Raw genomic sequence first — 54,705 nt, forward strand, 5'->3', positions numbered from 1 at the left:
TGTGGACCTCCAACAATTCAAACCCAGCTCTGCATCACTTGCTGGCGATCGCGCGTGAAACCGCCCAACGGAGCAGCAGCGTCGATCGCGAGCGGTTTTTGAAATGATATCAGCCCAGTGTGAGCCGAAAACGCCCCGATATCAGTTGATCATGGCGACGCGCTGACTCGCCTTGCCCGCGCGTTCTCGCAAGCTTCCGATGTCACGTTTCGGAGGCGCGCCGAAGAGGCGGTTATATTCACGGCTGAATTGCGAGGGGCTCTCATAGCCGACCTGAAACGCCGCACCGGCGGCGTCCATACCCTCGTTCAGCATCATTCGCCTCGCCTCGTTCAGCCGCATCCACTTCTGATATTGCAGCGGGCTCATCGCGGTGAGCTGGCGGAAGTGGTGGTGAAGAGTGGATGTACTCATCTGCACATGCGCCGCGAGTTCTTCGATACTCAGCGGCCGAGCGTAGTTCACCTTGATCCAGTCGATGGCTCTGGCGATGCGTTGGCTGTGGCTTCCGACGGCCGCGATCTGCAGCAGGCGCGGCGCGACATCGCTCTTCAACAGACGATAATGGATCTCCCGCTCGATGAGCGGTGCGAGGACCGCGATTTCATCTGGCCTGTCGAGCAGAGCGAGTAAGCGGCCGAACGGCTCGAGCATTGCCTGGGTGACCGTCCCGAGAGCGGCACTCCCGTCTGTGCCGCGATCCCGTGAGGGCGGCAGGCGCACATGCCCGGCAAGTTCTGTAATGACGCGCAGGTCGAGCCGCAGCGCCAAGCCCAAACAGGGCTTGTCCGGACTTGCCTGCAGGACCTGTGAGCTTCCGGGCAGATCGAGCGAAGCAATCAGGAAGCGGTCGACGTCGTAGGTATAGGCCTGATTGCCGATCAGCAGTTGCTTGGCGCCCTGAGCGACGAAGACGATGCTGGGTTCGATGAGGCATGGATTGGGATCGGTGAGCTTCTCACGTCGAAAAAACGTGAGGTAGGGTATCGCCGTCGGGCAGTCCTCGTCGCCCGCGGTCCTGCGCTCAATCACGTCAGCCAACTGGTCCAGAAGAGCGGTGCGCGCGCGCGACGACGCGTCGAACACTTCTTGATCTGACATGGAATCCTCCGGGCGCCTTATGCAGCCATTGTATTCGAGGCTCGCCCTCCTGTCTGCGAAAAAATAGACACGCCGGACAATCAGGCAAGAAAATGGCCGGATCGTTATACCGCTGCCGGCATCGACCATGAAAAGATGCAATCACTGTAGATTGCTTGCGATCTTCAAGGTCGGCACACCAGAGGTTTGAAATGATCAAGGACAAAGTCGTCATCATCACCGGGGCTTCATCTGGAATTGGCGAGGCCACCGCAAAGCTGCTGTCGAGCAAGGGCGCCAAGGTCGTCCTGGGCGCGCGGCGCGACGACAAGCTCAAGCATATCGTCGCCGAGATTGAAGCCGGCGGCGGACATGCCTCCTATCGGGAACTGGACGTGACCAAGCAGGCCGACAACGACGAGATCGTCAGCCTCGCTAAGGAACGCTTCGGTCGGGTGGACGCCATCTTCCTCAACGCCGGCATCATGCCGAATTCGCAGCTTTCCGCGCTCAAGACCGATGACTGGCACCAAATGGTGGACGTCAACATCAAGGGCGTCCTCAACGGCGTCGCAGCGGTATTGCCGACCTTCACCGAGCAGAAATTCGGCCACGTCATCACGACATCCTCGGTTGCTGGCCTCAAGGCCTACCCGGGCGGCGCAGTGTATGGCGGCACCAAGTGGTTCGTGCGCGACTTCATGGAAGTCCTGCGGATGGAGTCGGCGCTCGAGGGCACGAATATCCGCACCGCCACCATTTATCCCGCCGCCATCAACACCGAACTGCTGGGCGCGATCCGCGACAAGGCGACGGCCGAAGCGATGCAGAAGGTCTATGACCAATACGGGATCTCCCCCGAGCGGATCGCCGACATCGTCGCATTCGCCATCGACGCGCCTGCGGACACGACGATCAACGAATTCACCGTCGGCCCGGCCAATCAGCCCTGGTGACGGCATAGGACGCCGCGCGGCAGAGCCGCCCCCCCCGGGCTGCAACGGCATACCCCCACCGCTCATCATGACGAACGGTCTGTTGAGCAAGCTGCAACTCTCAGTCGTCGTCGCGAAGACGCGCAAAGACCAAGAGGTAACTTAGCATGACACAACGAAACGACGTCGAAAGAAGCTCCGCTTCTGTCCTGGCAGTGGACGCAGACCGGCGCAACTTGCTGAAGGCGACGGCCGCAGGCGTGGCCGCGCTCGGCTTTACATCAATGTTCAACCTTAGCCACGCGGAGGCACAAGATATGTCGAACGGTGCTGACAACTTCTACAAGAGCGACAAGGCGACGCTCGAGAAAGTCACCTTCAAGACTGCGTATAATACCGACGTCATCGGCAATCAGCACGTGGCGAAGAACCTCGACCGGAACGCGAAGCACCCCGCGATCATCGTGAGCCACCCTATGGGCGCGGTGAAGGAGCAGAGCGCCAACCTTTACGCCGCCAAGATGGCGGAGCAGGGCTTCGTCACGATCGCGATTGATCTGCCCTTCTGGGGCGAAAGCGACGGGCAACCGCGTCAAGCCGTGTCGCCCGATTTCTACGCGGAAGCTTACAGCGCGGCTGCGGACTATCTCGGCACCCTGCCTTATGTGGATCCCGAGCGGATCGGCGTGATCGGGATCTGCGGCAGCGGCGCCTTCGCGCTCAGCGCGGTCAAGATCGACCCGCGTCTGAAAGCGGCAGCTACTGTCAGCATGTATGACCACGGTACGTTGTACCGTAAGGGACTGGGCGGGAAGCAGACGCGCGAGGAGTACCACGCCTTCCTGGCTGGTGCGGCCAAGCAACGCGTCGCTGAGTCGAAAGGCGCCGCAATCGCCTACACCGCTGGCGCCCCAATCGCTCTAACCGGCAATGCCATCGGCGACGAATTCTACGACTTCTACCGCACCCCACGTGGTGAGGTCACGCCGGCCTACGCGTCGCCGAAGACGAGCACGATGCCCACGGTCGCGACCAATGTGAAGTTCGCGAACTTCTACCCGCTTGAGGATCTCGACACTGTGTCGCCGCGGCCCCTGCTCTTCATCGCAGGTGATCAGGCTCACTCCCGGGAATTCAGCGAGCTCGCGTTTGCCAAGGCTGTAGAGCCGAAGGAACTGCACTGGGTCAGGGGCGCCGGGCACGTAGACCTTTATGATCGCGTGAACCTCATCCCGTTCGACAAGCTCAAGGCATTTTTCGACCTGCACCTGAGCGCCTGAAAACGGGCCGGCTTTAGCGATCGTCGCTAACGCCGGCTTTGTCATCGAGACTACGACGAGGGTGATTCAATGAACCCGACCTATGACTTCACCGGCAAGGTAGCCCTGGTCACGGGCGCCAGCGCCGGCATGGGGCTGGCGACCGCGCGTGCCTTCGCCGAAGCCGGCGCAGCCGTCGTTCTGGCAGACATCAGGCAAGAGGCGGCGGCGACCGCCGCAGAGGCGCTGATCGCCGAGGGTCACCGTGCGATTGCCGTGCCCTGCGACACGAGTGACGACGCACAAGTCGCCGCCATGGTCGAGCGGACGGTCGCCGAGTTCGGGCAACTCGATTTCGCCTTCAACAATGCCGGCATCATGGCGGAGGTCGCGCCTCTTGCCGACGGCAGCCGTGAGAATTGGGACCGAGTGATCGGCGTCAACCTGCGCGGCGTGTGGAGCTGCATGCAGCACGAGCTACGCCAGATGCAGAAGCAGGGTGGTGGCGCGATCGTCAACAACGCCTCGGTCGGCGGGACCAAGGGCGATCCTGGTGTTAGCCCCTACACCGCGTCGAAGCATGGCGTCATCGGGCTGACCCGGACGTCCGCGTTGGAATATGTGAAGCACAATATCCGCGTAAACGCCGTCAACCCAGGCGTGATCGCCACTCAGATCGCCCGTGACGTCGTGGAGAACGACGACGCCGCCTATGCCGAGATGGTCGCCAAGGTGCCGTTGGGTCGGGCCGGCTCGTCCGAGGAGATCGCCAGCGCCGTGCTTTGGCTGTGCAGCCCTAGCGCCAGCTATGTCGTGGGGCAAGCCTTCACGATCGATGGCGGCCTGACCGTCGGCTGACAAATCTAGCCGCGCCCCGCCCACTCCGCTCGAAAGTGAAAATATCCGCGATGATCGACGACTTCCTCCACATCAGCATCACCTGCCGTGATCTGGAAACGACCATCCGCTTTTACGAAGCGATCGGTCTCAAGACGATTAAGCGGCTCGGCACCGTTGATGAAGGGGGTATCGCGCAGGCGTTCCAGCTCCCGGCTGCGCGGCTCGAGGTCGCTTATCTCGCGACCTCGGACAAGCCGGGGGCGCTGTTTATCGACCTGGTGCAGTGGCTCGATCCAATGGCCAAGGGCGACGCTTATCCGACGCTCGACAATATTGGTCTGAACCGCTTCGCGCTTCGCGTCCCGGACCTTGACGCCATGGTCGCAAGTGCACGCGCTCAGGGCGTCACCTTCCTGACCGATGCGCCCGTCGCGATCGGAGACAAGGGCATGCGGTTCATCGTCGCCCGCGATCCGGACGGCGTGTTCGTCCAACTGGTCGAAGGCTTCTGAGCATCGCGGCGAACCGCGCCATCCGACAACATCTAGGAGAACTCACATGCGATATCGTCAGCTGGGCCATTCCGGCCTCAAGGTTTCCACGCTCGTCCTCGGGACCATGTCATTCGGCGGCAAGGGCATGTTCGGCATGGTCGCGGAGAACGGCCAGAAAGAGGCGCAGCGCCAGTTCGACATGCTGGTCGACGCCGGCGTCAACATGGTCGACACGGCCGACATCTACTCGATGGGCGAGTCCGAGAAGATCGTCGGTGAGGCGATCCGCGGAAAGCGCGACAAGCTCCTCCTGGCCTCCAAGGTGCGCTCGCCAGTCGGCGAAGGGCCGAACGAGCAAGGCCTGTCGCGCCATCACATCAAGCGTGGCTGCGAAGCGAGCCTCAAGCGGCTCGGGACCGACCACATCGATCTGTACTGGGCGCACGAATGGGATGGCATGACGCCGCTCGACGAGACGCTACGCGCGTTCGAGGACCTGCAGCGCGAGGGCAAGATCGGCTATTTCGGCATCTCCAACTGGGCCGGCTGGCAGATCATGAAGGCGCTCGGCATTTCGGAGCGGCAAGGCCTCATCCGGCCTGTCGCCCAGCAGATCTACTACTCGCTGCAGTCGCGCGAGGCCGAGTACGAGTTGATGCCGATCAGCGTCGATCAAGACGTTTCGATCGTCGCCTGGTCGCCGCTCGCCGCCGGCCTGCTAGGCGGCAAGTTCACGCGCGACAATCCGAAGCCTGAAGGCACCCGTCAGGTTGCCGGTTGGCCGGAACCGCCGATGCGCGACTGGGAAGCGCTTTGGCGCATCGTCGACGTGCTCACTGCGGTTGCCAGCGAGCGTGGCGATACTCCGGCGCAGGTGGCACTTGCATGGCTGCTGACGCGCCCCGGTCTGGCATCGCTCGTGATCGGTGCGCGCAACGAGGCGCAACTCGCAGAAAATCTCGCCGCGGCGGATATCGAGCTGACGCCCGAGCAGGTCGCGCGGCTGGAAGAGGTGAGCCGCCCGCCGCTGCTCTACCCGTACTGGCACCAGAAGGCCAACGCGACTGCGCGCTTGTCGCCTGCGGACCATGCCCTGCTCGATCAGCATCCAAAACCGTACTGACGAGACGACGGAGCAGACTGCATCCGTTCGGTCCTGCGCCACTCAACGTCACAACGCCGTTGGGAGCGCAGGTCCGAGTCTGCTATACAGGCCCCGTGTTGAGAGTGCCCGCGCCGGTCTTATAGACCGTTCTGAAGAGGTGGTGCGGGTGGTCGGAATCGAACCGACACTCCTTTCGGAACCGGATTTTAAAGTGAGTCGCGGGTTCCAGCGGGCTGGAATTCCCCTTCCGGCGGTGCTTCAAACAAGAGCCGAAAGGGCGGCGGACGCTCCTAGACGACACCTGCCCTTTGAAACCACCCGTCCGATTTACACGCTATAGCCCGATATTACCGCACACGTTCACGCGGGGGCTTCAATGCGGAAGATCTATCGCCTTCTATCTCCACAAGAGCAAAGAAGTGGAGATACGGTATGAGCGCTGTCCCGCATGTCGCCCGCAGGACAATTCGCCGGCAGCAGCTACGAGAGATCGTGCCGCTTGCCGACAGCACGATCTACGACATGGAGCAGCGAGGAGAATTCCCGCAGCGCTTCTATCTCACCTCGCGCTGCGTCGTCTGGGACTTGGCGGAGGTCGAGGCCTGGCTCGAGGCTCGGCGTCACGCCTCTCGGGCTAATGCTGTTAAGCGCGCTCCAAGCCCCGACGTGAGATTGCGCCGTTCGCGGCCCGTCAAACACTAGGCTCCAGCTCAAGCAATTCCATCGTGGGCGGCAGAAGCGTCGGAACATACTTTCGCCCCACGGCCCACGCGTCCACCAGATTGGACCACTCCTGCATCATGTGACGACGTTGATGCTCATACTCCGCCTTGTTGTAGACACCCCGCGAAGATCTCCCATCCTCGTGGGCCAAGCACTTCTCGATCCAGTCACTGTTGAAGCCGAGCTCATTCAACAGGGTCGAGCCTGTGCGTCGAAGATCGTGAACAGTGAAGGGTTCGAGTGGAAGCCCCTCCTTTTTCGCCCTGACAACGACCGCGGTCGTGATCCGGTTGAACGTCGCGCGCGACATCGGCGCGTCAGCGTCATATCGCGACGGAAGGACATAGCGCGAATTGCCGGCGCAGGTTTTTAGCGCGATGAAAATGTCGACAGCCTGCTGTGACAGATAGACGTTGTGTGCCTTCGACCGCTTCATTCGCTCCTTGGGTATCGACCAGACCGCGTTCTCGAAATCGACTTCATCCCACGTCGCGTCTTGCAGTTCGCTTTTCCTGACCATCGTTAGGAGGAAGAGCTTCATTCCCAGCCGTATAGTCGGCAACGTCGGCACATGCTCGAGCTGACCGAGCATGATGCGGATCTCCGCAGGAGACAGCGAACGGTCTTTAGGAACGAACGTCGCAATAGACGCGGGCCCAACTTCATCCGCTGGATTGGCGACCTTCTCGCCATGCAAGATCGCGAACGCAAAGATCAGCTTCACGATATCCCGCACATGCACGGCCGTGGCTGGAGCGCCGCGATCCTTCACCTTCCCGCACATCATGCGGAGATCGTCAGGCGCGATCTCCGTCAGAAGCCTATTTCGAAACGTTGGCAGGATGTCGCGCTCGTAGATCGACCGCCGCATGGCGCGCGTGCTGTCGGCCATGCGCGACTCCTGGAACCACTTTTCGCCGAACTCGCCGAACCTCTTCGCCTCCTTCAGTCGTCGTTTGTCGTGCTGCTTCTCTTGAGCAGGAGACCGCCCTTCGGAAATGGCCCGCTTCGCATCAATCAGCTTTTCGCGAGCCCTGGCAAGCGAGAGGCCATCTGGGCCATATCGGCCGAGCGTCAGCGTCTCGCGACGTCCGTTGAGGCGGTAGTCGTACCGGAACACGATCACCCCCGACGGCTGCACGACGACGTACATACCGTCACGATCGCTTACCTTATACAATTTATTCTGTGATCTCAGTGCCTTAATCGCTGTGTCAGTAAGCATGGGAGCCTCCAAAACCGTCAAAAAACCGGAGAGAGGCGCCGATTATACCGTCAGGCCAAAACAGGCGATGCTGAAAGCATGATTCTCGTTTTAAGTCAGCCTGTTAATACCAAAAATTATACCGCCATCAACTCTCCTAGCCGTGACGGTATAGCGAAATTTCAGATCGAACAAGTTCCCTCGTACCGTCTGCTATACCGACAGACCGGAGCACTGCCCCTCGATAGACGGCAATAGACGCGGTTATGATTATGGTTTAATTTCAAGGCGTTATGTCGCACTTGGGCGTACAAACGGATACTGCCGGAGGGGTAAAAATCATTCCCACTCGATTGTGCCGGGCGGCTTGCTGGTCACGTCGTAGACCACCCGGTTGATGCCGCGCACTTCGTTGATGATGCGCGTCGCGGTCGCCCCGAGGAAACCCATGTCGTAGTGATAAAAGTCGGCGGTCATGCCGTCGACCGAGGTGACGGCGCGCAGGGCGCAGACGAATTCGTAGGTGCGGCCGTCGCCCATGACGCCGACCGTCTGCACCGGCAACAGCACGGCGAAGGCCTGCCAGATGGCGTCGTAGAGGCCGGCCTTGCGGATCTCGTCCAGATAGATCGCGTCGGCCTCGCGCAGGATGTCGAGCTTTTCGCGGGTCACCCCGCCGGGGCAGCGGATCGCCAGCCCCGGTCCCGGGAACGGATGGCGGCCGATGAAATGCTCGGGCAGGCCGAGTTCCTTGCCCAGCGCCCGCACCTCGTCCTTGAACAGCTCGCGCAGCGGCTCGACCAGCTGCATGTTCATGCGCTCGGGCAGGCCGCCGACATTGTGGTGGCTCTTGATCGTCACAGACGGACCGCCGGAGAAGGACACGCTCTCGATCACGTCGGGATAGAGCGTCCCCTGGGCGAGGAAATCGGCACCGCCCAGCTTCTTCGCCTCCTCCTCGAACACTTCGATGAACAGCCGGCCGATCGTCTTGCGCTTCTTCTCGGGATCGCTCTCGCCTTCCAGCGCCGAGACGAACCGGTCGGCGGCGTCGACCATGATCAACGGCAGATTGTAGTGCTCGCGGAACATGGCGACGACATTCTTCGCCTCGTCCTTGCGCATCAGTCCATGGTCGACGAGGATGCAGGTGAGCTGATCGCCCACCGCCTCGTGGATCAGCAGCGCCGCCACGGAGGAATCGACGCCGCCCGACAGCGCGCAGATCACCTTGCCCTTGCCGACCTGGGCACGGATGTCGGCGACGGCCTTGTCGCGATAGGCCGACATCGTCCAGTCGCCCTCGATGCCGGCGACGCCGTGGACGAAGTTGCGCAGGAGCTTCGCGCCGTCCGGCGTGTGCACCACTTCGGGGTGGAACATCAGGCCGTACATCTTCTTCTCGACATTGCCGAAGACGGCGAAGGGGGCGCCCTCGGAGCGGCCGAAAATCTGGAACCCGTCGGGCAGCGAGATCACCCGGTCGCCATGGCTCATCCACACCTGGTGGCGCTGACCGGTCGCCCACAGGCCGTCGAACAGCGGGCAGTCCTTCTCGACCTGGACGAAGGCGCGGCCGAACTCGCGATGGTCCGACGCCTCGGCGACGCCGCCCATCTGCACACACATCGCCATCTGGCCGTAGCAGATGCCGAGCACGGGAATGCCCGCCTCGAAGACTATCTGGGGCGCGCGCGGCGACCCCGCCTCATGCGTCGAGGCCGGCCCGCCGGACAGGATCACCGCTTTCGGCTCGATGCGCTTGAACGCCGCCTCGGCCGACTGGAACGGCACGATCTCGGAATGCACGCCAGCCTCGCGCACCCGGCGCGCGATGAGCTGGGTGACCTGGCTGCCGAAATCGATGATGAGGACGGTGTCGGTGTTCTTCATGGCGGGCATTTAATGAAAGAAACGCTCCTGCGCAACGCCGATCTGCCTTCCGCCGCGGTCCGGCTTTGCCGGTCAGCCGGCGAGAAGCCCGTCGCCGATCGCCGCTTCGAGCCGGCCGACCGCTTCAGCCAGCCGCTCGTCGATGACATGCAGGTATTCCGTCCAGTCGCCGACATGCCGAAGCTCGGCCTTGCCGTCGGAAATGCCGCGCAGCGCCACCAGCGGCAGGGAAAACACCTGGCAGGCGCGCAGCACCGCGAACGTTTCCATATCGACCATGTCCTCGGGGATGGCATCGTAGGCCGCGCCCGAGATGATCGTGCCGCCGGTGGAGAGTGTCGCCTCGCCGATGCCGGGAATGCGCAGGGCAAGTGGCACCGTCGCTGGAAGGTCCAGGAACGGGGTGACGCCTTTGGGGAAGCCGAGGGGCGAAGCGTCGATGTCGCGGTAACACACCGAAACCGCCTGGTAGACCTCCGTCTGCTCGAGCGAGCGGCTGCCGGCGGAGCCGAGCGAGACGACAAGATCGGGCAGCGTGCCGGCCGCCTCAAGCCGTGCCAGCGCCGCGCCCAGGCGTATGCCGGCCTCGACCGGACCGACGCCGGTCATCAAAGGCACGAACAGGCGCCGCAGATGCGGCCCGTACTCGGCCTCGGCCGCCATGACGAAGAGGAGTCTTTTGCCGCCAAGCGTCGTCAGCCGCACCATCGCTCAGCCCTCGATGCCCTGTCGTCCCGTCACGGTCATCATCGTGCCGGTCATGGTGGCGATCAGCCTGGCCTCGCCGTCGGCGGCGAAGGCATAGGCCTGGCCGTCGGCGACCACGATGGTGCGGCCGGGTTTCGTCACGGATCCGCGGAACAGGAAGCGCTCGCCCTTGCCGGGCGCCAGCAGGTTGACCTTGAACTCGATGGTCAGCACCGCCGCGTTTTCCGGCATCAGCGAAAAGGCGGCATAGCCGCAGGCCGAATCGAGCGCCGCCGAGATGATGCCGGCATGCAGGAAGCCGTGCTGCTGGGTGAGCGCGGCGGAAAACGGCATCTCGATCTCGACCGTTCCGGGCAGCACGCTGGTCAACTCGGCGCCGATGGTCGTCATCGCCTGCTGGCGCGCGAAGGAGGCGCGGACGCGCTCCTCGAAATCCGTGTTGGGAACGATCTTTGCCGACATCGCTTCTCGACCTCCGGATGCCGGTTATCGCAGAGCCGGCAGTATCGGGCAATGCTCCTGCTGCAGTGCAGCAAAATAAGGGCGGAGCCGCGTCAGACCCGGCGCGACAAGGCGGCGAAAAAGAAGCCGTCGGTGCCGCTGCGCAGCGGCGAAAGAACGATGCCGCGATCCCTGTCGATGCGCGCCGCGCCGGTCTTTCCCGGCAGCCGATCGGCAAACAGCGCCTCGTGGTCGAGGGACGCGAAATCCGGATTCGCATCGAGGAAGCGTTCGATCTGGTCGTGGTTCTCGTCGCGGAACACCGAGCAGGTGATGTAGACCAGCCTGCCGCCCGGCTTCACATAGGCCTTGGCGTTTTCGAGAATTTCGGCCTGCTCGGCCTTGCGGACGTCCAGTTGTCTTCCGGTCAGCCGCCATTTAGCGTCCGGCCGGCGGCGCCAGGTGCCGCTGCCCGTGCACGGCGCATCGATCAGCACCAGATCCATCCTGCCGGCGAGCCTGGCGACTTCGGCCGGCTTGGCCAGCACCTGGATGTTGCGGGCGTCGGACCTGCGGATGCGGTCGAAGATCGGGGCCAACCGTGCCTTCTCCGCATCATGGGCGAAGATCTGTCCCCTGTTGTCCATCGCCGCCGCCAGCGCCAGGGTCTTGCCGCCGGCGCCGGCGCAGAAATCGAGCACCTGCATGCCGGGCTGCGCCGACGCAAGCTCCGCGGCGACCTGCGAGCCCTCGTCCTGCACCTCGAACCAACCCTTTCGGAAAGACGGCTCGGCCTGCACATTGGGATGACGGCCGTCGCCGGCGATCGGGGGAATGCGCAGGCCCGACTGCGCCAGCTTCGTCGCCGCCGCACCGGTTTCGGCCAATTCGGCCAGCACGCGCGGTCTATCGGAAAGCAGCGTGTTGACGCGCAGGTCGAGCGGAGGACGGGCGGCGAGCGCGCCGGCCTCGTCCACCCAGTCGCCGCCGAAGCTGCGTTCCAGCAACGGTTCGCACCAGTCGGGGATGTCTGCCCGGACCGCGGACGGCGCATCGCCGGCCTGTCGCGCGGCAAAGGCCTGCAGTTCGTCCGCGTCGAGCGGCGCCGGCGCGAAGCGGTCGCCCTCCAGCGCTCGATTGATGCTCTCCGGCGTCTCGTCCCATTCGAGCAGCAGCGCACCGAAGGCGAGCGCCCGCGGCGTATCGGCATCGAACAGCCAGGCGGCGGAGCGCCTGCGGCGCAGCGCGTCATAGACGATGTTGCCGATCGCGGCGCGGTCGCCAGCCCCGGCAAAACGATGCGAAAGGCCCCAGTCCTTCAACGCGTCCGCCACCGGCCGGTGCCGCCGCCCGATGTCGTCCAAAACTTCGATGGCTGCCGCCAGCCTGCCGCCCAGTCGCATGTCGTCGATCCCGCCTTCGGTGAACCCGAATGGGCGCTTGTTACAGACGCAAGCAAGGTTTCACAAGCCGTCGCGGGCGCGCCGCGCCTGCCATTCCGGACGCAGCATCGACAGGATCATCTCGTCGCGGAACACCTCGCCGAAAAAGGCGCTGCCGCGCGCGATGCCTTCCTCGGCGAAACCCGCAGCGACATAGGCCCTGCGGGCGCGAAGATTTTCCGGAAAGGCGCCGATCCAGAGCCGGTGCGTATCGGTCTCCTCGAACATGGCGTCGATAGCGCGGCGAAGGAAAAGGGAGCCGTGGCCTTGCCCCGGTTCGACCACCGCCAGTCGCTTGACGCAGGTGACTTTTGCCGGCGAGGCCCAGTCCCTAATCAGGGCGAAGCCGACCGGCCTTCCTGCGAACTCGCCGATGAAATAGCGATAGGCGGGATCGGCGAAAGCTGCGGCATGGGTGTCCGCTTCCCAGCGGCCGACCAGAGTCTCATAACCGTCCAGGCGCTCGGTCGCCATGATGAAAGGGACGTCCGCGGGGTTTGCACGACGCAGCGTGAAGCCTTCGGCTGTCCCGCGGCTCAAGCGACGCTCAGGCGGTCTGTTCATACGGATTGAAGAGTTTGACGCCGGTCGGCTCGAAGTGCCGGATGTTGCGGGTGACGAGCGTCAGATCGTTCGAGCGCGGTCGCGGCGATCAGAAGGTCCGGATTTGTATGGCGCAAGTCGTATGTCAGCGGTCCCCACATCCGCATGGTACCGATTGCGATCGGCAGTATGCGGCCGTCGTAATCTTCCAAAATGGTTTCCAGCCAATCACGATAGCCGGCAGCACGATTCGTATCTTGCCGTTCCACCGCGTCGACACCGCGCTTGGTGACATGCTGCGGCTCGCCGCGCTGCGCGGCCTCGACCACGGCGGAAACTTGTTCTTGGCGTCCTGAAGCGTCCAGACCTTCCCCATGGAAATCTCCATCCGGCTAGATCGTAGGCTAGCCGGATGGCTGCTTCAAGGCGGACCAAAAAGCAGAAAGGCCAAGGATGCGCCTCGGCCTTTCCCATTGATCCTTCGAACCGCCTTTCGGCGGTCGGCCGGATCAGGCGGCTTCGCGCAGCGATTCGCCGCCCAGATCGAACCGGTCGGCGTTCATCACCTTCGTCCAGGCTGCGACGAAGTCCTTCACGAACTTCTCCTTGGAGTCGGCCGTCGCGTAGACTTCCGCGTAGGCACGCAGTTGCGAATGCGAGCCGAAGATCAGGTCGATGCGCGTGCCGGTCCACCTGACCGCGCCGGTCTTGCGGTCGCGACCTTCATAGACGCCGTCGGAGCCTGCCAGCGGCTGCCACTGCGTGCCCATGTCGAGCAGGTTGACGAAGAAGTCGTTCGTCAGCGCTCCGACCTTGTCGGTGAAGACGCCGTGCCTGGAGCCGCCATGATTGGCGCCGAGCACGCGCAGGCCGCCGAGAAGCACCGTCAATTCGGGTCCGGTCAGCGTCAGCAGTTGCGCCTTGTCGACCAGGGCTTCCTCGGGCTTCATGAACTGCAGCTTGCCGCTGTTGGTGTAGTTACGGAAGCCGTCGTAACGGGGTTCCAGCGGTGCGAAGGACTGGACGTCCGTCTGCTCCTGCGAGGCGTCCGCGCGTCCCGGCGTGAACGGCACCTTCACCTCGACACCGGCATCCCTCGCGGCCTTCTCCACCGCGGCCGAGCCGGCCAGCACGATCAGGTCGGCGAGCGAAACCTTCTTGCCGAACTCCTTCTGGATCGCTTCCAGCTTTGCAAGCACGGTCTGAAGCTGCGTCGGCTCATTGACCTCCCAGTCCTTCTGCGGTGCAAGCCGGATGCGCGCGCCATTGGCGCCGCCGCGCTTGTCGGAACGGCGGAAGGTCGAGGCCGAAGCCCAGGCGGTCGAGACCAGTTGCGGCACCGACAGGCCGGAGGCGAGAATCTTCGCCTTCAGCGCGGCGACGTCCTGCTCGCCGATCAGTTCATGGTCGACGGCCGGGATCGGGTCCTGCCAGATCAGCGTCTCCTTGGGAACGAGCGGGCCGAGATAGCGGACGCGCGGACCCATGTCGCGATGCGTGAGCTTGAACCAGGCGCGGGCGAAGGCGTCGGCGAACTGGTCGGGGTTCTCGTAGAAGCGCCGCGAGATCTTTTCATATTCCGGGTCGAAGCGCAGCGAAAGGTCCGTCGTCAGCATGGTCGGACGGTGCTTCTTCGACGGATCGAAGGCGTCGGGGATGGACGTCTCGCCGCTCTTGGCCACCCACTGCTTGGCGCCGGCCGGGCTCTTCGTCAGTTCCCATTCGTTCTCGAACAGGTTCTTGAAAAACAGGTTGCTCCACTTGGTCGGCGTCTGCGTCCAGGTGACTTCCGGACCGCCGGTGATGGCGTCGGCGCCGACGCCGGTGCCGTGCTTGCTCTTCCAGCCGAGGCCCTGGTCCTCGAGCGCACCGCTTTCGGGCTCCGGGCCGACCAGCGACGGGTCGCCGGCGCCATGCGTCTTGCCGAAGGAATGGCCGCCGGCGATCAGCGCGACCGTCTCTTCATCGTTCATGGCCATGCGGAAGAAGGTCTCGCGGATGTCCTTCGCCGCCGCGACCGGGTCCGGATTGCCGTTCGGTCCTTCTGGATTGACATAGATCAGGCCCATCTGCACGGCGCCGAGCGGCTCGGAAAGCTGGCGCTCGCCGCTGTAGCGCTCGTCGCCCAGCCAGGTGCCCTCCGGCCCCCAGTAGAGCTCTTCGGGCTCCCACACGTCGACGCGGCCGCCGGCGAAGCCGAAGGTCTTGAAGCCCATCGATTCCAGCGCGACGTTGCCGGCGAGGATCATGAGGTCGGCCCAGGAGATCTTGCGACCGTATTTCTGCTTGATCGGCCACAGCAGACGGCGCGCCTTGTCGAGATTGGCGTTGTCCGGCCAGGAGTTGAGCGGCGCGAAACGCTGCTGGCCGGCGCCGGCGCCGCCGCGGCCATCGGTGATGCGATAGGTGCCGGCGCTATGCCAGGCCATGCGGATCATCAGGCCGCCGTAATGGCCGAAGTCGGCCGGCCACCAATCCTGCGAGTCGGTCATCAAGGCGTGCAGGTCCTTGACGACCGCATCGAGATCGAGGCTCTCGAACTCCTTGGCGTAGTCGAAATCCTTGCCCATCGGATCCGACAGGGTGGAATTGTGATGCAGCACCTGGACGTCCAGGTGATCCGGCCACCAGTCGCGGTTCCTTCTGCCTGCGGGCGTGTGCGCGACCGGGCATTTGCCCGCGCCCTTGTCGTCCGTCTTCGCGTCCATGGCTTCTCCTGCCTCCCTCGTCTGGGTGGGTTCTTGCTGAATCATCGACCAGACGCAGGGCGCGGATGGCCGAGCGATCTGGAACAGTTCCAGACTAGGCCCTTGCGACGATAATGACAAATTGCCTTTCCTGATTTTTCCGATAACTTCTCCTTATGACAAACCTGACCATCCGGCAGATGCTGTATTTCGACGCGCTGGCGCAGACGCTGCATTTCGGCCGGGCCGCCGGGCTTGCCGGGGTGACGCAGCCGGCGCTGTCCTCGCAGATCGCCGAGATGGAGGAACGGCTGGGCTGCCGGCTGTTCGAGCGTGGCGGCCGCTCGGTACGTTTGACCGAGGAGGCGGTGGCGCTGCAGCCGCGCATCGAAGCGATCCTGGCGCAGATTCGCGAGGTCGAGACGCTGGCGCGGCGCGGCAGGCGGACCATGCAGGGGCGTTTCCGGCTCGGCATGATTCCGACGGTGGCGCCCTACCTGCTGCCGCAGGTCCTGCCGGAGCTGAAGATGCGCTTTCCCGAGCTGCAGCTGGAACTGCGCGAGGCCGTCACCATGTCGCTGGTGTCGGAGACGGCCGCCGGCCGCATCGACGGTTTTGTCGCGGCGCTGCCGCTCGAGCATCCGGGGCTGGTGACGGAAAGCCTGTTCGAGGACCGGTTCTTCCTTGCCGTGCCGGAGCAGGACGCGGATTTCGTCGCGCCACCGGTGCCGCCGGAAAGCCCGGCGCTGGAGCGGCTGATGCTTCTGGAAGAAGGCCACTGCCTGCGCGACCAGGCGCTGAAGATTTGCGGCAGCGTGCGGCCGACGGCGCTTTCCAACTACGGCGCCACCAGCCTGACGACGCTGCTGCAGATGGTCGGCCACGGGCTCGGCGTCACCCTCATCCCCGAAATGGCGGCCGAGCCGAGCCGGTCCATCCGCGACCTCAAGATCGTGCCCTTCGCCGAGCCGATGCCGTCGCGCGAGATCGCTTTGGCCTGGCGCAAGAACAGCCCGCGGCAGGAGGAATGCCGCGAACTCGCCGGCATTCTGCGCGGATTGCGGGAAACGGTGATGTCATGATCCAGGAAGCGCAGGGGACAGTTTACTTTCTTTCCGCGGAAAGGCGGAGGCACTTCAAGGCTGGTGCCGGCGGAAAAAAGTAAACTGTCCCCGGCACTTAACTCGCGCTCGCCCCCACCTTTCCGACAATCTCCGCCAGCGCCGCCTGATCCGCCGCGTCGCGCTGCCGCCGCGACGCCACCAGGCAGGCCTGCGAGCGCAGGATCACGCCGTCGGACAGGATTTTCAGATGGTTGGCCCGCAGCGTCGAGCCGGTCGAGGTGATGTCGACGATGATGTCGGCGGACCCGGCGGCCGGCGCGCCCTCCGTGGCCCCGAGGCTTTCGACGATGCGGTAGACCTGTATGCCGTGCTTGCCCGAGAAGAACTGCTGGGTGAGCCGCCAGTATTTCGTGGCTATGCGCAGCCGCCTTCCGTGGCGCTGGCGGAAATCGGCGGCGACGTCGTCGAGATCGCTCATCGTATCGACGTCGAGCCACACCTCCGGCACCGCCACCACAACGTCTGCATGGCCGAAGCCGAGCCGTGCGGCGATCTCCATGCGGGCGTCCCAGTCGGCGCGGCTCTCGCGCACAAGATCCTCGCCGGTGATGCCCAGGTCGACATTGCCCTGGCCGAGCTCGCCGGCGATCTCGGAGGCCGACAGGAAGGCGATCTCGATGTCGGCGCGGCCATCGACACGCGCCCGGTATTTTCGCTCGTCGCCGGGCAGGCTGACGGCCAGGCCGGCGGCGGCGAGCAGTTCCAGCGCCTGCTCGCGCAGCCGGCCTTTCGAGGGAATGGCGAGGGTGAGGGTCATGTTGTACTTCCGGCCGCGCCAATTTGCAGCGCGCCCCCCTCCACCACGCTACGCGTGGTTCCCCTCCCCCTTGCAGGCAGGGCAATCGCATATGAAGCTACCCCCACCCCTAACCCCTCCCCACAAGGGGGAGGGGGACTGGCTTGCATTTCCGGCAGGCGCCAATCGTTGATGGTTTTGCTCTGCAAAGCGGCCGCGAAGTTCCCCTCCCCCTTGTGGGGAGGGGTTAGGGGTGGGGGTGTAAGGCGACCGAGTTGCGTGCCGTTTGTCATATGCACTTCCCCCGCTTCGCAGGGGAGGATCCGAGGCAGTGGCCTGCCGCATCGCTTGGCGGAGGGGGCGCGCCGACGTCTCCAGCCAATCTGACCTCACGGTTCATCCCGCCCCTCCCCGCAGCGTCTCGATGCGGTCGAGCCAGACGGAGAAGCCGACGCCGGGGATCGGCGCGGCGGCGCCGAGCAGGGTGAGCAGCCGGTCGTAGCGGCCGCCGCCGGCGAGCGGCTGGCCAGCACCGGGGGCGGCGATCTCGAACACCATGCCCGTATAATAGTCGAGCGGGCGGCCGAACGCCGCGTCGTAGGTGACGTTGCCGATCGCCTGTCCTTCCACGGCCTTGGCGCGCGCCTCGAACAGCTCCAGCGCGGCATCGAGATAGAGCTCGGCGTCCTCGGCGAAGCGGGCCAGCGTCGCGGCGGCACCGGCGAGCGGCACGCGGATCGCCAGGAACGTCTTCAAGGCGGCGAAGGCCTCTTCCGACAGGCGCACGGCGCCGAGTTCCGCCTTCTCGATCAGGCGGCGGGCGATGTCGTCCGGCGTGCGGCCGGCGGCAGGCGCCAGGCCGTGCTCCTCCATGGTCCGGCCGATATGGGCGGCCAGCGCCTCGCGGTCGCGCGCCGCCACCAGGCGCGCCGCCGGCTGGCCGAGGCCGCGCTTGCGCTGCGGATTGGCGAGATCGGCAAGGGCGGCGGCAAGCTGCTCCGGTGCGCCGAAGGCACGCGCCAGCCGCTTCTGCCAGCCGCGCGGCAGGCCGAGCGCGGCAAGCACCGCCTCGAACACCGCCTGGTCGCCCAGCGTCACCGCGAGCCTTGCATCGGGCAGCGCCTGCCCGAGCAGAGCATGCGCGTCGGCGATCAGGCGGGCGTCCGCCCCCGCCGTGTCGGGATCGCCCAGATCCTCGATGCCCGCCTGGAAGAATTCCGCCCGGCCCTCGCGGCGCTGCCGAAACACCTCGCCGAGATAGCCGTAGCGGCGCGGCGTGCCCGACTGGGTGCGGATGTGGTCGAGGCAGACCGGGATGGTGAATTCGGGGCGCAGGCAGAGCTGCTCGCCGGTCTCGCTCTCGGTGAGAAAAATGCGGCGGCGCAGGTCCTCGCCGGCCATGTCGAGGAACGGATCGGCCGGCTGCAGGATGGCGACGTCGACGAGGTCGGCGTTGCGCTCGGCGAACAGGGTCTTGATGGCGGCGGCGAGGGTCATGGGCGCCTCTCCCCCCTCGCGGGGGAGATGTCGCCAAAGGCGACAGAGGGGGTTGTCGCGGCAGCGCGCGACGCCCTCCCTCCCCCTCGAGGGGAGGGAGGGCGTCGGCGCTTCTTCGCACCCCCCTCTGTCCTGAGCTTGTCGAATGGGCCGGACATCTCCCCCGCAAGGGGGGAGATCGGCAGCTTCACGCCTGCCAGTCCGGCAGCGTCGACGATTGGCGAAAGCGGGCGCGATGGCCGATCTCCCCCCTTGCGGGGGAGATGTCCGGCAGGACAGAGGGGGGTGCGAAGGAGCGCCGATATTATCCGGCACGCGACCGCTCCGCCGCCTGCGCGTCGAGCACTTTTCGCACCGCATCGACAAGCTCGGCTTCCGGCACCGAAAACTGCGCCGGGCGGCCTTCTCGCCAGGCGGCGTTGTCGGAAATCTCCTTCGACAGTTGCTCGCCGAGCGCCATGTCCTTGATCTGCAGTTCTTCCTTGGCGCGCTCGTCGCCGCCCTGGATCACCACGCAGGGGGCGCCGCGCCGGTCGGCATATTTCATCTGCGCCTTCATGCCGGCGCCGCCGAGATACATTTCGGCGCGGATGCCGGCCTGGCGCAGCGAAGAGACCATCTTCTGATAGCGGCCGAGGCTTTCCGTGTCGCGGTCCATGACCAGCACGACGACCGGGCCGATCACTTCGGAGCTGCCCAGCTTGCCGAGATTCTTCAGCGCCGTCATCAGGCGGGAGACGCCGATGGAGAAGCCGGTCGCCGGCACGGGCTCGCCACGAAAGCGCGACACCAGCCCGTCATAGCGCCCGCCGCCGCCGACCGAGCCGAAACGCACGATCTGGCCTTCCTCGTTGGGGATTTCGGCCAGCAATTCGGCTTCGAAGACCGGACCGGTGTAGTATTCGAGGCCGCGGACGACGGAAGGGTCGATGCGGATGCGGTCAGGGCCGTAGCCCGCGCGATCGCAAAGATCGGCTATCTCTGCCAACTCGGCAGTGCCGTCTAGAATGTAGTTTGCTTCTTCTTGGAAGTTGGCGATCAGCCCTAGAAGGCTTTCCCAGTTAATATTGTCGACACGTCCAGGTCGATAAAGCCGATCGTGGAGAAATTGAAATCGGTAGGATGCTTCTGCTGCCTTGAACCCCGGCTCCGGGAACAGAAAGGGGCTTGGCAGTCCGTAACCTGAACGACCGTCAAAAACCTCAGCTAGTTGAGTTGGCAATTCCAGCCAACCAATCAGCTTTTCGATTTGAGCCTCATCCAGCCCCGCGCCCTTCGTAAAATCGCCTTCGCCCTCCTTGCCGCCGTCCCAGCGGCCGGGACCGAGCAGCAGCCGCACACCTTCGGGTCCGAACTTGTCCAGCTTGTCGATGGCGCGCAGCACGATCAGCCGGCGCGCCGCGTTGTCGTCGCCGCCGAGCCCGATCGCCTCCAGCACGCCGTCCAGCACCTTCCGGTTGTTGACGCGGATGACATACTGCCCGCGCGGAATGCCCAGCGCCTCCATCACGTCGGCCATCATCATCGCCATCTCGGCGTCGGCGGCCACGCCCGGCGTGCCGACCGTATCGGCGTCGAACTGCATGAACTGGCGGAAGCGGCCCGGTCCCGGCTTCTCGTTGCGGAACACCCAGCCCCATTTGTAGGAGCGGAAGGGTTTTGGCAGCTTATCCCAGTTTTCCGCCACGAAGCGCGCCATCGGTGCGGTGAGGTCGTAGCGCAGCGACAGCCACTGCTCGTCGTCGTCCTGGAAGGAGAACACGCCCTCGTTCGGCCGGTCCTGGTCGGGCAGGAATTTTCCGAGCGCGTCGGTGTATTCGATCATCGGCTGGTCGAAGGGCTCGAAGCCGTAGAGCTCGTAGACCGCCCGGATTTTTGCCATCATCTCCTCGACGGCGCGGATGTCGTCGGGGAAGCGGTCGGCGAACCCGCGCGGCAGGCGCGCCTTCGTCTTGTCCGTGCTGGCCATGGCGGTCTCGTTTCTTCGGGGTCTTGGCGGCGCCGCCGTCCTAGCGGATGGCGCCCCCTGCGGCAAGACTTGTGGCCTCATGTCGGCAGGGCCTCTTTTCCTCGACGCAGGGGCATTTGTGCATGAGACATCGCGACGAATTCATGCGCCGCGTACCCCCACCCCTAACCCCTGCCCGCAAGGGGGAGGGGAACTTTGCGGCCGCCATGCCAGGCGAACCGTCAACGATCGGCGTCAGGCGGAGGTGCCAGCCAGTTCCCCTCCCCCTTGTGGGAGGGGTCAGGGGTGGGGGTAGTTCCATATGGAGTTCCCTGCAGCCGTTAACCATTGCGGCACAACCGCCGCGATCATTCCGCACAGCCGCCACAAAGGGGCCTTCGTTCCGTAACCGTCCGAAACTACACGGAAACATGCCCCCGGTTGCACGGCACGGGACGGTTACCCGTCCATGAGAAAAGCCGCGGCAACCGAACAGACCGAAAGCAACGACCATGTCCGCCCTCCTCAAGACCGCAGCCCGCGACGCCTCGTGCCGGAAGCCGGACGATTTTGCCTTCGGCGGCTTCGGGCCGGACGCGGACGAGGCGGTGGCCGGCGGACAGCTCGGCGGCGCGGCGCTCACCATGCTGCTGGTGCTGTATCCGGCGGTCGCCTCGGTCGCGGTGGTGCTCGCCGCCTTCATGCTGTCGGGCTCCGGCATCGCGGCGTAGGCCGGGCGCCGGCGTTTTCCAACCGCTTTCGCCTGCTCGGGCGCCTTCTCCCGCAAGGGAGGACAAGGCGCGCGACGCCGCGATGTCTGTGCCAAGCTCCCCCTCTTCGTCTCGGGCTCCGCCCTCGACACCTCTCCCCCACATGCGTGGGGGCGAGGAACCCAGGCTGGAGAGGCGCCGGCATCGCGGCAGCGGTTCCTCGCCCCCGCAGGGGAGAGGTGTCGAGGGCGGAGCCCGAGACGGAGAGGGGGAAGCGCCGGGAGAGGAAGCGCCGGGGACAGTTTACTTTTTGGCCCGCGCGACTTCTGAACTGCTGCGGCCTTTCTGCCGAAAGAAAGTAAACTGTCCCCTGAGCATTCCCCTGAGCATACGCCGTCCTCGCCACGCCCTGCATCGCAGTCTGGCCATTGAGAAGATCGGGAAGACGGGCGGCCGCAGGATCGCTCATCTAAATTTTATATGCGACCTTTCGGCCGCCCGTCCGGTGCTTCTTCGCCGCTTCATTTCCGGGTTATGGGATCGTACTCGCTACTCCGGCTTAAGCGACGCCGGCGATATCCCGCTCATGACGGCTCCTGAGGCCATACCGGAGCCCCGTCCCGCTCAAAGACGGGATCGTTGGAAACTCTGAAGCAGCGCCGGCCCTCGCGGCCACGTTAGCCGCTACCTTCCGGACACCGGTCCCTCCCCGCAGACCACCGTCATGATCGGCGTTCCCGCAGGAGGGACTGGGCGCAAGGATAAGGGAGGCGGAGAGGCAGGGGATAAAATGCCGCGAAAAGCACCTGCCGCATCGCCGCGAGCTTCGCGGCGAGGACGGGTAAGTGCCGGGGACAGTTTACTTTTTTCGGCCCGCGCGACCTCTGAACTGCCGCGCCTTTCTGCCGAAAGAAAGTAAACTGTCCCCTCTCCCAGGCCTATCGGATTCACACATCTGGAAACTGGCTTGCCGGCATTGCCGAAGAGATTTTTGCACTGGCTTTGGCTTCACCACCTCCGAGACATCAAAGCCAGCGCAGAAACTTCTCACGATCACGCAGGCCCCGGCCGCCGGAACGCCGCGCGGTCGCGCTCGACGGCGGCGCGGCAGTGGCAGCCCTCGATATGGTCGTTGACCAGGCCCATGGCCTGCATGAAGGCGTAGACGGTGGTCGGGCCGACAAAGGTCCAGCCGCGCTTCTTCAGCTCCTTCGAGATCAGCGTCGAGGTCTCCGTCGTCGGCATGGCGGCGAGCGTGGCGCGGTCGAGTTTTCGCGGCCGCTGATCCGGGCGCGGCTCGAAGGCCCAGAACCAGGCGGCGAGCGACCCCGCCTCGGCCACGAGGTCCTGGGCGCGGCGGGCGTTGTTGATGGTGGATTCAATCTTGCCGCGATGGCGCACGATGCCGGGGTTTTGCAGCAGCCGCTCGACGTCCTTCTCGTCGAACCCGGCGACCTTGTCGAAGTCGAAGCCGGCGAAAGCGGCGCGGAAATTCTCGCGCTTGCGCAGGATCGTCAGCCAGGACAGGCCGGACTGGAAACCCTCGAGGCAGATCTTCTCGAACAGCCGGCGGTCGTCGGCGACCGGGCGGCCCCATTCGTGGTCGTGGTAGTGGCGGTAGTCGTCGCGGTCGCCCGCCCAGAAGCAGCGCGCCACGCCGTCGGAACCCTCGATCAGCCCTGTCATCGGCTCTTTCCAACCCTTTCGTCGATTCGTTAACGCGTCCCGCGGCGCGTTGACCGCGCCTTTACCAGTCCGCTGAACCGGCCGGTAACCACGCCGGAAGGTTTATGGAAAACCACGCATTTTAGCCAACCCGATTCACCTTTCGGTTCCTGCTTGCCGTCACGCTCCTGACAGGACGAGGGCGCGGTCCGCCCCGCCGCAGACCAATTCGCGATCAGGTGACGAGTACGCGTAATGATCAGAAGCAGGCTTCTTCTTCTCTGTACGGCCGCGCTTGCCGGGCTGGCGGCGGCGCCGGCCGGCGCCGGCCAGCGCTACGGCGAGCGGCCGCCGGTGGTGGTCAGCCCCGACCTGTCGGCGCCGTGGGTGATGCAGCTCGGCCGCCAGCCCGGCCGCAAGCTGTCGCAGCGCGACACCGGCTACGGCATCCATGTGCAGCCGCGCGCCGAGCAGCGGCGGGTGCAGCGCAACGCCCAGCCGCGGCGCGAGGTGCGGCGGCAGGGGCTCGGCCTGTTCGGGCAGGATCCGGTGCGCACCGCCGCCGTGCCGGCGCCGCGCAAGAAGGAAATCCGGCCGCAGATGGACCCGATGTACCTGCCGCAGCAGGTCGAGTATTCCGGCGGCGAGAAGCCCGGCACCATCGTCATCGATACCGGCTCGAAATTCCTCTACCTCGTCCAGGCCGGTGGCAAGGCGCGGCGCTACGGCGTCGGCGTTGGCCAGGAAGGCATGGTGTGGACCGGCACGCAGAAAATCTCGCGCAAGGCGGCGTGGCCGGACTGGCGCCCCCCGGCCGAGATGATCGTGCGCGAGCGCGCCAAGGGTCGCCATTTGCCGACCTACATGGCCGGCGGCCCGGAAAACCCGCTCGGCGCGCGTGCGCTCTATCTCGGCTCGACGCTCTACCGCATCCACGGCACCAACGCGCCGTGGACGATCGGCACCAACGTGTCGTCGGGCTGCATCCGGCTGCGCAACGAGGACGTGGTCGACCTCTACGAGCGCGTCGGCGTCGGCACCAGGGTGGTGGTCATGTGAGGCAACCGGGCCGCCGCGACGGGGACGGCGCGGCTGGAAGAAGCGAGCGGGGGCCGCTTTCTCCGACCCGGAAGCAAGGGCAGCGCGGGCGACCGCGCTGCCCTTGGGCTTTGCGGCGGAAGGAGTCGCGCCGCCGTCGCATCCGCCCTATATGGAGCGGGCGCGCAGCCGCTATGATCATTCCTCCCGGAGCCATCGCATGCCGACAGCCGACGACCATCGCTACCTGAAGGGCGCCCCCGTGGCCGCCCGCATCCTCGCCGAGGTGCGCGCCGAGGCCGAGCGCGCCACGGCCGAGGGGTTCCGGCCGAAGCTGGTGTCGATCACCGTCGGCGACGTCGCCGCCGTCGACGTCTATGTGCGCAACCAGCGCTCCAAGGCGGAAGCCGCCGGCATCGACTTCGAGGAGCGGCGCTTTCCGGCGGAGATCTCTGCCGACGAGCTGGAGGCGGCGATCCACGGCATGAACGCCGACCCGCGCATCACCGGCATCATCATCCAGCGGCCGGTTCCGGCGCACATCCCGATCAAGGCGATCCAGGCGGCCGTCCACCCGCTCAAGGACGTGGAAGGCATGCACCCGGCCTCGATCGGCAACATCGTCTACAACGAGCTCGACCTGGCGCCCTGCACCGCCGCCGCCTCGGTGGAGATGCTGAAGGCGACGGGGCTGGAGCTGAAGGGGCTGGAGGTGGTGATCGTCGGGCATTCCGAGATCGTCGGCAAGCCGATCGCCTTCCTGCTGATGAGCGAGGGGGCGACGGTGACGGTGTGCCACCACATGACCCGCTCGGTGGCCGCGCACGCCCGGCGCGCCGACGCGTTGTTCGTGGCGGTCGGCAGGCCGCGCCTGATCAAGGCCGACATGGTCAAGCCGGGTGCCGCGGTGATCGACATCGGCATCAACAGCGAGGCGACCGCCGACGGCGGCACGCGCATCGTCGGCGACGTCGACACCGAGAGCGTCAGGGAGGTCGCCTCCTGGATCACGCCGGTGCCGGGCGGCGTCGGGCCGGTGACGGTGGCGATCCTGCTGAGAAACACCATGGTGGCGCTGCAGCGGCAGCGCGCGCTCTACCGCTCGACCTACCAGGCGGACGCCAACTCAAGCGTGCGCCGGCTGCGGGCGGGCTGACCGCGGGTCGGCGACGGCTTTGCCCCACGGGCAGAGACCGTCTCCTCTCACCCGGCCTCCGCTTTCCCAAGCAGGTGACGCGGCGCGCCGAATCGGACAGATTCGGGCGCTTCCTCCACGCGCGACGAGGCGATGCTCGAGACCGCACTCTATCTGCCGGTAAAACGCTTCCTCGAAAACCTCGGCTACGAAGTGAAGGGCGAGGTCGGCGGCTGCGATCTGGTGGCGCTGAGCCCGGGATCGCCGCCGGTCGTCGTGGTGTGCGAGCTGAAGCTGCAGTTCAACCTCGAACTGGTGCTGCAGGGCGTCGACCGCATGGCGGCGTGCGACGAGGTGTGGCTGGCCGCGTCGCTGTCGGCGCGCGGCAAGGGGCGCGAGGCGGACAAGCGCTTCCGCAACCTGTGCCGGCGGCTCGGCTTCGGGCTCCTGGGCGTGGCCGCCGACGGCGCGGTGCACATCCTGCTCAGCCCCGCCGCCCTGCCGCCGCGCCGCGACCCGCGCCGGCGCTCGCGGCTGGTCGACGAGCACAGCCGCCGCCAGGGCGACCCGGCGGTCGGCGGCGGCTCGCGCGCGCCGATCATGACCGCCTACCGGCAGCAGGCGCTGGCCTGCGCCGCCGCGCTGGCCGACGGCCCGAAGCGGCCGCGCGACCTGAAGGCCGAGGCGCCGCTTGCGGCATCGATCCTGCGCCGCAACGTCTATGGCTGGTTCGAGCGGGCGGAATGGGGCGTCTATGCGCTCACCGATGCCGGGCGGCAGGCGCTGGAGCGCTGGCCGCAGCCGAGCGTGCGGCAAGCGGCGGAGTAGCGGCGGGGGACGCCTTATGCTCGACGGCTTTGGGCTTTGAGCTTCCGTTCCGTAGTCCGCCATCTCGCAGGGCCCCCTCTCCGTCTCGGGCTCCGCCCGAGACACCTCTCCCCCGCTTCGCAGGGGCGAGGAACCACTGCTGCGATGCTGCCCTTCTCCAGCCTGGGTTCCTCGCCCCACGCAGTGGGGAGAGGTGTCGAGCCCGAAGGGCGAGACGGAGAGGGGCTTGCGATACGGGCAGGTGTAACCAGCGGCACAACCCGTACAGCGGTCGACCGTCAGTCGCCACCTCCGCCGCCATCGCCGCCGTCACCGGACGCGCTGGACTCGAAACCGCGTTCATTCGATGCGACCGAGCCCGACAGCGGTCCGACCAGCCACCGGCGGCTGGAGGTGCGGTACCTGATGCCCAGCCAGATGGCGATGACGATGGCGACGGGGATCAGGAGGTAGAGCAGCGCTGCCATGCGTTAGCCTCCCAGCCTAGACGCCGTTCGGCCTCGGCCCCCCATAGGCCCAGTCGAGCAGCGCCACCGTATGTACCACGGGCAGCTTCGCCGCCGAAGCGATCTGGGTGATGCAGCCGATGTTGCCGGTGGCGACGAGCGCGGCACCGGTCGCCTCGATGTTCTTCACCTTGCGGTCGCGCAGTCTTGCCGAAATCTCCGGCTGCAGGATGTTGTAGGTGCCGGCCGAGCCGCAGCACAGATGGCCCTCGCGCGGCTCCTTCACGAAAAAGCCGGCACGCGCCAGCAATTCCTTCGGCTGGCGCGTGATCTTCTGGCCGTGCTGCATGGAGCAGGCGGAGTGATAGGCCACCGTCAGGCCCGGCTTGACCGAAGGCTCGGGCAGGTCGAGCGTCGCGAGATATTCGGTGATATCTTTCGCCAAGGCCGAAACCTTCGCCGCCTTGTCGGCATAGGCAGGGTCGAGCCGCAGCATGAAGCCATAATCCTTGATCGTCGTGCCGCAGCCGGACGCGGTGATGACGATGGCGTCGAGGGCGCCGCGCTCGATCTCGCGCGTCCAGGCGTCGACGTTTTTCCGCGCGGCGGCGAGTGCGGCCTCCTCCTTGCCCATATGGTGCACCAGCGCGCCGCAGCAGCCTTCGCCCGGCGGCACCACCACCTCGACGCCGAGCCGGGTGAGCAGGCGCACGGTCGCCTCGTTGATGCCGGGCTCCAGCACCGACTGGGCGCAGCCGGTGAGCAGCGCCACGCGGCCGCGCCGCTCGCCCCGCGGAGCATGGCGGCCGGGCTGCGAGACCGGCGACGCTGCCGGCACCGAGGCGGGCGCGAGCCTCAGCATCGACGCCAGCGGCTTCAGCGCCGGCATGCCGGCGAACAGCTTTGCGAAGGGCCGTCCGAACCCCGCGAGCTTGAGCGCCGCCCGGAACCGCCGGGGATAGGGCAGCGTCGCCGCGAGCAGCGCCCGGACCAGCCGGTCGGCCAGCGGGCGGTTGTAGGTCTTCTCGATATGGGCGCGGGCATGGTCGACCAGATGCATGTAGTTCACGCCCGACGGGCAGGTGGTCATGCAGGAGAGGCAGGAGAGGCAGCGGTCGATATGGGTGACGATTTGCTTGTCGGCCGGGCGGCCGTTCTCCAGCATGTCCTTGATCAGGTAGATCCGCCCGCGTGGGCTGTCCAGCTCGTTGCCGAGCGTCACATAGGTCGGGCAAGTCGCGGTGCAGAACCCGCAATGCACGCATTTGCGCAGGATCTTCTCCGATTCGGCGACATGCGGATCGGCAAGCTGAGCGGAGGAGAAGGTGGTTTGCATAGTCTATCGTTCGACCAAAGTTACGTGACCCGGCTTCGCCGTGACGACCGCGTCGACAATCCGGCTGACAATCACCTTAAGCTCTGCAAGCCGAGGTGACGGCAGAACGACAATCGCAAAGGATCTGCCGGCAAGGTTCTGCTGGTGTGGCAGGTTCTTGTCGCTGGTGAGCAAACAGGTGAAGCCCTCGCTCTCGACAAGCTGCACCAACCGGCCGTTCTTGGTTCCCTTCCACCTGTTCGGAAAGCCAACAACGTCGCAACCCGCCTTGCGCAGGATCGGCAACAAATCGAGCGGAACGCCTTCGTCGAAAATCGCCGTCACGCGGCCTTCGGGAAGTAGCGCTTCACGTCCTCTCCAACGAGATGCAGAACAGTTTCCGCCTGTGCGCGCTCGACAGTTGGAAAGTTCTCCAAAAAAGCTTCCAACGACATCCCATCCGCCAGATTTTCGAAGAGCGCATCAACCGGAACACGCGTACCCTTGAAAACGACGGCGCCGGAAACGATCTCGGGATCGGAGCTCAGTACATCCGTGATCTTCATGACGATCTCCAACGGCACACTAGCTCCCTCATTCTACCCCATCCGTCCCGGGTTGAGGATGTTTTGTGGATCGAACTCGGCCTTCAGCCGTGCCGAGAGGGCGGCGAGCGCCGCCGGCTGCGGCTCGAAGACGGCGTTCGCCGCGCGCTGCGGGGCGCTTGCGCGCACCAGGGTCGCATAGCCGCCGCCGAGTTTTTTGACCAACCCGCGCAGCAGTTCGGCTTCCGACTCGTGTTCCATGCGCAGCCAGGCGAGCCCGCCGGCCCAGTCGTAGAAGGCGTCGGCCGCCGTCTGCATGCGCAGCGCCATGACGAGCCTGTGCGCCTCGTTCGGCGCCATCGAGACGCGCCAGACCGGCTTTTCCGTGCCGTCGGCAAAGGGCGCGCAGTCGCGGATGGCGCGCCACAGACGCTTCGACGCCTCCGCCGAAATCGTCACGGCCTCCGCGCCCAGCCCGAACGCCTGCTTCAGGTGGTTGATGCGGTAGGCGACGGACGGGCCAAAACCTTCGACGCGCAGCACGGTCGCCGCGCCCTTCGGCAGGCCGTCGATGCGCGCCGAGGCCGTTTCCGGCAGGTGCGCGGCGCCGGAAACCTCCGCCGACGAGCCCATGGCGACCGCCATGGCAGCCACCGCGGCGTCGTCGAGCAGGCCCGACAGAACCAGCGTCGTCTCGGTCTCCGCCCCAGGCAGCACCTTGAAGGTGACGTCGGTGACGGCGGCGAGCGTGCCCCACGAGCCGGCCATCGCCTTCGACAGGTCGTAGCCGGTGACGTTCTTGACGACGCGTCCGCCCGCCTTGAAAGCCTCGCCGCGGCCCGAGACAGCGGTTATGCCGAGGATGTGATCACGCGCCGCGCCGGCTTTTATCCGCCGCGGCCCGGACAGGTTGGCTGAGAGCGCGCCGCCGATCGTCCCCCTGCCCTGTTGACCACCCAAAAGCGGGCCATAGTCCATCGGCTCGAAGGCAAGCTCCTGGCCGTTTTGGGCAAGCAGGTTTTCGATCTCGGCAAGCGGCGTGCCGGCCCTGGCCGACAGCACCAGTTCCTCGGGCTCGTAGAGGGTGACGCCGGTCAGGCTCGACAGGTCGAGCGCGTGCCCGGTCTGCGGCGGCCGGCCGATGCCGCGCTTGGAGCCATGGCCGAGGATTTCCAGCGGCGCGCTTTCGGACACGGCCCACTGGACGGCGGACAGGACTTCCTCGGCGGAGGTGGGGGTGAAGGTGGTCATGGACGGCTAAAATCCTGGGTTCCTCGCCCCCGCGAAGCGGGGGAGAGGTGCCGAGCGCAGCGAGGCGGAGAGGGGGGCATCAGATCACTCACCACCGACACCTCTCGGAGCCCGGCGCGCGAACACATACCGCAGATCGCTCGCAACAACGTCTTCGCTCAGCCTTCCGTCGAGCGCGGCCAGAATCGTCTCGCAAACACTCCCGGTGTCTTTCACTGCATCCGAACTCCAGAAACGCAGAACGGAATAGCCCTGAGCGCGCATGAACGCATCGCGGCGGCGATCGCGTTTATCGTCGGCGTGCTGGCTGCCGTCGAGTTCGACGACAAGCCTGGCAGACCGACAGGCGAAGTCGGCAAAGTATGGACCCAACGGCATCTGCCGGACGAACTTGTAGCCGCCGAGCTGCTTTGCCTGCAACTCATTCCAAAGCATGGCTTCCGCCATGTTGTCGCCGTGGCGGAGCTCACGCGCGCGGGCGAGTTTTTCGGCCGAGCGGCGGCTCGGTGTCGCAGCCCCCCTCTCCGTCTCGGGCTTCGCCCTCGACACCTCTCCCCCGCTTTGCGGGGGCGAGGAACCCGGGTTCTGCGCGATCATCGCGCCTCCCCCAACCACTTCCGCACCGCCTCGCCCCTCGACGACAGTCGGTAGCCGACGTCGAGGCTCTCGGTCAGGCCGAGCTCCTTTAGTTTTCGCACGTCCTGCTTGAACTTCAGCTTTTCGACGCCGAGGGCTGCCGCGAGCTCGACGGCAGCGACGGCCGGACGCTCGCCGATCGCCCGCAGGATCGACGGAAAATAGCCAGGGGCCGTCTTCTCCCAGCGGTCGAAGCGGGCGCGGAGGTCGCGCCACTCGGCGTCCGAAAGTTCCGCATTCTCACGCTTCGCCACACGCTCGTCCGGCTCGATGCCGGCGAGCACGATGCGGTAGACAGGGTCGCCATTGCCGGGTCCGAGCATCTCGCGCAGTGCCGCCAGCGAGGGGAAGCGCGCGGCGGCGGCATCCGCCTCGGTCAGTCCGGCTGGATCGCAAGGCGCGATCGCGCCGATCCTGACCACGCCGACCGAGGTGCGCAGCCTCCCGCCGGCCTTCACCGTCGGCCGCTTCCAGCGGCGGAAGGCGAGCGTGACAATGCCTGCCGCGATACCGTCGAGGATGGCCTGCTTGAAGAGCATCGCTCAGAGCCTCGCAGAGGGGCCGAGGCGCGGAGCACCCCCCTCTGGCCTGCCGGCCATCTCCCCCGCAAGGGGGGAGATCAGACGGACGCACGGCTTTCGCCAACCAGCAACGTTGAATGAGAAGCGGCGAGCCCGAAGCTGCTGATCTCCCCCCTTGCGGGGGAGATGGCCGGCAGGCCAGAGGGGGGTGCGAAGGAGCGCACGCATTTCAACCTCAAAACCTCGGAATGTCCGGAAACGGCATCTTGCCCGCATGGATGTGCATGCGGCCGAGTTCGGCGCAGCGGCGGAGCTGCGGGAACACTTTTCCCGGATTGAGCAGATGGTTGGGGTCGAAGGCACATTTGACCCGCATCTGCTGGTCGAGATCGGCCTGCGAGAACATTTCGGGCATCAGGTCGCGCTTCTCCACGCCGACGCCATGCTCGCCAGTGAGCACGCCGCCGACTTTTACGCAGAGCCGCAATATGTCGGCGCCGAAGGCCTCGGCTTTCTCCAACTCGCCGGGCAGGTTGGCGTCGTAGAGGATGAGCGGATGCAGATTGCCGTCGCCGGCATGGAAGACGTTGGCGACGCGCAGGCCGTACTGCTGCGATAGCTCGCGCATGCCGGCGAGCACGCGCGGCAGTTCCTTGCGCGGGATGGTGCCGTCCATGCAGTAGTAGTCGGGCGAGATGCGGCCGACAGCCGGAAAAGCCGCCTTGCGGCCGGCCCAGAAGCGCAGGCGCTCCTCCTCCGAGGTGGAGATGCGGCAGGTGGTCGAGCCGTTGCGCAGCGCGATCGCCTCGACAAGGCCGATCAGGTGATCGACCTCGACGCCCGGACCGTCGAGTTCGACGATCAGCAGCGCCTCGCACTCGAGCGGATAGCCGGCCTGGACGAAATCCTCGGCCGCATGGATCGCCGGCCGGTCCATCATCTCCATGCCGCCCGGGATGATGCCGGCGCCGATGATGTCGGCTACACACTGCCCACCCTGCTCGCTGGTCGGGAAGCCGATCAGCAGGGCGCGCGCCGTCTCCGGCTTCCTGAGGATACGCACCGTGACCTCGGTGACGACGCCGAGCAGCCCCTCCGAGCCGGTCATGATGCCGAGCAGGTCATAACCCTCCGCGTCGAGGTGCTTGCCGCCGAGGCGCACCACCTCGCCGTTCATCAGCACCATCTCGACGCCGAGCACGTTGTTGGCGGTAAGCCCGTATTTCAGGCAGTGCACGCCGCCGGAATTTTCCGCGACATTGCCGCCGATGGAGCAGGCGATCTGCGAGGAAGGGTCGGGGGCGTAGTAGAAACCGTCCTCCTCGACGGCGCGGGTGATGCCGAGATTGGTGACGCCCGGCTGCGCCACCACGCAGCGGTTCATGAAGTCGATGTCGAGGATGGCGTTGAAGCGGCTCATCACCAGCAGCACGGCGTCTTCCAGCGGCAGGGCGCCGCCCGACAGCGAAGTGCCGGAGCCGCGCGGCACGACGCGGATGCCGCGCTCGTCGCAATATTTCAGGATCTTCGACACCTGCGCCGTGGTTTCCGGCAGCACCACGACCAGCGGAAGCTGGCGGTAGGCGGTGAGCCCGTCGCTCTCGAAGGCGCGCATCTCGTTGACGGCGTCGACCACGCCCTCGCCCGGCACGATGCGCGCCAGGTCGGCGACGATCTCGGCGCGCCGCGACAGCGTCGCGGCGTCCGGCTTCGGCATGGCTAGTCCGGACATGGCTCTGCCCTTGGATCTACTGGTAAAAAGCATTTACCAGTTGGCCGAAGGCATCGCAAGCCGGGCTCGACGCAAACTTCCGACACGCGGTCGCGAGACCGCATTGGCCTTGCGATTTCAATGTCTTAGCCGGTCCGCGGGCACCAAGCCCGAGGGCGTCCTCAACTCGACGCGGCGCGCTCCCGCTCGCTATGCGTCCGGCGGATGCGGCGGACGCCCCACCAGACGGCGAGGATGGCGGCGGGGACGGAGAGGGCGGTGACCAGTTCGGGCTTCAGGTTGATGCCGAAGACGGTGATGCCCTTGGCGAGGTAGCCGACCAGGCCGACGACATAATAGGAGACGGCGGCGACCGACAGGCCCTCGACCGTCTGCTGCAGGCGCAGCTGCAGCTTCGCGCGGTTGTTCATCGAGGCGAGCAGGTCGCGGTTCTGCTTCTCGACCTCGACGTCGACCCAGGTGCGCAAGAGCGTGGTGGCGCGGGTGAGCTTGCGCGACAGATTGGCCTGGCGCTCCTCGACCGAGCGGCAGGTGCGCATGGCCGGCGCGACGCGGCGCTGCAGGAAGCCGGCCCAGGTGTCGTGGCCCGGCACCGCCTCCTCGCCGAGCGCGGCCAGCCGCTCCTCGACGATGCCGTCATAGGCGCGGCTGGCGCCGAAGCGGTAGAGGCTGGCGGCGGCGTCGGCCTCCAGCTCGGCGGCGAGCTCGGTGAGTTCCGCGAGCAGTTCCTGGCCGCCGCCGCGGCCGCCGGCGCGCATGGCGCCGGTGATCTCGGCCAGCCGGTCCTCGATGCGGCGAAGCCGCCCGGACAGCGACTGCGCCAGCGGCAGGCCGAGCATGGCGAGGGTGCGATAGGTCTCGATCTCGATCAGGCGCTGCGCCAGCGCGCCGCGGCGCGAGGCCGACAGGCCGCGGTCGAGCACGAGGATGCGGGTGAGCCCGTCGCCGTCCTGGCGGAAATCGGTGGCGATGGCGGCAAGACCGTTCTCGACCAGCGAATGGCACAGGCTTTCCATGTCGAAGCCGGCGATCAGCGGCTCGCTCTCCGGCGTCCATTCGCGCATCTCCAGGCGGATGCCGGAGATCACCGTGCCGGGCGCCGAAAAGCCGTTGCCGAAGGGCGAATCCTCGGCCTTGCGGCCTTTCGCTGCGCCGAGCGGGCCCTCCCACAGATAGGTGGAGAATTCGGTGTGGCGCTCCCAGCGCAGCGTGCCCTTGCCCCATTTCATCGCATGGTGGCGGGCCTGCCGGTCGGGGGCGGCGATGCCGAGGCGGCGCGACAGCTCGGCCAGCACGGCATGGTCGACGGCCGAGCCGCCGTCGGTCATGAAGGAGAGCTGCACCAGCACGCGCGGCGCCTCGATCAGCGGATGCGGGCGGGCATGCACCTCGCCGATGGCGCCGGGACGGCCCTCATGCGCGGGAAAGCCCATGACCGTGCCGGTCAGGGAGGCGGAAAAGTCGAGTCTCGACGGCTCGGCGCTCACGGTCTTGTCCCCTGCAACATACCCTTATGACCTTGCGGAAGGGTCTAGCCAATGCGGGACTTTGCCGCGCCGCGATTCGCGCCACGCCATGGCGGGAGGGGACATGTCTTCGCCGACGCCCCGATGCCGCCACCAAAAAACGGTTGCCGAACAATGGCCCTGCCTAAAAACAGGCGTCCATGGAGCAGGAATTTGTCCACAACGCCGGCGGCGGCGGCAAAACCCCGCCGCTCCAGGCCGTGGCGGCACCGCCGTCGCCGTTTTCGCGGTGCGGACGAGGACATGCGAGGGGTCGCCGCCGCCCGGCCGCCGAGGCCGGCCGCGGAAGCCCCGGCCCGCTCGCCGAAATGGACAAGTGGATAATTTGTTTGACCAGTTGGACGGCTTGCCTTTATTGTCGCCGCGGTTCCTGGCACCGGGCTTTGGCGTGGGCGAGATCTTTTCCCGCATAGAACATTCGCGCACCGCCGACGAGGTGGTGCAGCAGGTCGAGACGCTGATCCTCGAAGGCGTGCTGCGGCCCGGCGACCGGCTGCCCGGCGAGCGCGAGCTGGCGCGCCAGTTCGACGTGTCGCGGCCGATCCTGCGCGACGCGCTGAAGGCGGTGGAGGGGCGCGGGCTGATCACGACGCGGCACGGCGGCGGCACGCATGTGGCCGACGTCGTCGGCCAGGTGTTCGCCAGGCCGGTGGCCGAGCTGATCGTCAGCCATGCCAAGGCCAAGGCCGACTATCTCGAATACCGCCGCGAGATGGAGGGCATGGCGGCCGAATATGCGGCGCGCCGCGTCACCGACGATGACCGCGCCCTGCTTCGGCGCATCATCGAGCGCATGGAGGACGCACACCGGCGCGGCGACTTCGCGGAAGAGGCGGAGATCGACGTCGAGTTCCACAATGCGATCGGCGAATGCGCGCACAACATCGTGCTGCTGCACACGCTGCGCTCCTGCTACCGGCTCCTGTCGGACGGCGTCTTCCAGAACCGGCTGATCGTCTTCACGCTTGCCGATGCGCGCGAAAAACTGCTGGCGCAGCACCGCGCCATCCACGCGGCGGTCACCGGCGGCGACCCGGCGGCGGCGCGCAAGGCGGCGATGGACCACATCAGCTTCGTCGAGCTGGCGATGGCGGAGGCCGAGCGCAGCGGCGACTGGCAGCGCGTGTCCAAGCTCAGGCTGCGGCAGCGGCTGGATGCCGAGCGGCGGAAGGCGGGATGATGGGGGGCGATTCCGTGTGGTACGAGTCGGCTTCTGGCAGGCTTCGCTTCTTCGCACCCCCCTCTGTCCTGCCGGACATCTCCCCCGCAAGGGGGGAGATTGGCAGCTTCGGCAACGCTTCTCCAAGCCTAACGATTGGCAACACCAATGCGGCAGTCCCAATCTCCCCCCTTGCGGGGGAGATGTCCGGCAGGACAGAGGGGGGTGCGACAGAGTGCCAACGTCGTCTCACTCCGCTGCTTCGACGAGCAGCTGAGCCAGAGACACCGTGACCCACCCCAGCCAGGCCTCTCGATGACCCAGCTCGAACTTCCCCTGCCAGAACCGGGCCCGCGTGTCGGGCTGTTCGTGACCTGCCTGGTCGACCTGTTCCGCCCATCGGTCGGCTTCGCGGCGATCCGGCTGATGGAGGATGCCGGCTGCACGGTCGAGGTGCCGCGCGCCCAGACCTGCTGCGGCCAGCCGGCCTACAATTCCGGCGACCGGGCGGACGCACGCGCCATCGCCGAAAACACCATCCGCGCCTTCGAGGGATTCGACTACGTGGTGGTGCCGTCGGGCTCCTGCGCCGGCATGCTGAGGAAGCACTATCCGGCGCTGTTTGCCGGCGACGCCGAATGGCAGGGCCGCGCCGCGGCGTTTTCGGCGAAGGTGTTCGAGCTGGTGAGCTTCCTGGTCGACGTGCTGGCGGTGGAGAGCGTGGCGGCCAGCGTCGGCGAGGCGGTGACCTATCACGATTCCTGCTCCGGCCTGCGCGAGCTCGGCATCAGCCGGCAGCCGCGGGCGCTGCTGAGGTCGGTCGAAGGGCTGGAACTGATCGAGATGCAGGACGCCGACGTGTGCTGCGGCTTCGGCGGCACGTTCTGCGTGAAATATCCGGACATCTCCAACGCCATCGTCGCGCGCAAGACCGACTCGATCCGCGCTTCGGGTGCGCGCACGCTGCTGGCCGGCGACCTCGGCTGCCTGATGAACATGGCCGGCAAGCTGAAGCGCGAGGGCTCGAGCGTCGAGGTGCGGCACGTCGCGGAAGTGCTGGCCGGCATGGTCGACACGCCGCCGATCGGCGGGAGGGGGTGAGAATGGTTCGTCGATTTTCGCTTCTTCGCACCCCCCTCTGTCCTGCCGGACATCTCCCCCGCAAGGGGGGAGATTGGCAGTTCCACTCTCCGTGCTTCTTCGGCAACGCTGGCGATTGGCGAAACCAAAGCGGCCGGCCAATCTCCCCCCTTGCGGGGGAGATGTCCGGCCCATTCGACAAGCTCAGGACAGAGGGGGGTGCGAAGATGCGCAGGTCCAGCAGTTCTGCAAGGGGAGCCCGCCCATGCAGATAACCTCACCCGCCTTCAAGCGGAACGCCCATGCCGCGCTGGGCGACGCCGAGTTGCAGAAGGCGCTGGGCAATGTGCGCTCCGGCTTCATCGACAAGCGGCTCAAGGCGGTGGAGGCGCTGCCGGAGTTCGACCGGCTGCGCGACTCCGCCCGCGCCATCAAGAACCACGCGCTGGACAATCTCGACCTCTATCTCGAAGCCTATGAGGAGAAGGTGCGCGACGCCGGCGGCCATGTGCACTGGGCCGAGACGGCCGCGGATGCGCGCAGGATCGTTCTCGACATCTGCCGGGCGGCGGGCGCGAAAACCGTCACCAAGGGCAAGTCGATGATCACCGAGGAGATCGCCCTCAACGGCTTCCTGGAGGAGAACGGCATCCGCCCGGTCGAGACCGACCTCGGCGAATACATCATCCAGCTGCGCGGCGAGCATCCCAGCCACATCATCGCGCCGGCGGTGCACCTCACCAAGGACCAGGTGGAGGCGGACTTTCGCCGCGTGCACGGCCACCTGCCGGCCGACCGCGACCTTTCCGAGCACGAAGCGCTGCTCTACGAGGCGCGCCGCGTGCTGCGCCCCGCCTATTTCGACGCCGATGTCGGCATCACCGGCGCCAACTTCCTGGTCGCCGAGACGGGCACCTCGATCATCGTCACCAACGAGGGCAATGGCGACCTGACGCAGATCCTGCCCAAGGTGCATGTGGTGGTCGCCTCGATCGAGAAGATCGTGCCGACGCTCGAAGACGCCGCGCAGATCCTGCGCGTGCTGGCGCGCTCGGCGACGGGGCAGGAGATGAGCGTCTACACGACGCTGTCGACCGGGCCGCGCCGGCCGGGCGATCCGGACGGGCCGGAGCAATACCATGTCGTGCTCATCGACAACGGCCGCTCGGCGATGCTCGGCACCGAGTTCCAGGACATGCTGCGCTGCATCCGCTGCGGCGCCTGCATGAACCACTGCCCGGTCTACCACGCGGTCGGCGGCCACGCCTATGGCTGGGTCTATCCCGGGCCCATGGGCGCAGTGCTGACGCCGTCGCTGATCGGCGTCGACAAGGGCGGGCACCTGCCCAATGCCTCGACCTTCTGCGGGCGCTGCGAAAGCGTGTGCCCGATGAAGATACCGCTGCCCAAGATGATGCGGCACTGGCGCGAGCGCGAGTTCGAGCGGGGGCTGAACCCGGCGGTGCAGCGCAGCGGCCTGAAGCTCTGGGCGTTCTTCGCGCGGCGGCCACGGCTTTACGGGGCGGTGACCGGGCTGGTGGCGCCGCTGCTGTCGGCGTTCGGCCGCCGCAAGGGTCGGTTCACGAAACTGCCACTGGCGGGAGGATGGACGGAGTTTCGCGATCTCCCGGCGCCGCAGGGGCGGACGTTCATGCAGCAGGTGGCGCGGGACAGGCGGGCGCGGTGATGGTTTTCGGCTCGGCGTGCCTTCGCACCCCCCTCTGTCCTGAGCTTGTCGAACGGGCCGGACATCTCCCCCGCAAGGGCAAGGTTATCGCATATGGAAATTCTCGAAGCGTCGCCTGGCCCGATACCCCCCCCCTAACCCCTCCCCTCAAGGGGGAGGGGGATCTTGCGGCCGCCATGCAGCGCAAAGCCATAGACGATTTGCGCCTGGCGGAGACGCAAGACAGTCCCCCTCCCCCTTGAGGGGAGGGGTTAGGGGTGGGGGTAATCCCATCTGCGATAGCCCCGCCTTCAAGCGGGAGACGTCCAGCCCAGTCGACAAGCTCAGGATAGCGGGGCTGGAGCCGGGTGCTGCTTATAAAGGAAAATGCCCGCATGACCGGCCGTGACGCCATCCTCGCCAAGGTGCGGCAATCGCTCGGGGCCGGCGACGACCCGGCTCGGCGGCAGGCGGTGGCCGAGCGGCTCAAAGCCGCGCCTCAGGGGGTGATCCCGGCGCGGGGGCAGCTGCCGCGGGCCGAGCGGGTCGCGCTGTTCCGCAGCATGGCCGAAAAGCTGCTCGCCAGCGTCGAGCGCGTGGCAGGCTACGACGAGGTGCCCGGGAGGGTCGCCGCCTATCTGCGCGAGCGCAACCTGCCGGCCTCGGTGCGCATGGGCGCGGACGCGCGGCTGGAGGCGATGCCCTGGGCCGAGCAGAAGACGCTGGAACTGCGCCGCGGCGCCTCCGACGGCGACGACGCGGTCGGCGTCAGCCATGCCGGCGGCGGCATCGCCGAGACGGGGACATTGCTGCTCACGTCGGGGCCGGACAACCCGACCAGCATCAATTTCCTCACCGATCACCATATCGTGGTGGTCAACGCCGCCGACATCGAAGGTGACCTGGAGAGCGCGCTGGCGAAGGTGCGGGACCGCTACGGCAAGGGCGCCATGCCGCGCACCGTCAATTTGATCTCCGGCCCGTCGCGCTCTGGCGACATCGAGCAGAAGCTGATCCTCGGCGCGCACGGGCCGCGCGCGCTGCATATCCTGGTGGTGGACGACCAGGCCGATGGCTGAGGGCGTCCATCTCGAGGCCGCCCGCGCACCGGAGGGCATGCGCCTCTACGCCATCGGCGACGTGCACGGCCGGCTCGACCTGCTGGAGAGGATGCTGGGGACGATCCGCGCCGAGATCAAGCGCGACCGGCCGGCCGACTGGCGCATCATCCATCTCGGCGACTATGTCGACCGCGGCCCGTCATCGCGCGGGGTGATCGACTTCCTGATCGCCGCCGGCGCGGCCGACCCGCGCATCGTCACGCTCGCCGGCAATCACGACATCGGCTTTCTCGACTTCCTCGCCCGGCCGTCGACGGATTCGCTGTTCATGCAGTATGGCGGGATCGAAACCGCCGCATCCTACGGCGTGTCGTTCGGGCCGACCCGCGACCTCGGGCGCTTCCACGCCGATCTCGTGCAGGCCGTGCCGGCCGGCCACGCCGATTTCCTGCGCTCGCGCGGCTTCGGCGTCTCCTTCGGCGACTTCTTCTTCTGCCATGCCGGCATCCGGCCGGGCGTGCCGCTGGACATGCAGCATCCGGACGACCTCGTCTGGATCCGCGAGGGCTTCCTGCATCATGCCGGGCTGCATCCGAAAGTGGTGGTGCACGGCCACACCATCACGCGCGTGCCGGAACTGCTGGCCAATCGCGTGAACGTCGACAGCGGCGCCTGGCGCTCCGGCGTGCTTACCGCCTTCGTCGCCGAGGGCGGGCAGAAGCGGCTGATCGCGGCGACGGCGGGCTGACGCCGCTTCAAACGCCGCGCCGGCCGGCATCGTCCGGTTACAATCCTCCGTAGAATGGGTCCGTTTACGGCAACCGATCGAACCCGGAGGGTTGGGGACATGGCCTGGCAGATTCCTTTCGAGAATACCGGTACACCTATCGATCTCACGACGACCGACAGCCTGTATGTCGGGGAAGACATCTATGTCGCCGCCATCGTGAGAGGCACGGGATCCGATCACACGGTGGTGGTGGACGGCACCGTGGCGGCGGGCGACCAGCCAGTGATCGTCCTGGGCAACCCTGGGGAGACGGGCAACACCATCCACATCGGCGAGAGCGGGAAGGTCGTCGGTCTGGGGCTGGCCACGGGTCCCGTAGCGGCCATAGGCATCCTCGGGAATTCCGGAAACCTCGTGAACGAGGGCGAGATCGTCGCCACCGCCAACCGGGGCGCGGGCATCGGGTTCGCCGGCGGCGACGCAACCAGCGTGCTGACGATGACCAACTCCGGCACGATCACCACGGGTTCGATCGGTGTCCTCAACGGCGCAGCCGGCGGCACGTTCACGCTGAGGAACTCAGGCTCCATCATCGCCGGCGAGGGAGCTATCACCGAGCCGGCGGTAGGCACGTTGAATTTCGGCGCGTTCGTCTCGGTCGGCACGGTCGGCAGCCAGATCGTCGAGTCGCTGACGAAGGACACCATCATCAACAGCGGCAAGATGGTCGGCGACATCTGGCTGGGCGGCGGCGACGATCTCTATGACGGCCGGCTCGGCACGGTCGTCGCCGGCGAGGTGCGCGGCGAGGGCGGCAACGACCGCATCTATACGGGAGCCGGCAACGACACGCTGCTCGGCGGCGACGGCAACGACACGCTGATGGGCGGCGCCGGCGCCGATTATCTCAGCGGCGGCGCCGGCATCGACCGCGCCGCCTATACGACGGCCAAGGCCGGCCTCACCGTCAGCCTCGCCAATTCGACGCTCAACACCGGCGACGCCAAGGGCGACACCTTCAACTCGATCGAAAACCTGACAGGCTCGGATTTCTCCGACAATCTGTTCGGCACCAACGGCATCAACGTGATTTCCGGCGGCGCCGGCAACGACGTCATCAAGGGCTATAACGGCAACGACACGCTGGCCGGCGGCGCCGGCAAGGACGTCTTCATCTTCAGCTCGGCGCTGAACGCCGCCAGCAATGTCGACACCATCACCGACTTCATCTTCGCCGACGACACCGTCCAGCTCGACAACGCCGTGTTCACGGCGCTGACGACGCTCGGCACGCTGGCGGCCGCGGCGTTCCGAGCGAACACGACAGGCCTGGCGCAGGATGCTTCCGACCGCATCATCTACGAGACCGATACGGGCGAGCTCTATTACGACTTCAACGGCAATGCGGCCGGCGGCGGCGTGCTGTTCGCGAAGCTCGACCCCGGCCTCGGCATCACCAATGCGGATTTCGTGGTGATCTGAGGCGGGGCGCGGATGGGGCGCCGCCGGCATCAGTGCTCGGCGACGACCCCGTAGCCGTCGACGACGGTGTCGCTGCCGGCATCGACCGAGTAGACGCCGAGACCGCAGACGACGATGGCGAAGAACATGGCAAGGCAAAGGAGCGCGGATCGCAAGGCGGGACTCTCGGGTTTTGGTCGCTAAACTCTTACGGGATCGCGGTTACGATTGTGTTGCAATGCCGTGAGGGGGGTGGAAGACGCGCGCCTTCTAGGCCGGCGCGCGGCGGCACGCCATGGGGTTCCTCGCCTTTCCACAAAGACGGCGGACGGGCGTGGCTTTTGTGCCACGCGGCGAGCTCTCAGATCAGACCGACCCAGGCGCGGGCGATGGCAAGGCCGGCCGCGTCGGCACCCGGTCCGTGGCGGGCCGCCTCGCTTTCGTAGCGGTCCGGCCAGTCGGGCTGGCGCTCGGCGATGGTGCCGGCGAAGGCCGTGTTCCATTCATGCACCAGCTTGCGGTCGGCCTCGAAATGGAACTGCACGCCGTAGGTAGCGCGGCCGAGGCGGAAGGCCTGGCTGTTCGCCACCCCGCTCGAGGCTAGATGCGCGGCGCCGGGCGGCAGGGTGAAGGTGTCGTCGTGCCACTGGAAGATGCGGAACTCGGGCGCCACGCCGCCCAGCACGGGATCGACCGCGCCTTCCCCGGTCAGGCTGACCGGGCACCAGCCGAACTCCCTCGCCCCGCCGATCCGGTTCTCGCCGCCGAAGGCCCGCGCCAGAAGCTGGCTGCCCAGGCAGATACCGAGGACGGCCTTGTCCCTTGCGGTGAAGTCACGGGCGAGATCGAGCAGCGCCGGGAAATAAGGATAGGCCTCGTCGGCCAGGGCGTTCTGCCCGCCCCCGAGCAGCAGGGCGGCGTCGTAGCCGTCCGAGGTCGCGGGCAGCGCCTCGCCGTCATGCGCCATGCGCTGGTCGAGCTCGGCGCCCGCCTCGGCAAGCGCGGCGCCCACCTGGCCGAGGCCCGTGGCGGGATAGTTGTGGACGACGAGAACCCGCATCGAAAAATCCTGTTTCGGAATGCAAAGAACCAGATGCCCGATATCATGGGCGGCCGACATGTCGATAGGGCCACAGCCATGCCATTGCAGAACCGCGTCGATCCGTTCGGGGACATCCAGGCCGTGCCGGAGCGCGGCCTGTTCACGGGAAACCGCGGCGTCATCCACGATCCCAAGACGAAGACGCTGCTTTCGCGGCGCTGGACGACGAAGGCCTGGATCATCTGCGAATGCGAATTCCGCGGGCACAAGCGCGCGGTGATGGGCCGCAACACGCCTTCGGGCAATGCGGGCTGGACGGAGCTGTTCTTCCTCGACGAGGTGACGGCGCTCGCCGCCGGACACCGGCCGTGCTTCTACTGCCGGCGCGACAAGGCGGAGGAATTCGCCGACTGTTTCGGCAAGGCGTTCGGCATCGCACGGCCGAAGGCGGGCGAGATCGACGCACGGCTGCATGCGGAGAGGCTGGCGAGCGGCGGCGACCTGGTCGATCTCGACCATGACGCCGTCGAGGCGCTGCCGGATGGCGCGATGCTGTTCCAGGGCGAGCGCTGCTTCGCCAAGAAGGGCAAGGACCTGCGCGCCTGGAATTTCTGGGGCTATGCCGATTCGTGGGACTATTTTGACCTGGCGCTCTACGACATCTGGCGGCTGACCCCGCCGACGACGATCGAAGTGCTCAGGGCCGGATACCGGCCGGTGTGGCATCCGAGCGCCGATCGCCGAAGACCGAAGAGCGGACACCGATAACCAGCGGAATCGTTCCCGGTCAGAAGGTGATGCTGCTCAGCGTCAGGTAGAGAACGGAGCCGATCACGCCGACCGTCACAAAGGCGGCGAGCCATGCCGACGGTTCAGCCGCCAATCGGGCGAGATGTCGCACAGGCTTCTCCTTGCCGCCCGACTGTCCGGATGACAGCCGACGATGCGTTTTCATCCGCCCGGCGGCCGGATGCATGCTTCACGAACCGGCTCAGCTCATCCGGCGGCACCCTCAGCCTGAGGTGGCCGTCGCCCATGAACCAGCAGCGCCTGGAAAGAAGCTGCCGACTTCCGGACCCTATCAGCACGCGACCGGGATAGCGAGACAATTGGAAGTCCGGCCGATTCATTCCCGTGGGGCGGTTTCCGTGATACGGTCGCCGCTCACGCTCGCAATCAGGCGCGCCTGTCCAGATCACGGATTGGACATTTCCATGCACGTCCCGGAATGGGTTTCTCCCGCCTTCCTCGGCGCGGGGGCGGGCGCAATCGCGCTGGCGGTCGCCGGCTTCGCATGGGGCGGCTGGGTCACCGACGGCACGGCGCGGCGGATGGCGGACAACGCGGCCGCCGCGGCGGTCGTGGTGAGCTTGACGCCTTATTGCCTGGAACGATCGAGAACCGATCCTCGATCTTCCGACGTCCTGGCCGACCTGAAAATCGTCAGGGCCTTTCAGCGGCCGGATCTCGTCGTTCAGGCAGGCTGGGCCACGCCGCTCGGCGAGGACAGGCCGAACCGGGCGCTGGCCAGCGCCTGCGAGCAGGCACTGGCGGCGGCTCCGAGCATTCGCTAGGCGCCGAAAGGTGCGGAAGGCAACCCGGGTCGCAGATCAAGGATCACACGCATGCTGGTCTCCACCTTCACCGCGCTCAGAACCCAGGGCGTCGCTTCCCGCACGCTGCGGCGGGCGACGGCGCTGAACTTCAACGAATCCGCCCTTTCGGCGATCCGGCTGCCCGACGACCTGCCCGATGGCGTGACCCAGGCGTTCTGGACCGAGATCGTGTCCGCCCGCCGCGCCTACCGGAAGAAGACGGGGCACAACATCGAGGACGTTCTGGCCAGCTGAGCCGGACGGGCGAGACCGCGGCTCGGAGCGCGGCGCGCGCTTGACCATGCCTGCCCCACCCTGCCGCATTGCCAGCCATCTGCCACGCTGGCAGGATCGACAAAGACGGCCGGCCTTTGTCCTGGATAGCTGCGACGACGCTTAGGTATCTTGGAACCGGGTTTTCGGCCTGCCGGCAAACCTCGGTTCCAGCGCTTGCCGAGGCCTTTCTTGACGCAGACGGCCAGCCGGACGATATCTAAATCCATTCGACCACCGGAATACTCTGATGGAAGCCAAGGAAGCCGTGAAGGCCGCCAAGAGATATGTCATCGACCTGCTCGCCGACGAGCAGGTGAGCAATCTCGGACTTGAGGAAATCGAGTTGAGCGGCAAGGTCTGGAACATAACCCTCGGATTCTCGCGACCGTGGGATCAAGGAACCGTTTTCCCACCGCGCGATACGAAACGCGACTATCGTGTCGTTCGGTTGCGGGATTCCGACGGTGAAATTCTTTCGATAAAGAGACTCGAGGGAGTGAATTGAGGTTTGGCACCCTTATACTGGATACCAACCTCTCGGTGCTTCTGATCGTTGGCGTCACGGGCCGCGATTTGATTCCCGACCACAAGCGCCTTCAGGCATATGATGAGATCGATTTCGATATCCTTTCGGCGGCCCTGAGAAATTCGGCTGGGGTGCGCCTCAGCCCCAACGTCCTGACCGAGACATCCAACCTGGTTCGCCAGGCTCCCAAACATCTTCATTCGAGCCTGATGCGCACTTTCGGACATTTCATCGATAGCTGGCCCGAAGACTATGTGCCGAGCAGGACGGCGCGGGTGCGGCCCGAGTTCGGACGGCTCGGACTTGCAGATGCCGCCATTCTGTCGATGGCAGGCGACAAGACGACGATACTGACGGCGGATTTCCATCTGTATCAGGCCGCTCTCAAGGCCGGTTTGTCCTGTGAGAACTTCCATCACTGGAAAGATCACCGACCGGACTATCAGTTGTAACCATGCGCGCCAATTACAAGATGCAGCGGCTGTTCCTCGGCGACGGCCTTTCGGCCGGCAAGGTCGTCGAGGCCGGGGCGCGGCACAGCCATTATCTGCTCAACGTGCTGCGCATGGGCGACGGCGCGGAGGTGCTGGTCTTCAACGGCCGCGACGGCGAATGGCGAGCGGTCGTGGAGCCGCGGTCGAAGAAGGCCGCTGCGCTCCGGCTTACCGAGCAGACGCGGCCGCAGCCGCCGCATCCCGACCTCGTCTACTGCTTCGCGCCGCTGAAGCAGGGGCGGCTCGACTATCTCGTGCAGAAGGCGGTGGAGATGGGCGCGGGCCTGCTGCAACCGGTGGTCACCCAGCATACGCAGGTGGCGAAGGCCGGCACCGACCGGCTCAAGGCCAACGCCGTCGAGGCGGCCGAGCAATGCGGCATCCTCGCGGTGCCCGAGGTGGCGGAGACGGTGAAGCTGGAGCGGCTGCTGGCCGGCTGGGACAGGGAGCGGCGGCTGATCTTCTGCGACGAGGATGCGTCCACCAACAACCCCCTGCCCGCGCTACAGGCGATTTCGGAGAAAAAGCTCGGGCTACTGATCGGCCCGGAAGGCGGGTTTTCCGACGACGAGCGCAGGCAACTCAGGGCGCTGCCCTTCGTCACCGCCATCCCGCTCGGGCCGCGCATCCTGCGCGCCGACACGGCGGCCGTGGCGGCGCTGGCGCTGGTGCAGGCGACGGTGGGGGATTGGTAGGATCTTTGCAAGTACGCCGGAGTTTAGTCCCTAATCCGCCGCTTCGCCGCAACTCTTTCTGCAGCGTCATGGTGTTGCGCCGACGGTGACAGTCTCGCATCGCGAAGCAGCAGGTTCTTGATCGGCTCTGGCTTCGTCGAGTCCGAGGCATGGATTCCCGACACTCTCCGCTCCCTTCGGTCGCTCACGAGGTCGGGAATGACGACAACGTTGGATGCTTCAGCCAGTCGCCAGCGTTGGTGAATAGCTGAAGCGTACCGTAACTGTCGTCATTCCCGACCTCGTGAGCGAGCGCAGCGAGCGGAGAGTGTCGGGAATCCATGCCTCGGACTCGACGAAGCCAGAGCCGGTGCCGATAGTCGGCGTCACAACAGATGCCAGGCAATGTCGTGCCAGTGCGGATTGTTTTCTTCGATCAGCTTGATCTTCCACCGCCGCGGCCATTTCTTGATCGCCTTCTCACGCTTGATAGCGTCGACGACCCAGGCATGCTCTTCAAACCACACCAAGCGCATGACACCGTACCGTTTCGCGAACTTCGAGCCAGATCCGGTTTGATGCTGAAGAAGGCGACCGGCAAGATCGGAAGTCACGCCGGTATAAAGCGTGCCATTCCTTTGCGACGCCAGAATGTGGACGTAGCCCCGCCGACCCATGCTGGAGCTTAGCACTTCTACTGGACCGGTTCGATGCCTCTACCCGGTTGCGATCCATCACGTCCGAAGTGGGGAAGTCATAGAACGAAGCGATTAGTGCCGAGGCATGGCGCCGCGAGACGGCGCCATGCCCCGATAGCCTTATACGCCGTTGACGGCGGTCATGACCTCCATGCCGCCGCGATAGATCATCTCGACGGAGACGTAGAGGATGACGGCGAGGCCGACATAGGCGATCCAGCGGTGGCGCTGCAGGATGCGGGCGATGAAGCTGGCGGCGATGCCCATCAGGGCGATGGACAGGACGAGGCCGAACACCAGGATGTAGGGATGGTCGCGCGCAGCACCCGCGACGGCCAGAACGTTGTCGAGCGACATCGACACGTCGGCGATGACGATCTGCCAGGCAGCCTGCGCGAAGGTCTTGCGCGGGGCGCCGCCGGCGACCGTGCCGTCCCGGTTGATGTCCTTGCCCTCCAGCGCCTCGGCGCCCTCGATCTCCTCGGCATGGGTGGTGCGCAGCTCGCGCCACATCTTCCAGCACACCCACAAGAGCAGCACGCCGCCGGCGAGCAGCAGGCCGACGATCTGCAGGAGCTGGGTGGTGACGGCGGCGAAGCCGATGCGCAGCACGGTGGCGGCAATGATGCCGATCAAGATGGCCTTGGCGCGCTGCTCCTTCGGCAGGCCGGCGGCGGCGAGGCCGATGACGATGGCGTTGTCGCCGGCCAGCACGAGGTCGATCAGGATGACTTGCAGAAGCGCCGACATCGCTTCCGGCGTAAAATATTCCATCATTTGGCACCCATTTTTCAAATGGGGTGCCGGCATGGGTGGAGAGCGACGCACAACGACCCGCGAGGCATGTCCGGATGCCTACGCAGCAGGTTCGATCGATGCGGTCGTCAGCTGGATTCCACGAACACCGGGCCCCGAGTTTGGACTTCCAGTCCGACATCACAGCTCGTGCGAGCTGCCAGAGGGGCCCGGTCTGGTGGCCTTCCTGTAGCGGCGCGCCGCGGCAAATTCAAGAGCGGGAGAGGTGACCATGTCGACAAATGATCTTAGTTGCTGCCCTCGTCACCGGCCGCCCCTCACCTGCCTGCCGGCATCCTCTCCCCGTGAAGAACCTATCGTGTTCACACACATCTGGTAGGATGCCGTCGGCGCGCCGGAGCAGTTCACAACCGTTACGGCATGGATCCTAGGGTCTGCGCCTCCGCTTCGCTCCGGCTCCGCCCTAGGATGACGAAAGCCTTGATGTTGCAGGCTAATCACCACCGTCAAAGGCTCACGGGAAGCTGGCGAGTAGCCGAACCATTCCGTCTTTCGTCATCCTATGGCGGAGCAGGCCGAAGGCCGTCGCGCAGACCATAGGATCCATGCCGTGGCGGCAGCGACACGCCCAGCGGAGCAGAACGAAGTACGCAAGAGCACCCGTAAAGCAGCGGCACATCAACACGATCTGCCAACGATGGAAGATGTGTGAACACGATAGGTGAAGAACGGGGAGAAGGCCGCCTGCCGCGGCTCTTTCGCAAATGTCCAGTGGCGGTGATTTGGCGAAATCGACAGCCATGCCTCGAAAGCGGGGAAGCCAAAGCCGATGCAGAAGAACCCTCAATGCGGCACCTGGTCCTCGTGAGCCCGTCGAGCGAGGGAGCGCCGGCCGCCAAGATGCGGTCGTCCTGCCCGCGGTAGCCCGCCACCCCCGCCCCATGATCAAATCGGCTAAGCTCAGGCTCAACAGATTTCGCTTGATCGGGCAGGCTCGTCTCGTCCATCAGGACGGCACCGAGTTACCAGGGGCAGGCAATGGCGCGCGACACAACGGATTCCCGGCCGATCGAGGATGTCGGCGAGCTGGTCGGCTATCTCGCCGCCGGCAACAAGCCGCGCGACAAATGGCGCATCGGCACCGAGCACGAGAAGTTTCCCTTCTATGTCGACGGCCACGCGCCGGTGCCTTATGGCGGCGAGCGCGGCATCCGCGCCCTGCTGGAAGGCATGCAGCGGACGCTGGGCTGGGACCCGATCCTCGACGACGGCCGGGTGATCGGGCTGGTCGAGCCGACCGGCCAGGGCGCCATCAGCCTGGAGCCGGGCGGCCAGTTCGAGCTGTCCGGCGCGCCGCTGGAGACCATCCACCAGACCTGCCGCGAGGGCAACGCGCATCTGGCGCAGGTGCGCGAGATCGCCGAGCCGCTCGGCATCCGCTTCCTCGGCCTCGGCGGCAGCCCGAAATGGCGGCTTGCCGAGACGCCGAAAATGCCGAAGTCGCGCTACGACATCATGACCCGCTACATGCCGAAGGTCGGCACCAAGGGTCTCGACATGATGTACCGCACCTGCACCATCCAGGTGAATCTCGACTTCGAGAGCGAGACCGACATGCGCCGCAAGATGCAGGTCGGCCTGAAGCTGCAGCCGCTGGCCACCGCGCTATTCGCCAACTCGCCCTTCACCGACGGCGAGCCCAACGGGCTGCAATCGTGGCGCGGCGAGATCTGGACCGACACCGACAACCAGCGCTCCGGCCTGCTGCCCTTCTGCTTCTCGGAAAATTTCGGCTTCGCCGACTATGTGGACTGGGCGCTCGACGTGCCGATGTATTTCGTCATCCGCGACGGCCGCTACCACGACATGACGCATCTCACCTTCCGACAGTTCATGGAAGGGGTCGCGCACAATTCCATCCCCGACGGCCTGCCGACCATGGGCGACTGGGCGAACCATCTCTCCACGCTGTTCCCCGACGTCCGGCTGAAGCGTTTTCTGGAAATGCGCGGCGCCGACGGCGGCCCGTGGCGGCGCATCTGCGCGCTGCCGGCCTTCTGGGTCGGGCTGCTCTATGACGGGGCGGCGCTGGACGCGGCGGAGACGCTGACCGCCGACTGGACCTACGAGGAGGTGCGGGCCTTGCGCGCCGCCGTGCCGGCCGAGGGGATCGCGGCGGAGTTCCGCGGGACGAGCCTGCGCGACATCGGCCGCGAGGTGCTGACCATCGCCCGCGACGGCCTCAAGGCGCGCGCCCGCAAGAACCGCGACGGCTATGACGAGACGACGTTCCTGTCCACCCTCGACGAGGTGGTGGCGCGCGGCACCACCAGCGCCGAGGAGATGCTGCAGGCCTACCACTCGCGCTGGGGCGGCTCGATCGAGCCGGTGTTTTTGGAGTATGCGTATTAGGGGCGAGGCGGGCAACGATCGCCTTTCCCAGCGCAAACGCGCCTATCGGCTGGCCTCCCGCACCTCCGCATCCGCCAGCACATACGGCGCATAGCGGAAGTCGCGGATGTCGATCACCGCGCCGTCCTGCCAGCCGAGCAGCATGAAGCCGCGCAGGGCGCCGTCCCGCGGGTCGCGCACGAGGATCGCGGGACGGCCGTCGACGAAACCCGGCGACAGCGACCAGTCGTGGGCGCGGCTGTAGTTGCCGAAATAGTTGGAGACCTCGGCCTTGCCGCGCATGCGGGTGCGGTTGACCACCTCGCAGCGAACGTCCTCGGCCACCAGCGCGCGCACGGCGTCGAAGTCGCGGGCGTTGAAGAGGTCGATGTAGCGGCGCAATAGCTGCTCATCCTCAGCGTCGAGGGCCGGCTGCGCCACCTCTTCCGGCGCGTCGGCGAGCGTTTTCAGCTGAGCCCGGCCGCGATGCAGGGCGGCCTTGGTGGCGGCGAGCGTCGCGCCGGTGACCTCGCAGGCCTCGTGCAGGCTCAAGCCCAGCACGTCGACCAGGATGACGGCGCTGCGCTGCGGCACCGACAGATGCATGAAGGTCTTCAGCCCGAGCCGGGCGATGTAGCGGCTGTCGGCGCGGCCGGACTCGTCCTCGACCGTGGTCATGTCGGCCTCCGTGATGCGTGCCCTTTCGCGGGCGCGGCGGCGCAGGAAATCCTGGGCGGCGTTGTGGGCGATGCGGAACAGCCACTGCTCGGGGCGTTCGACCGCGACGCTGCCGTCAAGCGCGGCGAGCGCCTTGACCAGGGTTTCCTGAACGATGTCCTCGCCGTCGATGACCGAGCCGGCCATGCGCGCGCAGTAGCGGTGCAGCTTCGGGCGGAGCTCGACCAGCAGCGTCTCCAGCCCGCTCCGGCCGGCTCCCTGTGCGGTGCTCATGGGCAGGAATCTCCAGGCTTCGGGCATCGACTATGCATGGAAGACATCGCCTAGTCGCCCTTTTGCGGCGCGCCGAGCATAAGGTAGTCGCCGAGGACGGTCGCCGCCGACCGGGCGAGCGGCGAGGAGCGGCGGTCGGCGTGATCCTTGGTGAAGGCGCGGAAGGCGGCGAGCCGCGGCAGCGGCGAGGCGTCGTCGCCGTCGGGGGTGCCGACGAGGTGGATGAATTCCCCGCCCTCCAGCTCGAGCACGAGATAGCGCAGCGCATCCGGACGCGCCCGGGCGAGCTCCTCGAAGACGCCCGCGATCAGGGCGCGATTGTCCTCCAGCCCGGCATCCCCGACGCTGTAGCGGACGACCGTGTAATTGTAAGCCATCGTCTTTCTCCTGTTTCCCGAAAAAGACGTCGGACATCGGCGAAAAGATTCTTCGGCGGCCGAGAATCTTTTCGGCGGGCTGCGTCGTCTGCTCCAATGTCAGGGCTTTGCCCGCCGAACCAGGGAGAGGACAATGAGCTACATACACGGATTCGTCGCCGCGGTGCCGACCGCCAACAAGGAAGCCTATCGCGAGCATGCCGGGGCTGCGGCGGCGATCGCCAGGGAGTTCGGCGCGACCCGCGTGGTCGAGGGCTGGGGCGACGATGTGCCCGACGGCGAGGTCACCGACTTCCGCCGCTCGGTCAAAGCCGGACCTGGCGAGGCCGTCGTGTTCGCCTGGCACGAATATCCGTCGAAGGCGGTCGCCGACGCGGCGATGCGGAAGATGAGGCAGGATGCGCGCATGAAGCAGCTCGGCGCGGACATGCCCTTCGACGGCCGACGGCTGATCCACGGCGGCTTCAGCCGCCTCATCGAGGAAACGGCGGGTGGGGCGACGGGTTATGTCGACGGCTCGCTGATCGCCGTGCCGGCGGCGAACAAGGAGGCCTATCGCAAGCTGGCGGCCGAGCTGACCACGGTCATCATGGAGCATGGCGCCACGCGGATCGTGGACGCCTGGGGCGAGGACGTGCCGGACGGCAAGGTCACCGACTGCAAGAGCGCGGTGCAGGCGGGCGGCGACGAGCAGGTGGTCTATTCCTGGATCGAATGGCCGTCGAAGGAAGCGCGCGACGCCGGCTGGGAGAAGATCATCGCCGATCCGCGCATGTATGCCGAGACCGAGCCCTACGACAACAGCCGCCGCGTCCATGGCGGCTTCATGCCGATGCTCGACGTCTGACGCGGATTTTTTACCACGGCATGACCTTGCGTCACATGCCTGTGGTCCGCTCGCCCGAGTTGGAGTAGCCTGAGGCGCCAAAACGGCGCTTCAGGAGGATCGAGATGCCCACCTTGTTCGACATGATGGCCCAGAACGGCCAGGGCATGGACCAGCTCGCCCGCCAGTTCGGGCTGTCGCAGCAGCAGGCGCAATCGGCGGTCGAGGCGCTTATGCCGGCCTTCAGCCAGGGGCTCAAGCGCAACACCGCCGACCCCTATGGAGTCGCCGGCTTCATGACAGCGCTGGCGAGCGGCCAGCACGCCAAATATTTCGAGGACGCGCAGAACGCCTTCTCGCCGCAGGGCGTGGCCGAGGGCAACGGCATCCTCGGCCATCTGTTCGGCTCCAAGGACCTGTCGCGGGCGGTGGCGGGCCAGGCGGCGCAGGCGACCGGCATCGGCCAGGACGTGCTGAAGCAGATGCTGCCGGTCATCGCCTCGATGATCATGGGCGGCCTGTTCAAGCAGTCGACCGGCCAGGCGGCGCAGGCCGGCGGCTTCGGCGGCGGCGGCAACCCGCTCGGCGAGATCATCGAGCAGATGATGCGCCAGGGCGGCGGCATGGGCGGCGGCCAGCCGCAGCAGCGGCAGCAGGCGCCGGACCCCGCGAGCCCGGCGGACAACCCGCTCGGCAAGATTCTCCAGGACATGTTCGGCGGCGGTGCCGGGCAGCAGGTGCCGTCGCAGCCGCAGCAGCGCGGGCCGGCACCGGCGAACCCGCTCGACAACCCGCTCGGCAAGGTCTTGCAGGACATGTTCGGCGGCGGCGCCGGGCAGGCGCCGTCGCAGCCGCAGCAGCCGCCGTCGCGGCCGCGCCAGGCTCCGCCGCAGCCGCAGCAGGCGCCAGGGCCGTTCGGCGACAATCCCTGGGGAAAAATCCTCGAGGAGATGATGCGCGGCGGCCAGGCGCAGCAGATGCCGCAGGCGGAGCCGGAACCGCAGCCGGCGCCGCGGCAGCGCGCTCCCGAGCAGCGCGCCAACCCGAGCGGCCGCCAGCGCAACCCTTATGACGACCTGTTCGGCGACATGTTCGACACCGGCGCAAAGCAGCGCGACGACTACCAGAAAGGCGTGGAGTCGATCTTCGAGCAGTTCACGAAGGGGATGGACCGGTACCGGTAGCGATCAGACAGCAGGTCGGCCATTCCGACGACCAATCGCCGGCGCGCCATCAGGCGGCCTCGATGTCGGTCTGCGGAAAGTCGACGCCCTTGTACATCAGCGGCTGGCCGTAGTGCCGGGCACAGGCATAGGCAAAGCAGTCGCCGAAATTGAGCCGCGCCGGATGCCGGCCCTTGCCGTATCGGTCGAATGCATCGAGCGCGAGCGGCGCGGCCGCGGGCGGCACGGCGACCATCTCGATCTCGACGAGTGCGAGATAGTCGGAGACGGCATCCGCCGCTTCCTTCATCGGCAGGTCCAGCACCCTGGCAACGGCGATCGCCGCTTCCCAGACGGCGAGCGGCGAGGTCAGGCGTTTCCTGCTCCGCTGCATGCGCGCCAGCAGTTCGCGCGCATCATCCTCATCGGTCAGCAACGCCGTCAGCGCCGAGGCATCGATGAACATCATCCATCCTCATAGAGACTGTCGCGGAACGCCTTGTCGGCCGGCTGGCCGCGGTCCGGCCTCCCCTTGGCGCGGAGCTGCCGGCAAAACTCGACGCCGACCTCGACCAGGGACGGTTTCGCCTGCTCGCGCTCGAGTTCATGAGCGAGAGCCGTATGGACGGCCTCCGTCAATCCGACGCCCTTCAGTCCGGCCACCTTCCGAGCCAGCGCTTCGGTTTGCGGATTCTTGATATGGAAAGCCAAGGCCCGGTCTCGCTATATCAGCCTGTGTAGCCGTACATAGGTGAATGGATACACCGCGTAAAGAACGGCGGGCGATTCACCCCAGGATTGATCGAGCCATAAAAAATGCCCGGTCCTGGAGGACCGGGCAGGAGTGCAGGCTACCGGCAGGGGGAGCCGGAGGGTTGGGAGCGCCTGCAAAAAGCGTCCGGCTCAGGCCTCCTCGGCCCGCGCGTCGACGATGGCGCGCAGCCTGGTCGTCGGATCGAGGCCGAATGGCGAGGTGACCGCGACATGCAGGTCGGCGCGGGTCAGGCCGATGTCCCTGAGCTCGGAATCGGTCATGTCGCTGAGGCGGTAAAAGGCGCGCCGGTTTCGCCAGGCGCGGACGAATTTCGAGACGGTGTTGAGGCCGCGCGCCAGGAGAGTCGTGCGCCCGGCGGCGCGCGTGGTGTCGGTGGCGAGGTCGAGGGCCGTCATGTCAGGTCTCCTTCAATCGGCCCACGCGCGATCGTTCGGGCGGAATCCGTCTTCCGCCACGGTGGGTTCGAGCCGCTTTTCGTGGACACAGTCACAATCGCACGGGGACATTGATTAATCCAACGAATGTTTTTAATCTTTGGGATCAACATTGGTGATGGATTGACCCGATGAGCGCGCCCCTCGACCTCGACCAGCTGCAGACCTTCATCATGATCGCCGACACCGGCAGCTTCACCAGGGCGGCCGACGAGGTGCACCGCACCCAGTCGGCGGTGTCCATGCAGATGCGCCGGCTGGAGGAACGGATCGGCAAGCCGCTGTTCGAGAAGGAGGGCCGCCTCAACAGGCTGACGGAGGAAGGCGAGAAGCTGCTGGGCTATGCGCGCCGGCTGATCCATCTCAACCGCGAGACGCTTTCGGCCTTCGACGACGCGCGGCTGGAGGGGACGATCCGGATCGGTACTCCCGACGATTATGCCGACCGCTTCCTGCCGGAGATCATGGCGCGCTTCACCCGCTCCAACCCCAAGGTCGAGATCACCGTCATCTGCGAGCCGACGCCGGGGCTGGCCGAGCACATCAAGCGCGGCAATCTCGAT

Annotated in this window: 59 protein-coding genes (2 of these 59 cut by a window edge); 28 read left to right on the forward strand and 31 right to left on the reverse strand. The window is 66.3% G+C overall.

The window, feature by feature from the left end:
- Positions 1 to 107, forward strand: the 3' end of a protein-coding gene (locus C7I84_RS17705) for a LysR family transcriptional regulator (protein ID WP_106773546.1). Its footprint begins 826 nt before the window's first position; 107 of the gene's 933 nt are visible here — the last part of the coding sequence; the start codon falls outside the window, past its left edge; its stop codon occupies positions 105 to 107.
- Positions 108 to 141: 34 nt separating this feature from the next.
- Here the strand turns inward: C7I84_RS17705 and C7I84_RS17710 are convergent, their stop codons facing one another.
- A complete protein-coding gene (locus C7I84_RS17710; protein ID WP_106773547.1) occupies positions 142 to 1,101 on the reverse strand; it encodes an AraC family transcriptional regulator in 960 nt (319 codons plus the stop codon).
- Positions 1,102 to 1,292: 191 nt separating this feature from the next.
- On the opposite strand from C7I84_RS17710, the gene C7I84_RS17715 reads away from it, so the two are divergent.
- From C7I84_RS17715 to C7I84_RS17740, 6 genes are all read left to right on the forward strand, one after another.
- The gene (locus tag C7I84_RS17715) at positions 1,293 to 2,036 is read left to right on the forward strand and encodes an SDR family oxidoreductase (RefSeq protein WP_106773548.1); all 744 of its coding nucleotides are present in this window, start codon (positions 1,293 to 1,295) and stop codon (positions 2,034 to 2,036) included.
- Between the two features lie 146 nt (positions 2,037 to 2,182).
- Positions 2,183 to 3,295: an alpha/beta hydrolase gene (locus C7I84_RS17720; RefSeq protein WP_106773549.1), complete on the forward strand. Its 1,113-nt coding sequence runs from the start codon at positions 2,183 to 2,185 to the stop codon at positions 3,293 to 3,295.
- 69 nt (positions 3,296 to 3,364) lie between these two features.
- The gene (locus C7I84_RS17725) at positions 3,365 to 4,132 is read left to right on the forward strand and encodes a glucose 1-dehydrogenase (RefSeq protein ID WP_106773550.1); all 768 of its coding nucleotides are present in this window, start codon (positions 3,365 to 3,367) and stop codon (positions 4,130 to 4,132) included.
- 50 nt (positions 4,133 to 4,182) lie between these two features.
- Entirely contained in the window at positions 4,183 to 4,626 is a 444-nt protein-coding gene (locus C7I84_RS17730) for a VOC family protein (RefSeq protein WP_106773551.1), read from the forward strand.
- Positions 4,627 to 4,672: 46 nt separating this feature from the next.
- A complete protein-coding gene (locus C7I84_RS17735) occupies positions 4,673 to 5,731 on the forward strand; it encodes an aldo/keto reductase (protein WP_106773552.1) in 1,059 nt (352 codons plus the stop codon).
- Between the two features lie 414 nt (positions 5,732 to 6,145).
- Positions 6,146 to 6,415: a helix-turn-helix transcriptional regulator gene (locus tag C7I84_RS17740; protein ID WP_106773553.1), complete on the forward strand. Its 270-nt coding sequence runs from the start codon at positions 6,146 to 6,148 to the stop codon at positions 6,413 to 6,415.
- On the opposite strand, the gene C7I84_RS17745 is transcribed toward C7I84_RS17740, so the two are convergent.
- From C7I84_RS17745 to katG, 8 genes are all read right to left on the reverse strand, one after another.
- Positions 6,405 to 7,661, reverse strand: a complete 1,257-nt coding sequence (locus C7I84_RS17745; protein WP_106773554.1) for a tyrosine-type recombinase/integrase — start codon at positions 7,659 to 7,661, stop codon at positions 6,405 to 6,407. The two genes, C7I84_RS17740 and C7I84_RS17745, sit on opposite strands and share 11 nt — an antisense overlap.
- A gap of 318 nt (positions 7,662 to 7,979) precedes the next feature.
- On the reverse strand, positions 7,980 to 9,542 hold the full coding sequence (guaA, locus tag C7I84_RS17750; protein ID WP_106773555.1) for a glutamine-hydrolyzing GMP synthase: 1,563 nt from the start codon (positions 9,540 to 9,542) through the stop codon (positions 7,980 to 7,982).
- A 63-nt stretch (positions 9,543 to 9,605) separates the two neighbouring features.
- On the reverse strand, positions 9,606 to 10,241 hold the full coding sequence (locus C7I84_RS17755; RefSeq protein ID WP_106773556.1) for a 5'-methylthioadenosine/S-adenosylhomocysteine nucleosidase: 636 nt from the start codon (positions 10,239 to 10,241) through the stop codon (positions 9,606 to 9,608).
- Positions 10,242 to 10,244: 3 nt separating this feature from the next.
- Positions 10,245 to 10,703 (reverse strand): PaaI family thioesterase, encoded by a 459-nt coding sequence (locus tag C7I84_RS17760; protein WP_106773557.1) that lies wholly within the window; start codon positions 10,701 to 10,703, stop codon positions 10,245 to 10,247.
- Between the two features lie 92 nt (positions 10,704 to 10,795).
- On the reverse strand, positions 10,796 to 12,085 hold the full coding sequence (locus C7I84_RS17765) for an RsmB/NOP family class I SAM-dependent RNA methyltransferase (protein ID WP_106773558.1): 1,290 nt from the start codon (positions 12,083 to 12,085) through the stop codon (positions 10,796 to 10,798).
- 60 nt (positions 12,086 to 12,145) lie between these two features.
- Positions 12,146 to 12,598: a GNAT family N-acetyltransferase gene (locus tag C7I84_RS17770; RefSeq protein WP_245428487.1), complete on the reverse strand. Its 453-nt coding sequence runs from the start codon at positions 12,596 to 12,598 to the stop codon at positions 12,146 to 12,148.
- Between the two features lie 86 nt (positions 12,599 to 12,684).
- Positions 12,685 to 12,996, reverse strand: a complete 312-nt coding sequence (locus C7I84_RS30370) for a PIN domain-containing protein (protein ID WP_207771031.1) — start codon at positions 12,994 to 12,996, stop codon at positions 12,685 to 12,687.
- 180 nt (positions 12,997 to 13,176) lie between these two features.
- On the reverse strand, positions 13,177 to 15,375 hold the full coding sequence (gene katG / locus C7I84_RS17775) for a catalase/peroxidase HPI (protein WP_106773560.1): 2,199 nt from the start codon (positions 15,373 to 15,375) through the stop codon (positions 13,177 to 13,179).
- A gap of 155 nt (positions 15,376 to 15,530) precedes the next feature.
- On the opposite strand from katG, the gene C7I84_RS17780 reads away from it, so the two are divergent.
- On the forward strand, positions 15,531 to 16,436 hold the full coding sequence (locus C7I84_RS17780) for a hydrogen peroxide-inducible genes activator (RefSeq protein WP_106773561.1): 906 nt from the start codon (positions 15,531 to 15,533) through the stop codon (positions 16,434 to 16,436).
- A 97-nt stretch (positions 16,437 to 16,533) separates the two neighbouring features.
- Here the strand turns inward: C7I84_RS17780 and hisG are convergent, their stop codons facing one another.
- The 3 genes from hisG to C7I84_RS17800 form a co-directional block, all read right to left on the reverse strand.
- Positions 16,534 to 17,235 (reverse strand): ATP phosphoribosyltransferase, encoded by a 702-nt coding sequence (gene hisG, locus C7I84_RS17785; protein WP_106773562.1) that lies wholly within the window; start codon positions 17,233 to 17,235, stop codon positions 16,534 to 16,536.
- Positions 17,236 to 17,610: 375 nt separating this feature from the next.
- Positions 17,611 to 18,711: an ATP phosphoribosyltransferase regulatory subunit gene (locus C7I84_RS17790; protein WP_106773563.1), complete on the reverse strand. Its 1,101-nt coding sequence runs from the start codon at positions 18,709 to 18,711 to the stop codon at positions 17,611 to 17,613.
- A gap of 304 nt (positions 18,712 to 19,015) precedes the next feature.
- Positions 19,016 to 20,680, reverse strand: a complete 1,665-nt coding sequence (locus C7I84_RS17800) for a histidine--tRNA ligase (RefSeq protein WP_106773564.1) — start codon at positions 20,678 to 20,680, stop codon at positions 19,016 to 19,018.
- Between the two features lie 491 nt (positions 20,681 to 21,171).
- On the opposite strand from C7I84_RS17800, the gene C7I84_RS17805 reads away from it, so the two are divergent.
- Positions 21,172 to 21,390, forward strand: coding sequence for a hypothetical protein (locus C7I84_RS17805; protein ID WP_106773565.1), 219 nt, complete (start codon positions 21,172 to 21,174; stop codon positions 21,388 to 21,390).
- Positions 21,391 to 22,422: 1,032 nt separating this feature from the next.
- On the opposite strand, the gene C7I84_RS17810 is transcribed toward C7I84_RS17805, so the two are convergent.
- Positions 22,423 to 23,055, reverse strand: a complete 633-nt coding sequence (locus C7I84_RS17810) for a DNA-3-methyladenine glycosylase I (protein WP_106773566.1) — start codon at positions 23,053 to 23,055, stop codon at positions 22,423 to 22,425.
- Between the two features lie 234 nt (positions 23,056 to 23,289).
- Between C7I84_RS17810 and C7I84_RS17815 the strand changes: the two genes are divergently transcribed.
- From C7I84_RS17815 to C7I84_RS17825, 3 genes are all read left to right on the forward strand, one after another.
- Positions 23,290 to 24,093 (forward strand): L,D-transpeptidase, encoded by an 804-nt coding sequence (locus tag C7I84_RS17815; RefSeq protein WP_106773567.1) that lies wholly within the window; start codon positions 23,290 to 23,292, stop codon positions 24,091 to 24,093.
- Between the two features lie 199 nt (positions 24,094 to 24,292).
- Complete coding sequence (locus tag C7I84_RS17820; RefSeq protein ID WP_106773625.1) at positions 24,293 to 25,228, forward strand: bifunctional 5,10-methylenetetrahydrofolate dehydrogenase/5,10-methenyltetrahydrofolate cyclohydrolase; 936 nt, start codon at positions 24,293 to 24,295, stop codon at positions 25,226 to 25,228.
- Between the two features lie 132 nt (positions 25,229 to 25,360).
- Complete coding sequence (locus tag C7I84_RS17825; protein WP_106773568.1) at positions 25,361 to 26,035, forward strand: DUF2161 domain-containing phosphodiesterase; 675 nt, start codon at positions 25,361 to 25,363, stop codon at positions 26,033 to 26,035.
- A 278-nt stretch (positions 26,036 to 26,313) separates the two neighbouring features.
- On the opposite strand, the gene C7I84_RS17830 is transcribed toward C7I84_RS17825, so the two are convergent.
- From C7I84_RS17830 to C7I84_RS17870, 9 genes are all read right to left on the reverse strand, one after another.
- The gene (locus C7I84_RS17830; protein WP_106773569.1) at positions 26,314 to 26,502 is read right to left on the reverse strand and encodes a hypothetical protein; all 189 of its coding nucleotides are present in this window, start codon (positions 26,500 to 26,502) and stop codon (positions 26,314 to 26,316) included.
- 16 nt (positions 26,503 to 26,518) lie between these two features.
- Positions 26,519 to 27,817: a glycolate oxidase subunit GlcF gene (gene glcF, locus C7I84_RS17835; RefSeq protein WP_106773570.1), complete on the reverse strand. Its 1,299-nt coding sequence runs from the start codon at positions 27,815 to 27,817 to the stop codon at positions 26,519 to 26,521.
- Between the two features lie 3 nt (positions 27,818 to 27,820).
- Entirely contained in the window at positions 27,821 to 28,141 is a 321-nt protein-coding gene (locus C7I84_RS17840) for a hypothetical protein (RefSeq protein ID WP_106773571.1), read from the reverse strand.
- Positions 28,138 to 28,362 (reverse strand): DUF433 domain-containing protein, encoded by a 225-nt coding sequence (locus tag C7I84_RS17845; RefSeq protein WP_106773572.1) that lies wholly within the window; start codon positions 28,360 to 28,362, stop codon positions 28,138 to 28,140. Before C7I84_RS17845 ends, C7I84_RS17840 begins: the two co-directional genes overlap by 4 nt.
- Before the next feature lie 33 nt (positions 28,363 to 28,395).
- Complete coding sequence (gene glcE, locus C7I84_RS17850) at positions 28,396 to 29,592, reverse strand: glycolate oxidase subunit GlcE (protein ID WP_106773573.1); 1,197 nt, start codon at positions 29,590 to 29,592, stop codon at positions 28,396 to 28,398.
- Between the two features lie 84 nt (positions 29,593 to 29,676).
- Positions 29,677 to 30,189 carry an endonuclease domain-containing protein gene (locus tag C7I84_RS17855; RefSeq protein ID WP_106773574.1) on the reverse strand — a complete coding sequence of 171 codons (513 nt, stop codon included), beginning with the start codon at positions 30,187 to 30,189 and terminating at the stop codon, positions 29,677 to 29,679.
- The gene (locus tag C7I84_RS17860) at positions 30,186 to 30,767 is read right to left on the reverse strand and encodes a hypothetical protein (protein ID WP_106773575.1); all 582 of its coding nucleotides are present in this window, start codon (positions 30,765 to 30,767) and stop codon (positions 30,186 to 30,188) included. The genes C7I84_RS17855 and C7I84_RS17860 overlap by 4 nt, the downstream gene beginning before the upstream one ends.
- A gap of 217 nt (positions 30,768 to 30,984) precedes the next feature.
- A complete protein-coding gene (locus tag C7I84_RS17865; RefSeq protein WP_106773576.1) occupies positions 30,985 to 32,481 on the reverse strand; it encodes an FAD-linked oxidase C-terminal domain-containing protein in 1,497 nt (498 codons plus the stop codon).
- Between the two features lie 161 nt (positions 32,482 to 32,642).
- The gene (locus C7I84_RS17870) at positions 32,643 to 33,968 is read right to left on the reverse strand and encodes a DUF3422 family protein (protein ID WP_425351358.1); all 1,326 of its coding nucleotides are present in this window, start codon (positions 33,966 to 33,968) and stop codon (positions 32,643 to 32,645) included.
- A 427-nt stretch (positions 33,969 to 34,395) separates the two neighbouring features.
- Between C7I84_RS17870 and C7I84_RS17875 the strand changes: the two genes are divergently transcribed.
- The 6 genes from C7I84_RS17875 to C7I84_RS17910 all read left to right on the forward strand — a co-directional run bounded on the left by C7I84_RS17875 (position 34,396) and on the right by C7I84_RS17910 (position 41,185).
- The gene (locus C7I84_RS17875; protein ID WP_106773627.1) at positions 34,396 to 35,187 is read left to right on the forward strand and encodes an FCD domain-containing protein; all 792 of its coding nucleotides are present in this window, start codon (positions 34,396 to 34,398) and stop codon (positions 35,185 to 35,187) included.
- Positions 35,188 to 35,481: 294 nt separating this feature from the next.
- The gene (locus C7I84_RS17885; RefSeq protein WP_106773577.1) at positions 35,482 to 36,267 is read left to right on the forward strand and encodes a (Fe-S)-binding protein; all 786 of its coding nucleotides are present in this window, start codon (positions 35,482 to 35,484) and stop codon (positions 36,265 to 36,267) included.
- Positions 36,268 to 36,511: 244 nt separating this feature from the next.
- Entirely contained in the window at positions 36,512 to 37,933 is a 1,422-nt protein-coding gene (locus tag C7I84_RS17895; protein ID WP_106773579.1) for a LutB/LldF family L-lactate oxidation iron-sulfur protein, read from the forward strand.
- Positions 37,934 to 38,307: 374 nt separating this feature from the next.
- Complete coding sequence (locus tag C7I84_RS17900; RefSeq protein ID WP_106773580.1) at positions 38,308 to 38,991, forward strand: LutC/YkgG family protein; 684 nt, start codon at positions 38,308 to 38,310, stop codon at positions 38,989 to 38,991.
- Positions 38,984 to 39,721: a metallophosphoesterase gene (locus C7I84_RS17905; RefSeq protein ID WP_106773581.1), complete on the forward strand. Its 738-nt coding sequence runs from the start codon at positions 38,984 to 38,986 to the stop codon at positions 39,719 to 39,721. The genes C7I84_RS17900 and C7I84_RS17905 overlap by 8 nt, the downstream gene beginning before the upstream one ends.
- 99 nt (positions 39,722 to 39,820) lie before the next feature.
- Positions 39,821 to 41,185, forward strand: coding sequence for a calcium-binding protein (locus tag C7I84_RS17910; protein ID WP_165816123.1), 1,365 nt, complete (start codon positions 39,821 to 39,823; stop codon positions 41,183 to 41,185).
- A 29-nt stretch (positions 41,186 to 41,214) separates the two neighbouring features.
- On the opposite strand, the gene C7I84_RS30880 is transcribed toward C7I84_RS17910, so the two are convergent.
- Complete coding sequence (locus C7I84_RS30880) at positions 41,215 to 41,340, reverse strand: hypothetical protein (RefSeq protein WP_280954223.1); 126 nt, start codon at positions 41,338 to 41,340, stop codon at positions 41,215 to 41,217.
- Positions 41,341 to 41,525: 185 nt separating this feature from the next.
- Positions 41,526 to 42,224 carry a type 1 glutamine amidotransferase gene (locus tag C7I84_RS17915; RefSeq protein WP_106773583.1) on the reverse strand — a complete coding sequence of 233 codons (699 nt, stop codon included), beginning with the start codon at positions 42,222 to 42,224 and terminating at the stop codon, positions 41,526 to 41,528.
- Between the two features lie 78 nt (positions 42,225 to 42,302).
- Between C7I84_RS17915 and C7I84_RS17920 the strand changes: the two genes are divergently transcribed.
- The 6 genes from C7I84_RS17920 to C7I84_RS17945 all read left to right on the forward strand — a co-directional run bounded on the left by C7I84_RS17920 (position 42,303) and on the right by C7I84_RS17945 (position 45,792).
- A complete protein-coding gene (locus C7I84_RS17920; protein WP_106773628.1) occupies positions 42,303 to 42,974 on the forward strand; it encodes a hypothetical protein in 672 nt (223 codons plus the stop codon).
- 446 nt (positions 42,975 to 43,420) lie between these two features.
- Positions 43,421 to 43,780 carry a hypothetical protein gene (locus C7I84_RS17925; protein WP_106773629.1) on the forward strand — a complete coding sequence of 120 codons (360 nt, stop codon included), beginning with the start codon at positions 43,421 to 43,423 and terminating at the stop codon, positions 43,778 to 43,780.
- A gap of 51 nt (positions 43,781 to 43,831) precedes the next feature.
- A complete protein-coding gene (locus C7I84_RS17930; protein WP_106773584.1) occupies positions 43,832 to 44,056 on the forward strand; it encodes a hypothetical protein in 225 nt (74 codons plus the stop codon).
- Between the two features lie 268 nt (positions 44,057 to 44,324).
- Positions 44,325 to 44,582, forward strand: a complete 258-nt coding sequence (locus C7I84_RS17935; protein WP_106773585.1) for a hypothetical protein — start codon at positions 44,325 to 44,327, stop codon at positions 44,580 to 44,582.
- Positions 44,583 to 44,617: 35 nt separating this feature from the next.
- Complete coding sequence (locus C7I84_RS17940; protein ID WP_133170111.1) at positions 44,618 to 45,055, forward strand: PIN domain-containing protein; 438 nt, start codon at positions 44,618 to 44,620, stop codon at positions 45,053 to 45,055.
- Positions 45,056 to 45,057: 2 nt separating this feature from the next.
- On the forward strand, positions 45,058 to 45,792 hold the full coding sequence (locus C7I84_RS17945; RefSeq protein WP_106773587.1) for a 16S rRNA (uracil(1498)-N(3))-methyltransferase: 735 nt from the start codon (positions 45,058 to 45,060) through the stop codon (positions 45,790 to 45,792).
- 365 nt (positions 45,793 to 46,157) lie between these two features.
- Here the strand turns inward: C7I84_RS17945 and C7I84_RS17950 are convergent, their stop codons facing one another.
- Both C7I84_RS17950 and C7I84_RS17955 read right to left on the reverse strand, forming a co-directional pair.
- On the reverse strand, positions 46,158 to 46,448 hold the full coding sequence (locus C7I84_RS17950) for a GIY-YIG nuclease family protein (RefSeq protein ID WP_106773588.1): 291 nt from the start codon (positions 46,446 to 46,448) through the stop codon (positions 46,158 to 46,160).
- Between the two features lie 141 nt (positions 46,449 to 46,589).
- Positions 46,590 to 47,246, reverse strand: a complete 657-nt coding sequence (locus C7I84_RS17955; protein ID WP_106773589.1) for a TerC family protein — start codon at positions 47,244 to 47,246, stop codon at positions 46,590 to 46,592.
- A 1,017-nt stretch (positions 47,247 to 48,263) separates the two neighbouring features.
- On the opposite strand from C7I84_RS17955, the gene C7I84_RS17960 reads away from it, so the two are divergent.
- Positions 48,264 to 49,637, forward strand: a complete 1,374-nt coding sequence (locus C7I84_RS17960; protein ID WP_106773590.1) for a glutamate--cysteine ligase — start codon at positions 48,264 to 48,266, stop codon at positions 49,635 to 49,637.
- Positions 49,638 to 49,679: 42 nt separating this feature from the next.
- Here the strand turns inward: C7I84_RS17960 and C7I84_RS17965 are convergent, their stop codons facing one another.
- Entirely contained in the window at positions 49,680 to 50,567 is an 888-nt protein-coding gene (locus tag C7I84_RS17965; RefSeq protein WP_106773591.1) for a sigma-70 family RNA polymerase sigma factor, read from the reverse strand.
- Positions 50,568 to 50,617: 50 nt separating this feature from the next.
- Positions 50,618 to 50,944, reverse strand: a complete 327-nt coding sequence (locus C7I84_RS17970; protein WP_245428488.1) for a hypothetical protein — start codon at positions 50,942 to 50,944, stop codon at positions 50,618 to 50,620.
- Positions 50,945 to 51,077: 133 nt separating this feature from the next.
- Between C7I84_RS17970 and C7I84_RS17975 the strand changes: the two genes are divergently transcribed.
- Positions 51,078 to 51,791: a DUF1428 domain-containing protein gene (locus tag C7I84_RS17975; protein ID WP_106773592.1), complete on the forward strand. Its 714-nt coding sequence runs from the start codon at positions 51,078 to 51,080 to the stop codon at positions 51,789 to 51,791.
- Positions 51,792 to 51,895: 104 nt separating this feature from the next.
- Positions 51,896 to 52,954 (forward strand): DUF937 domain-containing protein, encoded by a 1,059-nt coding sequence (locus C7I84_RS17980; RefSeq protein WP_106773593.1) that lies wholly within the window; start codon positions 51,896 to 51,898, stop codon positions 52,952 to 52,954.
- 49 nt (positions 52,955 to 53,003) lie between these two features.
- Here the strand turns inward: C7I84_RS17980 and C7I84_RS17985 are convergent, their stop codons facing one another.
- The 3 genes from C7I84_RS17985 to C7I84_RS17995 all read right to left on the reverse strand — a co-directional run bounded on the left by C7I84_RS17985 (position 53,004) and on the right by C7I84_RS17995 (position 54,103).
- Entirely contained in the window at positions 53,004 to 53,399 is a 396-nt protein-coding gene (locus C7I84_RS17985) for a type II toxin-antitoxin system VapC family toxin (protein ID WP_106773594.1), read from the reverse strand.
- Positions 53,399 to 53,644: a type II toxin-antitoxin system VapB family antitoxin gene (locus tag C7I84_RS17990; RefSeq protein ID WP_106773595.1), complete on the reverse strand. Its 246-nt coding sequence runs from the start codon at positions 53,642 to 53,644 to the stop codon at positions 53,399 to 53,401. The genes C7I84_RS17985 and C7I84_RS17990 overlap by 1 nt, the downstream gene beginning before the upstream one ends.
- 192 nt (positions 53,645 to 53,836) lie before the next feature.
- Positions 53,837 to 54,103, reverse strand: a complete 267-nt coding sequence (locus C7I84_RS17995; RefSeq protein ID WP_106773596.1) for a DUF1127 domain-containing protein — start codon at positions 54,101 to 54,103, stop codon at positions 53,837 to 53,839.
- A 170-nt stretch (positions 54,104 to 54,273) separates the two neighbouring features.
- Between C7I84_RS17995 and C7I84_RS18000 the strand changes: the two genes are divergently transcribed.
- Positions 54,274 to 54,705 carry the 5' portion of a LysR substrate-binding domain-containing protein gene (locus C7I84_RS18000; protein WP_106773597.1) on the forward strand. Its footprint extends 528 nt past the window's final position, so the window shows 432 of its 960 coding nt (coding positions 1–432); it begins with the start codon at positions 54,274 to 54,276; its stop codon lies beyond the right edge, outside the window.

The organism is Kumtagia ephedrae, assembly GCF_003012745.1.
Taxonomy (GTDB): domain Bacteria; phylum Pseudomonadota; class Alphaproteobacteria; order Rhizobiales; family Rhizobiaceae; genus Kumtagia; species Kumtagia ephedrae.

Bases quoted from the DNA above. Each gene is read 5' to 3' on its own strand.
- C7I84_RS17710 (WP_106773547.1), bottom strand. From the start codon at position 1,101: ATGTCAGATCAAGAAGTGTTCGACGCGTCGTCGCGCGCGCGCACCGCT.
- C7I84_RS17715 (WP_106773548.1), top strand. From the start codon at position 1,293: ATGATCAAGGACAAAGTCGTCATCATCACCGGGGCTTCATCTGGAATT.
- C7I84_RS17720 (WP_106773549.1), top strand. From the start codon at position 2,183: ATGACACAACGAAACGACGTCGAAAGAAGCTCCGCTTCTGTCCTGGCA.
- C7I84_RS17725 (WP_106773550.1), top strand. From the start codon at position 3,365: ATGAACCCGACCTATGACTTCACCGGCAAGGTAGCCCTGGTCACGGGC.
- C7I84_RS17730 (WP_106773551.1), top strand. From the start codon at position 4,183: ATGATCGACGACTTCCTCCACATCAGCATCACCTGCCGTGATCTGGAA.
- C7I84_RS17735 (WP_106773552.1), top strand. From the start codon at position 4,673: ATGCGATATCGTCAGCTGGGCCATTCCGGCCTCAAGGTTTCCACGCTC.
- C7I84_RS17740 (WP_106773553.1), top strand. From the start codon at position 6,146: ATGAGCGCTGTCCCGCATGTCGCCCGCAGGACAATTCGCCGGCAGCAG.
- C7I84_RS17745 (WP_106773554.1), bottom strand. From the start codon at position 7,661: ATGCTTACTGACACAGCGATTAAGGCACTGAGATCACAGAATAAATTG.
- guaA (WP_106773555.1), bottom strand. From the start codon at position 9,542: ATGCCCGCCATGAAGAACACCGACACCGTCCTCATCATCGATTTCGGC.
- C7I84_RS17755 (WP_106773556.1), bottom strand. From the start codon at position 10,241: ATGGTGCGGCTGACGACGCTTGGCGGCAAAAGACTCCTCTTCGTCATG.
- C7I84_RS17760 (WP_106773557.1), bottom strand. From the start codon at position 10,703: ATGTCGGCAAAGATCGTTCCCAACACGGATTTCGAGGAGCGCGTCCGC.
- C7I84_RS17765 (WP_106773558.1), bottom strand. From the start codon at position 12,085: ATGCGACTGGGCGGCAGGCTGGCGGCAGCCATCGAAGTTTTGGACGAC.
- C7I84_RS17770 (WP_245428487.1), bottom strand. From the start codon at position 12,598: ATGGCGACCGAGCGCCTGGACGGTTATGAGACTCTGGTCGGCCGCTGG.
- katG (WP_106773560.1), bottom strand. From the start codon at position 15,375: ATGGACGCGAAGACGGACGACAAGGGCGCGGGCAAATGCCCGGTCGCG.
- C7I84_RS17780 (WP_106773561.1), top strand. From the start codon at position 15,531: ATGACAAACCTGACCATCCGGCAGATGCTGTATTTCGACGCGCTGGCG.
- hisG (WP_106773562.1), bottom strand. From the start codon at position 17,235: ATGACCCTCACCCTCGCCATTCCCTCGAAAGGCCGGCTGCGCGAGCAG.
- C7I84_RS17790 (WP_106773563.1), bottom strand. From the start codon at position 18,711: ATGACCCTCGCCGCCGCCATCAAGACCCTGTTCGCCGAGCGCAACGCC.
- C7I84_RS17800 (WP_106773564.1), bottom strand. From the start codon at position 20,680: ATGGCCAGCACGGACAAGACGAAGGCGCGCCTGCCGCGCGGGTTCGCC.
- C7I84_RS17805 (WP_106773565.1), top strand. From the start codon at position 21,172: ATGTCCGCCCTCCTCAAGACCGCAGCCCGCGACGCCTCGTGCCGGAAG.
- C7I84_RS17810 (WP_106773566.1), bottom strand. From the start codon at position 23,055: ATGACAGGGCTGATCGAGGGTTCCGACGGCGTGGCGCGCTGCTTCTGG.
- C7I84_RS17815 (WP_106773567.1), top strand. From the start codon at position 23,290: ATGATCAGAAGCAGGCTTCTTCTTCTCTGTACGGCCGCGCTTGCCGGG.
- C7I84_RS17820 (WP_106773625.1), top strand. From the start codon at position 24,293: ATGCCGACAGCCGACGACCATCGCTACCTGAAGGGCGCCCCCGTGGCC.
- C7I84_RS17825 (WP_106773568.1), top strand. From the start codon at position 25,361: ATGCTCGAGACCGCACTCTATCTGCCGGTAAAACGCTTCCTCGAAAAC.
- C7I84_RS17830 (WP_106773569.1), bottom strand. From the start codon at position 26,502: ATGGCAGCGCTGCTCTACCTCCTGATCCCCGTCGCCATCGTCATCGCC.
- glcF (WP_106773570.1), bottom strand. From the start codon at position 27,817: ATGCAAACCACCTTCTCCTCCGCTCAGCTTGCCGATCCGCATGTCGCC.
- C7I84_RS17845 (WP_106773572.1), bottom strand. From the start codon at position 28,362: ATGAAGATCACGGATGTACTGAGCTCCGATCCCGAGATCGTTTCCGGC.
- glcE (WP_106773573.1), bottom strand. From the start codon at position 29,592: ATGACCACCTTCACCCCCACCTCCGCCGAGGAAGTCCTGTCCGCCGTC.
- C7I84_RS17855 (WP_106773574.1), bottom strand. From the start codon at position 30,189: ATGATCGCGCAGAACCCGGGTTCCTCGCCCCCGCAAAGCGGGGGAGAG.
- C7I84_RS17860 (WP_106773575.1), bottom strand. From the start codon at position 30,767: ATGCTCTTCAAGCAGGCCATCCTCGACGGTATCGCGGCAGGCATTGTC.
- C7I84_RS17865 (WP_106773576.1), bottom strand. From the start codon at position 32,481: ATGTCCGGACTAGCCATGCCGAAGCCGGACGCCGCGACGCTGTCGCGG.
- C7I84_RS17885 (WP_106773577.1), top strand. From the start codon at position 35,482: ATGACCCAGCTCGAACTTCCCCTGCCAGAACCGGGCCCGCGTGTCGGG.
- C7I84_RS17895 (WP_106773579.1), top strand. From the start codon at position 36,512: ATGCAGATAACCTCACCCGCCTTCAAGCGGAACGCCCATGCCGCGCTG.
- C7I84_RS17900 (WP_106773580.1), top strand. From the start codon at position 38,308: ATGACCGGCCGTGACGCCATCCTCGCCAAGGTGCGGCAATCGCTCGGG.
- C7I84_RS17905 (WP_106773581.1), top strand. From the start codon at position 38,984: ATGGCTGAGGGCGTCCATCTCGAGGCCGCCCGCGCACCGGAGGGCATG.
- C7I84_RS17910 (WP_165816123.1), top strand. From the start codon at position 39,821: ATGGCCTGGCAGATTCCTTTCGAGAATACCGGTACACCTATCGATCTC.
- C7I84_RS17915 (WP_106773583.1), bottom strand. From the start codon at position 42,224: ATGCGGGTTCTCGTCGTCCACAACTATCCCGCCACGGGCCTCGGCCAG.
- C7I84_RS17920 (WP_106773628.1), top strand. From the start codon at position 42,303: ATGCCATTGCAGAACCGCGTCGATCCGTTCGGGGACATCCAGGCCGTG.
- C7I84_RS17925 (WP_106773629.1), top strand. From the start codon at position 43,421: ATGCACGTCCCGGAATGGGTTTCTCCCGCCTTCCTCGGCGCGGGGGCG.
- C7I84_RS17930 (WP_106773584.1), top strand. From the start codon at position 43,832: ATGCTGGTCTCCACCTTCACCGCGCTCAGAACCCAGGGCGTCGCTTCC.
- C7I84_RS17935 (WP_106773585.1), top strand. From the start codon at position 44,325: ATGGAAGCCAAGGAAGCCGTGAAGGCCGCCAAGAGATATGTCATCGAC.
- C7I84_RS17945 (WP_106773587.1), top strand. From the start codon at position 45,058: ATGCGCGCCAATTACAAGATGCAGCGGCTGTTCCTCGGCGACGGCCTT.
- C7I84_RS17950 (WP_106773588.1), bottom strand. From the start codon at position 46,448: ATGGGTCGGCGGGGCTACGTCCACATTCTGGCGTCGCAAAGGAATGGC.
- C7I84_RS17955 (WP_106773589.1), bottom strand. From the start codon at position 47,246: ATGATGGAATATTTTACGCCGGAAGCGATGTCGGCGCTTCTGCAAGTC.
- C7I84_RS17960 (WP_106773590.1), top strand. From the start codon at position 48,264: ATGGCGCGCGACACAACGGATTCCCGGCCGATCGAGGATGTCGGCGAG.
- C7I84_RS17965 (WP_106773591.1), bottom strand. From the start codon at position 50,567: ATGAGCACCGCACAGGGAGCCGGCCGGAGCGGGCTGGAGACGCTGCTG.
- C7I84_RS17970 (WP_245428488.1), bottom strand. From the start codon at position 50,944: ATGGCTTACAATTACACGGTCGTCCGCTACAGCGTCGGGGATGCCGGG.
- C7I84_RS17975 (WP_106773592.1), top strand. From the start codon at position 51,078: ATGAGCTACATACACGGATTCGTCGCCGCGGTGCCGACCGCCAACAAG.
- C7I84_RS17980 (WP_106773593.1), top strand. From the start codon at position 51,896: ATGCCCACCTTGTTCGACATGATGGCCCAGAACGGCCAGGGCATGGAC.
- C7I84_RS17985 (WP_106773594.1), bottom strand. From the start codon at position 53,399: ATGTTCATCGATGCCTCGGCGCTGACGGCGTTGCTGACCGATGAGGAT.
- C7I84_RS17995 (WP_106773596.1), bottom strand. From the start codon at position 54,103: ATGACGGCCCTCGACCTCGCCACCGACACCACGCGCGCCGCCGGGCGC.